The following is a 44,325-nucleotide window of genomic DNA, read 5'->3' on the forward strand; positions in this document are numbered from 1 at the left end:
CCGCGGCCACCACGATGCTGCTGACGCTGGCCCAGAACGAGCGACTACCCCAGAACCGCGTCGAACTCGCCACCGAACTCGTCATCCGCGACAGCACCGCGCCTCCCTCGCTTCCCTCCGCCTGAACGGCGTCCCCGCACGACGGAACGGGCGGGGGTTGACGCGCAGGGCGATCAAAATTAGGTTGACCGGGCAAAAGTGATCGATCACTCTCGGTCGTCCGAAGGAGTTGCGCATGTCCGCGTCTTCGTCCCCGGTTCGTGTCGCCGTCGTCGGCGCCGGCGGCATCGCGAAGGCCTGTCACCTTCCCGCCCTGGCCGCGGCGGACGACGCGGTACGGATCGTCGGCGTGTGCGACGTCGACCCCGGCCGCGCGAACGAGCTGGCCGACGCCTACGACGTCCCCGGCCGCCACACCGATCCCGCCGCGATGCTGGCGGCCGACAGCCCTGACCTCGTGATCGTCGCCACGCCACCGGCCGCGCACCGTGAGGCGGTGATCGCCGGCCTGGAGGCGGGCGCGTGGGTGTGGTGCGAGAAGCCGCCCACCCTGTCGCTGGCCGAGTACGACGAGATCGCCGCCCACGAGAAGGACGGCGGCCCGTACGCGAGCTACGTCTTCCAGCACCGCTTCGGCAGCGCGGCGCGGCGGCTGCGGCGGCACATCGCCGAGGGCGAGCTGGGCGCGCCGCTCGTCGCGGTCTGCAACACGCTGTGGTACCGCGGCCACGACTACTTCGAGGTGCCGTGGCGCGGCAGGTGGGAGACCGAGGGCGGAGGTCCGACCATGGGCCACGGCATCCATCAGATGGACCTCATGCTGAGCCTGCTCGGCGACTGGAGCGAGGTGCACGCCGTGGCGGCCACGCTCGGCCGGCGGGTCGAGACCGAGGACGTGTCGTTCGCGATCGTCCGCTTCGCCTCGGGCGCCATCGCCTCGGTGGTCAACAGCGTCCTGTCCCCGCGCGAGACGAGCTACCTGCGCTTCGACTTCACCGACGCCACGGTGGAGGTCGAGCACCTGTACGGCTACGAGAACTCCAACTGGCGCTGGACGCCCGCGCCGCACGTCACCGACGCCGGCAGGATCGCCGGTTGGGCGCCTGCCGAGAACACGCCGAGCTCGCACCGCGCACAGCTCGCCGCGCTGCTGGCCGCCATGCGGGCCGGCGAGCGGCCCGCCGCCGGCGGCGCCGACGGCAGGCGTGTCATGGAGCTGATCACGGCCATGTACCAGTCGGCCATCACGGGGTGTCCCGTCTCCAGGGCCGAGCTCGGCCCCGCCAACCCCTTCTACCACTCGCTCGACGGCGGCGACACCCCGGCCGCCGTCGCCCGTCTCCAGCGGAAAGACGTTCACCATGCCTGACGCCAAGCTCGCCGTCCGCGAGGACGGCACGTCCCTGATCATCACCGCCGGCGACGTGGAGATCGCCCGGTACGTCCACCGCCCTGACGCGCCCCGCGCCGAGTCGCCCAAGCCCTACATCCACCCCATCCGCAGCCTGTCCGGCGCGCCCATGTCCGTCTACCGGCCGTGGGACCACCGCTGGCACAAGGGCCTGCAGATGACCTGGGCGCACCTGTCGGGGCAGAACTTCTGGGGCGGCCCGACGTTCTCGGCGGAGCGGGGCTACCACTGGGAGGACAACCTCGGCCACATCGGCCACATCGGCTTCACCGAGCTCTCCTCCGACGGCAGGCAGGTCGTGGCCGAGGAGAGCCTGCGCTGGGTCTCGGCGCAAGGAGAGCACTGGATCACCGAGCGGCGCCGCCAGGTCTTCCACGGCGTGGACACCGCCCGGGGCCTGTGGGCCCTGGACTTCACCACGAAGCTGCGCAACGTCCGCGGCGACACGCTCGACTTCGGCAGCCCCACCACGCACGGCCGGCCGATGGCCGGGTACGCGGGCTACTTCTGGCGCGGCCCCAGGTCCTGGACCGGCGGCACCATCATCGGCGCGGACGGGATGGGCGGCGAGGAGATGATGGGCGCCGAGGCCGCGTGGCTGGCCATGGCCGGGCAGCACGACGAGCTCGACGGCGGCGGCACCGTGCTGGCCATCGCCGGGCACTCCAGCGCGTCGGTGCCGATCAAGTGGTTCGTCCGCAATGAGGCGTTCGCCGTGATCAGCCCCTCCCCGTCCTTCGACGAGGAGATCGCGCTGGCCCCCGGCGACACCCTCGAACTCGCGCACCGCTACGTCTTCATCGACCACGTGTGCGACCGGGCCGAGCTGGAGGAACTCGGGGCGGAGTTCGCCCTGTGACCCGCTGCTCCCTCAGGCGGGCGGCGGGCCGACCGTCTCGCGGACGATGACGCGGTTGATCGACCGGCCGGAGGGCGGCGGCGTGGCCTCACCGCGCACCACCGCGATGAGCCTGGCCATCGCCTCCCGCCCCTGCGCCTCGCGGTCCACCGCCACGGTGGACAGCGCGGGCGTGGCGAAACGTCCCAGTTCCTCGTCGTCCCAGCCGAACACGCTGACGTCGCCGGGCACCCGCCAGCCCCGCGACAGCGCCGCGCGCACGGCCCCCATGGCCACGTGGTCGTTCACCGCGACGATGGCGGTCACGCCGCATCCGTCGGGCAGGCCGCGGACGGCGTCGTAGCCGGATCGCGGGCTCCAGTCACCGAGCGCGACACCGTACGAGGTGAGCCCGCGGCGCTCGATCGTCTGCTCGAAGACGAGCTTGCGGTTGCGGGCCGAGGCCCAGCTCAGCGCGCCGGCGATGTGGAAGAAGACCTGGTGGCCGAGCGAGGCCAGACAGTCGATGATCTCCTCGACCGGGGACGCGTCCGCGAGCACGCTCGCCCCGCGCAACTCGTCGTCGTAGTCGCCGGTGACGACGATGGGCACCGGCGAGGCGGCGGGGTCGATCTCCAGAGGGGTCAGCGACAGAACGCCCTCGACCTGCCCCGACCCGGCCAGCTCCAGCACCCGCTCCGCCCTGGCGCGCGGATCGCCCTCGACGCTGAGAACCTCCAGCTGGAAGCCCTCGGCGTGCGCCGCCTCGGCGGCGGCGCGAAGCAGGCGCGCCGGCCACAGGTAGGTGGAGGCGGGCAGGGTGATCGCCAGCCGGTTCGTGTGCCGCGTGCGCATGGAGCGCGCGACGAGGTTGGGCCGGTAGTTGAACTCCTGGACGACCAGGTCGATCTTGGCGCGGGTCGCCGGCCGCAAGGTCTCGTTCGCGCGGAAGTAGCGGGAGACGGTCTGGTGCGAAACGCCCGCGCGCCGGGCCACCTCGTGGATCGTGAGGCGCGGCGTCTCACGCTCGTCCAAGGGCCCTCCCGTCGCTCTGCGCGACACAGCCTACTTCGCGTCCGGCGCTCGCGGCCGTGAGTGAGGCCGCTTGACCCTCACGTGGCGTGAGGCGGCATAGTCCGTGCCGTGGAGGATCACTGGACTGTCGGGCACGTGGCCGAGCTGGCCGGCGTGAGCGTCCGCACGCTGCATCACTATGACGAGATCGGCCTCGTCCGGCCGTCGGCGCGGACCTCGGCCGGATACCGGGCCTATTCGGCGGCCGACGTGCAGCGGCTGCGGGAGGTGCTGGCCTATCGGCGGCTGGGCTTCGGGCTGCGGGAGGTCGCGGAGCTGGTGGGCGACCCGTCCACCGACGCGGTCGCGCACCTGCGCCGGCTGCGCGGCCTGCTGCTGGAACGGCGTGATCGCGCTGACGCCATGGTGGCGGCCATCGACAGGGAACTTGACGCGCGGGCGAACGGAGTGAAGGTGACACCGGAGGAGCAGTTGGAGATGCTCGGCGCACGGCTGTACGACGAGATCGGCGGCGCCTACACCGCGACACGGCGCACCGAGCCGCGGATCGCCGCGCAGATCTGGGAGGCGCTCGGGGACGCGCGGACGGTGCTGAACGTCGGGGCCGGCACCGGCTCCTACGAGCCCGGTGATCGCGACGTGACCGCGGTGGAGCCATCGGCGGTCATGCGGGGGCAGCGGCCCGCCGGCTGCGCGCCGTGCGTGGCCGCTGCCGCGGAGAGCCTCCCGTTCGAGGACCGGTCCTTCGACGTCGCGATGGCCGTCTCCACCGTGCACCACTGGGGGGACCCGATCGCGGGGCTGCGCGAGATGCGGCGCGTGGCGCGCCGCGTGGTGGTGCTCACGTTCGACACCGACGAGCCCGGATGGCAGGACCGGTTCTGGCTCACGCGCGACTACCTGCCCGAGTTCGCCGCCGTCCTCGCGAGATTCCCCTCGCTCGCCGGGATGGCCGACGCGATCGGCGCCCGCGCCGAACCGGTGCCCATCCCGTGGGACTGCTCCGACGGCCTGTTCGAGGCGTACTGGCGCAGACCGGCGGCGTACCTGGAGGACCACGTGCGCCGTGCGATGTCGGTGTGGACGAAGGTCGGGCCGCAGGCCGAGCGGCGGGCGGTGCGAAGCCTCGCCGACGACCTCGGCTCCGGCCGGTGGGCCGAGCGCAACGGCGACCTCGCCGGCCTCGACGCCGCGGACCTCGGCCTCCGCCTGCTCATAGCCTGAACCTCGGCGGCGCGGCGAGGGGCCGGCCGGAGCCGGACGCCGACGTCCCTTGACAGTGTCCTTCCGGATGAAAGGCTGAGGTTCTTCCAGGTCAAGGAGGACCGCGATGACCACGACGCCCCCGGAAGCCCTCACCCGCGACCCCGCGGCACCGCAGATCGCGCAGTCGCTGGCGGAGATCCACAGCCTGGGCGCGGGCCTCTTCTCCCGGGCGCTGGTGATGGTCGCGGGAGACCTCTCCTTCGACGAGGCGCACAGCTACAGGACGCCGGTCGCGGGAGCGCGTTCCGGGGGTACGACGCGCTATTCCATGACGGACGCCGACGACGCCGGCCGCGGCTACGAGGGGCGCGTCGACAGGGCCCAGGCGCGCATGTCCAAGCAGGACAGCGAGGTCGCCGTCCTGCAAGAGGCCTGGGACTGGATCGAGGCGCTCCATGCCTCGTTCCCCCACGGCGCCGGCATCCGCGTCGTGCTGATCGGCAACATCGGGCCGTGCACCGGGTGCAAGGCCCGGCTGGAGCTGTTCCGGCAGGACCTCATCAGCGTGTTCGGCCCCGGGCAGGTGATCGTGGAAAGCGTCTACGACACCAGCGAGATGTTCATCACGAAGAACTACTCGCAGAAGTACGAGGACTACGAGACGGGGACCACGAACACGGTCTCGACGACCTACGGATACGAGGGCGCGACGGTGGAGGCCGTCCTGCCGCCGGGGGCTCACCAGAGCGTGTCGTACTGGCTGTACCGGGTGATGTGACCCGGCCGCCGCGGGTCCGCCCGTGGGAAGGGACGGCATGGATGCGGCACTGGAGTGTGGCCGAGCAGCACTTCGCGCCCAAGGAGCCGCACGCCGGAGCGGGTGAGGACCGGCTGGTGGTCCTGCACGACGACCGCGGTGTGCTGCGGTGCGCGGCGGTCGTCGACGGGGCCACGGACAAGAGCGGCCGCGACTACGGCGGGCTGAGCGGCGGAGCCCGTGCCGCCGAGCAGGTGGCCGGCACCCTGGCCCGGTTGCCCGCCGCCGCCGGCCCGCACCGGGCGGTACGGGAGATCACCGCGGATCTGGCCCGATTACGCGCCCGGTGGGGTATCGCCGCCGGCGACCTGGTCGCGCCCGGTGCGGTGGCCGCGGTCGTGCTGCCCGAGCTGGGCCTGCTGTGGCGGGTGGGCGACGTCCATGTCGCGCTCGCCCGCGGCCCGGCAGGGGCCGGGCTCGGCCCGGACGGTGGGCGGGCGCCAGGGCCGGGAACGTCCTGGGAGCACCATGACGGGGACAAGGCGCTGGATCGGGTGCTCGCGGAAGCCCGGGCGATCTACCTGCACAGCCTGCTCGCCGGCGGCGGCGACGCGGACGCGCTGGCGGCCGAGGACCCCGGCCGGGCCCTGATCCTGCCGGCGCTGCGGCGGCAGAGCAGCCTGGCCAACCGGACCGGGCCCTACGGATACGGGCTGCTGGACGGCCGGCGCGTGCCCGGCCGGTTCATCGAGACGTTCCGCCTGGACGGGGTCGACCAGGTGGTGCTGGCCTCGGACGGCTACCTGCGCGCCGAACCCAGCCTCGCGCTGGCCGAGCACCGGCTGGCCGAGTCCCTGGCCGCCGACCCGCTGCGCATTCACCAGCACCCGGCCACCAAGGCGGTCCGGCCGGGCGCGGACAGCTTCGACGATCGCACCTACCTTCGTCTCGTCCGTGACCCTTCACCGACGGCTGCGGGCCGGCACACCTGGCGGCCCCACGTCCGCCGGGCCGGCGCCGCTTTCCGGCTCACCCCGTGAGCTCGCGGGGCAAGCCCGCGACGATCGCCGCCATCGTCGCATGCCGTACATAAGGCGAGGTGCTGCCCCTTAAGGTTTGCGACATGAAGACCATTACCGAGAGTAGTATGATCACTACTCTAAGACACGATCTACCGGCATCGCTGGTGGTGTTCCTCGTCGCGGTGCCCCTGTCCCTGGGCATCGCCATGGCCGCCGGGGCGCCGCTCGCCTCCGGCCTGATCGCCGCCGCGGCGGGCGGGATCGTCGCCGGCTGGCTCGGCGGTTCGGCGGTCCAGGTGAGCGGGCCGACGGCGAGCCTCACCCTGATGATCGCCGGCCTGGTCCACACCTACGGCTGGCGGGCCACCTGCTTCATCACCATTCTGGCGGGCCTCGTACAGCTCGTCCTGGGCGCCTTCAAGGCGGCCCGCGCGGCGCTGGCCGTCTCGCCCGCCGTCGTGCACGGCATGCTGACCGGCGTCGGCATCATCATCGCCCTGGCCCAGCTCCGCGTCGTGCTGGGCGGCGACCCGCAGCACTCGACCTGGGTCAACCTGATCGAGCTCCCCGGCCAGATCATCGACGCCCATGGCCACAAGGTCATGGTGGGGGTGCTCACGATCACCGTACTGCTCCTGTGGGGCAGGGCCCCCAGACACGTCAGGGCGATCCCGGCCCCTCTGGCCGCGCTGGTGGTCGCCGCGTGCACGGCGTGGGCCTTCGGCTGGGACGTCACCCGCATCGACCTGTCCGGCGCGATCACCGCGTGGGCCTCGCCGGAGCTGCCGCAGGGCGACTGGCAGCTCGTCGCGGTCGGGGTGCTCCTGGTGGCCCTCCTGGCCGGGGCCGAATCGCTGCTGTGCTGCGTGGCCACCGACGCCACGCACCCCGGCCCCCGCGCCGATCTCGACAGGGAACTGTCCGGCCAGGGGGCGGCCAACATCGTCAGCGGCCTGCTGGGCGGGCTCCCGGTGGCCGGGGTGATCGTGCGGAGCACGACCAACGTACGCGCCGGCGCGCGCAGCCGCTGGTCCGCCATCCTGCACGGCGTCTGGGTCCTGCTGTTCGCGCTCTGCCTGGGCTGGACCATCAAGCTGATCCCCATGGAAGCCCTCGCGGCGCTGCTGGTCTTCATCGGCATCCGGACGATCAGCCTGGGCCATGTCAGGAAGGTGCACGGGCACAACGAGGTGCCGGTCTACCTGGTGACCATGGTCGGCGTCATCGCCGTGGGACTGGCGGAGGGCGTCCTGGCCGGGCTCGCCCTGGCCGCGCTGCTGGCACTGCGCCGGCTGACCCGGGTGACGGTCGACAAGCGGCCCGCCCCCGACGGCCGCCTGCACGCGACGATCTCCGGCTCGCTCACCTTCCTCGGCGTGCCCCGGCTGACGCAGGAGCTCCGCACCATCCCGGCCGGCGCCGACGTCGAGCTGGACCTGAACATCGACTTCATGGACTACGCCGCCTTCGAGGCGCTGCACTCCTGGCGGCTGGATCACGAACGGCTCGGCGGCACGCTCACCATCGACGAACTCCACGACGAGTGGTACACCATGGCGGCCAGCGGCGCCCGGATGTTCCCGGCCAAGAGCCCGCCCAAGGCCGCGCACCACTGGCGGCTCCCCTGGACCCACCACCGCCGTCTCGCCACCGGCACGACAGCCGGCCAGTGCCAGCTCACCCGCGGAGCCGATGAGTTCCACCAGCATCTCGCACCGCTCATGCGGCCCGTCTTCACCGAACTGGCCCGTGCGCAGCAGCCCTCGCACCTGTTCATCACCTGCGCCGACTCCAGGGTCGTGCCCAGCCTCATCACCTCCAGCGGGCCGGGCGACCTGTTCACGGTCCGCAACGTCGGCAACCTGGTGCCCCGCGCGAACTCCGGCACCGCCGACAACTCGGTGGCCGCCGCCATCGAGTACGCCACCCGCATCCTGGACGTGCGGACCATCACCGTCTGCGGGCACTCCGGCTGCGGCGCGATGGCCGCGCTGCTGAGCGGCCCCCAGGCCATGTCTGGCCTGCCCGAGCTCGACCGCTGGCTCCGGCACGGCGACTCCAGTCTCGCCAGGCTCGGCGGCCATGACCACGACCTTCACTCCGGTGACGCGCTCGACGAGCTCTGCCGGCTGAACATCCAGCAGCAGCTGGAGAACCTGCGGACCTACAGCAGGATCGACGAGCGGGTCAGAGCCGGGCAGCTGAAGCTGGTGGGACTCTACTTCGACATCGCCTCGGCACGGGTGCACGTGGTGCCGTCACCGGCATCCTCCGCTCCGGAGCCCAGCCAGGCGTGATCACCGCCCTTCCCCGCCCGGACACGCCGGCCGGGCGGGGAAGGCGGCTTCGCGGCTGCCGCCGGCTCAGTTACCCGCCTGGTCGGCGGGCTCGGGCACGGCCGGCTCGGCGGCCCGGCGGGTGTCGCGCCTGGACCTGACCAGGCTGGCCACCGTCGTGACGGCGAGCACCGTGACGATGACGCCCAGCGAGACCCAGTTGTTGATCTCGGGGACCCAGGTGACGTGCTCGCCGCCGTTGATGAACGGCAGCTCGTTCTCGTGCAGGGCGTGCAGGACGAGTTTCACGCCGATGAAGCCGAGGATGACCGCCAGGCCGTAGGTGAGGTAGACGAGTTTCTCCACCAGCCCGCCGAGCAGGAAGTACAGCTGTCTCAGCCCCATCAGCGCGAACGCGTTGGCCGCGAAGACCAGGTAGGCGTCCTGGGTGATGCCGAAGATCGCCGGGATCGAGTCGACCGCGAAGACCAGATCCGCGCCGCCGATGGCGATGATGACGATGAACATCGGGGTCAGCAGGCGGCGGCCGTCCTGCCTGACGGTCAGCCGTGAGCCGTGGTAGTCGTCGGTGACCGGGAACAGCCTGCGCACCAGCCGTACGACGCCGCCGTTGGGGTCGTAGTCCTCGTCGTCCTTGCTGGTGAAGGCGAACTTCCACGCGGTGTAGATGAGGATGCCGCCGAAGAGCCAGAACACCCAGCTGAAGCGCTGTACGGCCTGCGCGCCGACGCCGATGAAGATCCCGCGCATGACCAGCGCCATCACGATCCCGATGAGCAGCACGCGGTGCTGGTGGATCGCGGGCACGGCGAAGTTCGCCATGATCAGCATGAAGATGAACAGGTTGTCGACGCTCAGCGTGTACTCGGTGATGTAGCCGGTGATGTAGGAGGCCGCGTGGTCGTCACCGCCGAAGATCCACACGCCTGCGCCGAAAGCGACGGCACAGCCGATGTAGAAGGTGATCCACCTGGCCGACTCGGCGATCGTGACCTTGTGGGGTCTCCTGTTGACGATGATCAGGTCGAGCAGGATGAGACCGAGGAGGGCGGCGATGGTGGCCGCCCACAGCCAGGCGGGCACGGGCATGGGTGGGGGCATGAGAGCTCCTCCGACTTGGCGTTGGCACGTCCGTCGGAGGTCTTCTCCGCCCGCGGCGTCGCGGACCGACCATGCCGGGCCCCGAGGCGGGTCCGTGGTGACGACATGGCCGCGAAGGAGTACTCCCCTCCACTTCGCTGCGATCATACATACTGAATGCAGTAGACGACATACCCAAATGCCCGGCGGCGCACGAGCACTCTCCGCCGAAACCGATCCTGCCAGCCCGGAAGGCGCCGTGCGCTGTCGCGCTCAGCTCACCGCCCGCTTCACCAGGGCGCTGATCCGGGCCTCCACCTCGGGCGTCACCTCGGTCAGGGCGAAGGCGGCGGCCCACATGGCGCCGTCGTCCAGGTGCGCCCGGTCGCTGAACCCGAGCGTCGCGTAGCGCGTCCTGAACTTCGCCGCGCACTGGAAGTGGCAGACGATCTTGTCGTCCAGGGCGTAGGCGGGCATCCCGTACCAGAGCCTGGGCGTGAGGGCCGGGACGTCGGCGGTGATGACGGCATGGACACGCTCGGCCATGACGCGGTCCGAATCCCCCATTTCGGCGATCTTCGCGAGCACGTCACGCAGGTCCTGCGCGGCCTTGTCCGCGCGGGAGGCGCGGCGCGCCGCCTTCTTCTGATCCTGGGCGTGGTCCTTCATCGCGGCCCGCTCCTCGGCCGTGAATCCCTGGTAGCTGCTGCTCATGACGGATCTCCTCCTTGAGGGGGCACAGAACGGCACGGGCCGTGCCGGAATCTGGTCGTGGTCAGTCTGGAGGGGTCCCGCATCCTTGTCAATACGGCACGTGCCGTACCGTTACGGCGCCGGTATGCGCCGGAAGCTCCTTACATGTCCGGATCTGACAGAGACTCGTCATTGCCGCCACCGGGAGCGATGGGAACAATGGGCTGTATGTCCGATCTGCACCGAGTGGTCATCGCCGTGTTCCCCGACGCGGACCTGCTGGACGTCACCGGCCCCGCCGAGGTCTTCGCCCTGGCCAACCGCCAGGCGGGCCGGGCGGCGTACCGGGTCCGGCTGGCGGGCCCGCACGGCGGCGCGGTGACGACTTCGGCCGGGGTGCGGCTGGCCACCGACCTCTCGTTCGCCGAAGTCGGCGGGGACGTGGACACGCTGGTGGTGCCCGGCGCGGTCGATCTGTCCGAACAGGGGCCGATCCCCCGGATCGACCCCGAGGTGGTGGCGTGGGTACGGGCCACCGCCCCGCTGGCCCGCCGGGTGGCGTCGGTGTGCGTGGGCGCGCACATCCTGGCGGCGGCGGGCCTGCTGGACGGGCTGACCGCCACCACGCACTGGTCCACGGCCGCACGGCTGGCGGCCGATCACCCGGCGGTGACGGTGGACCCCGATCCGATCTTCGTCCGGTCCAGCGACTCGGTGTGGACGGGTGCGGGCATCAGCGCGTGCATGGACCTGGCGCTGGCGCTGGTGGCCGAGGACCACGGTGAACGCCTGGCGCTGGACGTCGCCCGGCAACTGGTGGTGTACCGCAAGCGGCAGGGCGGGCAGAGCCAGTTCAGCGTGCCGATGCGGCAGGCAGCCACCACGCGGCGGGACATCGACGAGCTGCGGTTGTGGATCGCCGAGAACCTCACCGAGGATCTGTCGGCGAGCGCGCTGGCCGACAGGATGCGGCTGAGCGAACGGCACTTCGCCCGGGTGTTCCGGCAGGAGACCGGCGGCACCGCGGCGGCCTACGTCGAGGCGGCCCGGGTGGAGGAGGCACGCCGCCTGCTGGAGACCACCGACCGGTCCCTCGACCTGGTCGCGGCGGCCTGCGGGCTCGGCACCGCGCAGACCCTGCACCGCGCCCTGCGCCGGCAGCTCGGCACCACACCGGCGGCCTATCGCCGGCGCTTCCGCGCCGCCGCCTGACACACCGCCCCGAGGACCCCGTACGGGCAGGCCGGGTTCCGCCCTGCCAAAATTCCATGGAAAGGAAATCGACAATGCATGCTTCCGCGACCCTGCGTGAGGTGATCGGCCTGGACGGCCAGCCGCCACGGCTCGCCGAGTCCACGCTGATCATGATCGACTACCAGAACACCTACCGATCCGGGATCATGGCGCTGCCCGATGCCGATCGGGCCCTGGCGGCCGGGGCCCGGCTCCTGACGCGGGCCCGCGCCGCCGGCACCCCGGTGATCCACGTCGTCAACGACGGCGGCGAGGGCACCCCGTACGACATCCGGGCCCGGATCGGAGAGATCTGTGACGAGGTGGCCCCGGCCGAGGGCGAGGAGGTCGTGGTGAAGACCTTCTCCGACGCCTTCCACCGGACCCGGCTGGAGGAGCTGCTGCGCCGGGCGCAGGCGGGACCGGATCTGATCCTGGCCGGGTTCATGACCCACATGTGCGTCGCCTTCACCGCCCAGGGCGCGTTCAACCTGGGCTACCGGCCCACCGTCGTCGCCGACACCACCGCCACGCGGCCGCTGCCGGCCCCCGCGGCGGGCGCCGTGCCCGCCGTGGCGCTCCAGGCCGCCGCTCTGGCCACCATCGCCGACCTGTTCGGCGTCGTGGTCGCCACCGCCGGCGACCTCCCGGCCTGACCCCGGCCTCGCCGGTGCCCTGGAAGGGGGGCACCGGCAGGCCCGGTTGTCAGCGGCTCACCGGGGTCTCGCGTTCGACGCGCGACAGCTTCTCGGGGTTGCGTACGTGGTAGGCGCCGGTGACGTAGCCGTTCTCCACGCGCACCGCCACCACGCCGTCGACCTCGCCGTTGATCCGGACGAGCAGCCCCGGCCCGCCGTTGATCTGCACCAGCTCGGCGGACCTCTCCCCGTCGCGCTTCCACCAGCCGAAGGTCAGCAGGCGGGCGACGTTGTCAGCCCCCGCGATGGGCCGCAACAGGGCGTGCTTGACACCGCCGCCGTCACTCAGGGCGACGACGTCCGGCGCGAGAATGTCGAGCAGGCTCTGCAGCTCACCGGTTTCGACCGCCCGCTGGAAGGCCCGGAGGGCGGCCCGGTGCTCGGCCGGGGAACCGCTGCCGCGCGGCCGGCGCGCGGCTACGTGCGCCCTGGCCCGGTAGGCGAGCTGGCGGACCGCGGCCGGGCTCTTGTCGACGGCCTCGGCGATCTCCTCGTAGTCCAGGTCGAACACCTCGCGCAGCACGAACACCGCCCGCTCGATCGGCTGGAGCGTCTCCAGCACCAGCAGCATGGCCATCGACACGCTGTCGGCCAGCTCCACGTCCTCGGCCACGTCGGGTGAGGTCAGCAACGGCTCGGGCAGCCACGGCCCGACGTAGGACTCCTTGCGCCGCCCGAGCGTACGCAGCCGGTCGAGCGCCTGCCGGGTGACGATCCGTACCAGGTAGGCGCGCTCCTCGCGCACCGCGCCGAGGTCGACGCCCACCCAGCGCAGCCAGGTCTCCTGAAGGACGTCCTCGGCGTCGGCGGCCGAGCCGAGCATCTCGTAGGCGACGGTGAACAGCAGGTTGCGATGGGCGACGAACACCTCGGTGGCGGAGTCCGCCCGGTCGGCCCGCTCCTGCCCCGGGCTGTCCGCCCGCCCGCCGTGCTCACTCATGCCTGGCCCCTGCCTGTCCGCACTCAGCTCTACCACACGCACAAGACGCCGCTCCCCGCCACTCCGTAACACCCGCGTCCGGTGGTCCACGTCACACCGCCGGCGCTGTTACGGGAAGCGGGCAGCCGACGTCTCGTGGTCGTCGAGGCGCCGCGCGGACGATCCGCGCGGTACGCGACACCCACGATCGATCCGTGCGAAGGGAACCTTCCCCATGTCCACACCCGTGCCGGCCGGCCAGCGCTCACGCATGCCCAACCCCCTCCCGTTCGTGCCCGAGATGGCGGTGGTCGCCGAGGGCCTGCACAAGGTCATCAAGAACGGCTCCATCCCGCAGGTCACCGTCCACCTGCTGCAACTGCGCGCCGGGCAGCTGCTCGGCAGCACGTACTTCACCATCAGGGAGACCGGCAACCTCCGCCGGGCAGGGGAATCGGAGGAGCGCGTCACCGCCGTGGCGACCTGGCGGGACGCCACCTGCTTCACCGACGCCGAACGCGTCGCGCTGGAGCTGGTGGAGGCCGTGCTGACGCCGAACCCGTCCGGAGAGCGGGTGCCCGACGAGCTGTACGCCAGGGCGTCCGCGCTCTACGACGACAAGGCGCTCTGGACGCTCATCATGGCGATCGCGCACATCGGCTTCTTCACCCCGGCCGCCCTCATCGCCAAGCCGATCCCCGGCATGCCCCCCGGCCAGAACTACAGCGAGCGGGAAGGCGCATGAGCACCATGAAGCTCGCGGTGGCGGGAGCGACCGGCCGGCTGGGACGCCACGTCGTCGACGTCCTCACCGAACGGGGGCACCAGGTCGTGCCGATGTCCCGGGCCACCGGCGTGGACATCGTCACCGGCGCGGGCCTGGCCGAGGCGCTGGCCGGCGCGGACGTCATCATCGACGTCGCCTCGTGGCACGCCTCCGAGCAGGAGGCGGCGACGGACTTCTTCCGTACGTCGGCCCGCAACCTGCACGAGTACGGCCGGCGGGCGGGGGTCGCCCGGATCGCCGTGGCGTCCATCATCGGCGTCGGCAACGCCACCGCCGGTTTCCTCGCCGCCAAGAAGACGCACGAGGAACTCCTGCTGTCCGGCCCGCTCCCCGTGCGCATCCTGCGGGCCGCGCAGTTCCACGAGTTCGTCGGGCAGCTGCTGGACTGGCAGCAGGGCGACGTCGCCTACATCCCGGCCCTGCCCAGCCAGCTCGTCGCCTGCCGCACCGTGGCCGGGGAACTGGCCGACCTGGCCCTCGACCCCGGCGAGCCCGCTGCCGGAGCGCCGATCCCCGAGATCGCCGGTCCCCGGAAGGAGACCCTGGCGGAGGCGGCCGCGCTCCTCGGCGCCCGCCGCGGCGTCAAGGTCGTCGGCGTCGACGGCTCGGGCATGCCCGATGCCGAGATCGCCGCCGAGGGCGGGTTCCTGCCCGGCCCGCACGCCAAGCTCGCCGGGCCGACCTTCCGGGAGTGGCTCGACACCCAGCCCTGAGCCGGCCGCGTTCCCGGGGTTCCGCTGGGCTCCGGGAACGGGATTCCCCCATCCGGGGGCTCACCCGAGGACACATCACCGCATCCAGGAAAGGGGCTCCCCATGCCCGTCACCACGATCGACCCGGCGACCGCGCTCGTCCTCATCGACCTGCAGAACGCCGTCGCCGGCCGCCCCGCTACCCCCATCTCCGGCGCCGAGGTGGTGGCCCGCGCGGTCGAACTGGCCGGTGCCTTTCGCGCCCACGGCGCCCCGGTCGTCCTGGTCCGGGTCACGGCCCGCGCGGACGGGTCGGACGCCGCTCCGGGACGCACCGCGACGCCGCGCCCGCCCGGCCCCCTGCCCGACGGCTGGGACGTCATCGTCGCCGACCTGGCCGGCCACCCCGGCGACATCACCGTGACCAAGCGCAGCTGGAGCGCCTTCTACGGCACCGATCTCGACCTGCAGCTGCGCCGCCGCGGTGTCACGCAGGTCGTGCTGGCCGGGATCGCCACCAGCATCGGCGTGGAGTCCACCGCCCGCGCCGCCCATGACCACGGCTACCACGTCACGCTGGTGACCGACGCCATGGCCGATCTGAACGCCGGCGCGCACCGCAACAGCATCGAACGGATCTTCCCGCTGCTCGGCGAGAGCGCCACCACCGCCGAGATCATCGACCTGCTGGCCAAGACCCGCGCCTGACGATCACCGGATGAAGGGACAGATGATGAGGCAACAGCCGGAACTGCCGCTGCACATGCGGCGGAACGGGTTCGACCCGGTCGAGGAGCTGGCCCGGGCCCGCGACGGCGAGGGGGTGGTCCGGGTCGAGACGCCGTTCGGCCCGCCCGCGTACCTGGTCGGCCGGCACGAGGACGTCCGCCGGGTCCTGTCGGATCCGGCCCGGTTCAGCAGCGCCCTGACGCCGTTCCCGGGAGCCGGGCAGATGAGCGGCGACGAGCCGGCCAAGGCGCGGGCCGGGCAACTGATCGGGTTCGACCCGCCCGAGCACACGCGGCTGCGCCGGATGCTCACCCCGGAGTTCACGGTGCGGCGGATGCGCAGACTCGAACCTCGGATCACCGAGATCGTCCAGGACGCCCTGGACGACCTGGAGCGGGCCGGCAAGCCGGCCGATCTGGTGGCGCACTTCGCGCTGCCGGTGCCGTCGCTGGTGATCTGCGAGCTGCTGGGCGTGCCGCGGGCCGACCGCGCCGCCTTCCACGAGCGGGCCGTGCGCCTGCTGGACACCTCCTTGCCGATGGAGCAGCGCGTCGCGGCGCAGCGCGAGGACCGCGCCTACATGGCCGGCCTGGTGGACCGCGCCCAGGCCGATCCGGGCGAGGACATGCTGGGCATGCTGGTGCGTGAGCACGGCGACGATCTCAGCACCGACGAGCTCGTCGGCGTCGCGGGACTGCTGCTGCTCGCCGGGCACGAGACCACCTCGAACATGCTCGCCCTCGGCACCCTGGCCCTGCTGCGGCATCCCGGCCAGCTCGCCCTGATCCGCGAGGACCCGGCCCTGGTCGAGCCCGCCGTCGAGGAGATGCTGCGCTGGCTGTCCATCGTGCACTCGCTGCCGCCGCGCACGACCACGGCGGAGGTGGAGATCGCCGGGCATGTCATCCCGGCGGGCTCACTCGTGGTCTGCTCGCTCCCCGCCGCCAACCGCGACCCCGCCTTCGTCGACGATCCCGGCATCCTGGACATCACCCGGGGAGCCGCCGGCCACGTCGCCTTCGGCCACGGGGTGCACCACTGCCTCGGGGCGCCGCTGGCGCGGATGGAGATGCGCGTCGCCTTCCCGGCGCTGCTGCGCCGCTTCCCCGCGCTGGCCGTGGCCGATCCGCGCGAGCAGGCGGACTTCCGGGCCTCCAGCCTGGTGTACGGCTTGCGCACGCTACGGGTGACCTGGTGAGCGGCCGGTCGCGGGAGGCGGCCTCCCGCGGGACGATCGGCCTGCTGAAGGCGACGACGCTGCTCCTGGCCGCCACCCTGCTGACGCAGGCGATCACCGCCGGCCAGCTCCTGTCGGACGAGGCCGGCCGCCAGTTGCATCATGCCGCGGGCGGCGCCGTCTCCATCGCGCTGGTCCTCCAGATCGCCGCGGCGTTCCTGGTGTGGCGGGTGGGCCACGGATCGGCACGGTACCTGGTCGTCAGCGCGTCGATGCTCCTGCTGACCGGCGTGCAGTTCGTGGCGGGCGACGGCGGCGCAGTCGCCGTCCACGTGCCTCTCGGCGTGGCGCTGTTCGGCGCGGGGACCTTCCTGGTGGCCCAGGTGTGGCCGGCGGGCCCGGCGCCCCGGGCGGTCAGCGGGACAGCGGAAGCGGACCGGCTTCCGGGGTGAAGAACCGGCGCTCGACGTGCTCCACCGCGTAGTCGATCGCGCCCACCACCACGCACTCGTCGCCCAGCGTGGACGCGCGGATCTCCGGAAGCCGGATGCAGCGGCGCTCCAGCCGGTCACGCAGCGGGGGCAGCAGGACGTCGGCGGAGCGGGAGAAGCCGCCGCCGAGGACGACGAGCTGGGGATCGAGCAGGAGCACCATGGCGGCGGTCCCCACGGCGAGGTCGTCGAGGTAGCGGCCGACGGCCTCCAGGGCGACGGGGTCGCCGGAGCGGGCGGCGGCGAGGGTGTGGCCGGCGGCGTCCTCGGGCGAGGTGCCGGGCGGGACGGCGGCGCTGGTGTTGAGGTGTTCGGGGGCGTCGAACCAGCGGGCCTCCGGCAGCATGGCCATCTCGCCGGCGGCGGCGCCGAAGCCGCGGTGCACCTTGCCGCTGATCACCAGGGCGGCGCCCGTACGGCGGCCGACGTGCAGGAAGACGACATCGCGGGCGTCGCGGGCGACGCCGCGCCGGACCTCGGCCAAGGCGGCGAGCCGGCTGTCGTTCTCGACGAGGACCTCGCACGGGAACATCTCCCGCAGCCGGCCGGCCAGGTCGAGCCCGGTCCAGGCGTGGACGGCGACGGAGAAGGAGATGCGGCCGTCCGGGCCGATCACGCCGGTGCTGCCGGCGGCGAGGGTCCACAGGTCGTCGGTGGTCTTGCGGCTGAGCGCCAGGCAGCCGGACACGGCGCGCTCTATGGCGGCCAGCCGCTCCTCCAGCGGGGCGTCGGGCTCGACCGGCTGCCGGGTCTCGGCCAGCACGTGGCCGTCGAGGTCGGACAGGGCGGCGCGGACGTTGTGCCCGCCTATGTCGACGCCGACCAGGTGGCCGCTGTCGGCGCGGAAGCGGTAGCGGCGGGCGGGCCTGCCCATGGTGCCGGCGCTGGGTGGCACCTCCTCCACCCAGCCGAGCGAGGTGAGCTCGTCGACGACCTCCTTCATCGAGGAGCGCGACAGCCCGGCCCGTTCCGCGAGCGCCGACAGGGTGAGCGGGCCGGCTTCGCGCAGGGCCCGGATCGCGGTCAGCGAGTTGAGCTGCCTGAGCCGGGACAGATCGCCGCCGCGTAGGTCCACCGAACCCGACTCCTAATGTAGGTCTCCTCTGAAACAACCAGTATGCCAGCGATCAGCAGTCCCACCGTTGCCTCGATGCCCCCCAGAATTTCCGCAAATCCATCATCGACCCCGCGAAGCGGCCACTGCCACTAATGAGGGACTCCTTCGTAAGTGAGAGGAGGATTTCGAGTGTCGTTCGCAGACATCGGCGAGGCCAGGCGTGCGCCCGGTGCGGCGCGGGTGTTCGAGCACGGCCGGCAGTCGTGGAGCCCCACCGGCGTCTACCGGCTGGATGACGCCGGTGCCCGCTGGATCGTTCCAGGGCGAGGGCCTGCTGGCCGTCGACCCCGGCCACCGAGGCCGACGTGCTGGAGAACCTGGAGCCGGCAGACCCGCCCCGGCGTCCCGGGAGGGGCGGCTGAGGGGTTGACGCGCTCCGCTCGGCGCGTATCTTTCGCTTAGGAAAGTTTCCTAAGAGTCCCCTGAGGCGTGAATCCGTCACCAGTAGTGGGAGAGGGTATGAGTAGAACCCTGCGCGTCCTCGCCGCGACCGCGCTCGCGGCGGGAGCCGTCACCGTCGCATCCAGCGCACTGAGCACGGCGTCGGCGGCGGCCGGCGACTGCGAATACGGCATCGGCCAGAACTCGTTCTCCGCCCGGTGCGCGACGGGCGGCCCCGCCTACGAGTTCCGCGCGTGGGTCCAGTGCGTCAACGGCCGCAGGGACGGCGGCTGGACGACGACCAACAGCGGCCAGTGGAGCGTGGCGAGCTGCGGACCCTGGTGGATCGACCGCCTGAGCTACGGCGTGGACGTACGCCCGCTCCCCTGACGCGCGCGCCCGCACCCCGGGACGTCACACGACGGCGACGGCGTCGATCTCCGTGAGGAACCCGGGGCCCAGGCCGGCCACGACGTGGACCGTGATGGCCGGCGGCGGGTCCTCCTGGTTCCACACCTCACGGAAGGCGGCCACGCCCTCGTCGAAACTGTGGCCGTCCACCACGGCGATGCGCCAGTGCACGATGTTCGCCAGGCTCGCGCCTTCGCTCTCCAGGATGGCCGAGAGGTTGCGGAAGGCCTGCCTGGCCTGCTCCCCGATCGTGGGGCCGACGGGCTTGCCGTCGGCCCCGACCCCGTTCTGGCCGCCGATGTAGATGGTCTTGGCCGGTTGTTCGACCACGACGGCCTGGCTGAAGGCGGGGCTGCGGTGAAGCCCTTCGGGGTTGATGTGCCGTACACCCATTGCTGCCTCCTCGATGGTGAAACCAGTTTGACTGGTTTCGGCGGTGACACCAGTTATAGTGGTTTCATGAGAGTGAACGCAACCGGACGGGTGCTGCGCGACCCCAAGGGCGGCTCGTTCCGGTTCGACGCCGGCGCCGTCTGCCTGGACTTCGCCCACACCGGCGGCGAGGGCCGGTACGCGGTCTTCGAGACCCTCCACGAGCCCGCCGACCTCGCCGCATGGCTGGCCGAGCCGCCCCTGGGCGCGGTCATGACCACACCGGTGACCACCCCCGAGCTGGCGGGGGCCAAGGCGCTGCGCCAGGCGATCTGGGACGCCGCGCACGCCCGGGCGGCCCAGCGGGCCCTCCCCGCCGGATCGGTCGCCGCCATCAACCGGGCCGCGGCCGCGCCGCCGCTGATCCCCGAACTCGCCGCCGACGGCACGGGCGCGCGATGGGCGGCGCCGGTCCGCGCGGCGCAGGCGCTGTCGTCACTGGCGCGCGAGATGATCGAGCTGCTGTCCGGGCCGCTGGCCGGGCGCTTCCGCGAGTGCGCGAGCGACGACTGCCCGCTGGTGTTCGTCGACACCTCCCGCCCGGGCGCCCGCCGCTGGTGCGCCATGGAACGCTGCGGCAACCGCCACAAACTCCGGGCCCTGCGCGCCCGGCAGGCCATGGACCCATGATCACGCCGGTGGGGCGGTGCGCAGGAGGAGGACGGCGGTGTCGTCCAGGCGCTCCTCGGTGGCGGGCCCGATGAGCGAGTCCGCCAGGCCGCCCAGGCGCCGGTGGGGCGCCGGGGTGAACCGGGCGGCCAGACCGGCGATGGCCTCGCCCAGGTCCAGACCGGGCTCCTCGATGAGGCCGTCGGTGTAGAGGGTCAGTACGGAGCCGGGCGGCAGGTCCAGGTCGACGGTGGTGTACTCGGCGCCGGGATCGATGCCGAGCAGCAGGCCGGGCGGGAGGCCGACCACCCGGGTAGGGGCGCCCGGGCAGCTGATCAGGGGCGGCGGGTGCCCGGCGCAGGCCAGGCACGCGGTGCGCCTGTCGAGGTCGAGCGTGAGATACAGGCAGCTCGTGAAGCGGTCGGGAGCGAGTTCGGCCATCAGGCGGTTGGTGTGCGCGAGCACCTCGCCACAGGTGGCCCCGGTGGTGCTGTGGGTGCGGATGGCGGTGCGCACCTGGCCCATGAGGGCGGCGGCGGTCATGTCGTGACCTTGCACGTCGCCGATGACGGCCGCCGCCTCGGTGTCGCTGAGACGGATCAGGTCGTAGAAGTCGCCGCCGATGTCCATGCCGGGCGTGGCGGGCACGTATCGGGCGGTCACCTCCAGGCCGGGGATCTCGGGCAGGGTGTGCGGCAGTAGGCTCGCCTGCATGGACTGGGCGAGCTGGTGCTTGTTGTCGTAGAGCCAGGCCCGCTCGAACGCCTGCGCTATCAGCCCGCCGAGCGCGGTGAACGCCGCCCGCTCATCGCCGCTGAACCGGTGCGTGCGATCGAAGGCCAGCACGCAGGTGCCGATGGGGCGTCCCGAGGTGACCAGCGACAGCACCGCCCAGGCCTCCATGGTGGCGGCGTCGGGCAGGTCCGGGTAGGCGCGGTAGAGCTCGTCCCGGGTGGCGTAGAACGACGGCTTGGCCGGGTCGTGGTCGGCGGTCGGGCTGACCTGGCGCAGCGCCGGGCGGCCGTCGAACTCCTCGATCAGCTCCCGGCTGTACCCGCGTGCGGCGACCACGCGCATGCGGCCGCTCTCCCAGGTGAGGATGGCCAGCGCCTGGGCGCCGTAGACCGGCACGACGTGGTCGGCCACGAGGTCGATCACGTCCTGCGCGCTCATCGCCCGCGCCAGGCTGACGGCCAGGTGCAGCATCTCGTGAAGCCCGGCAGTGCGCAGCGGCCGGTCCCCGTCGCCGACCGGCGCCCGCGGGGTGGCCTCGGCCGGTGTGATGCGCAGGGTCATCCCGGGCACGCTCGGATACCACTGCAGCGACAGGTGGCTGCCGTCGGGGCGGCGGGCGGTGAACCGCGTGGCCTGATGGCTGATGACCGCGGAACGGTACTGATCTTCATGGACCGGGTCGTCCAGCCAGGGCACGGCCGCGGCGAGCCGCCGCCCCACCAGCTCCGACGGCGACACGTCGAGCAGCCGCGCGCCCTGCGCGGTGACGAAGGCCACGCGCGCCTCGGCGTCCAGATGGCAGTAGCCCTCCGGCAGGGAGTCGAGGGATCTCAGCGCGGCCGGCCCGGCGCGCGGATCGCGATGGTGGGCTCCGACCGGGTCCAGGATGCGCGGCTGGTCCCCCGCGGTGATCGGGCGCCCCCGCTCGCTCGCCCGGCGCAGCAGGTCACCCATGATGCCGCAGCTGTCCTCGATGACCTTGCGCTGGCGTGCGGTGAGGCCGGCCGCGTGACCCGCCGGCCACGCGAGCGTGAGCCCGCCCCAGACGGCGCCCCCGGAGCTGAGCGGAGCGGTCGCCAGGGCGAAAGGGTAGGGCAGCGTCAGCGACACCCCCGGGCACTCCCGGGCCAGGGACTCCCGGTCGCCGAACCACATCAGCCGCCGCTCCCGCACCGACATCGAGATCGGCACGGGGTCGTCGGTCCTGATCCTGGCCCACACGCGGGCGATGGCGACCGGGAGGCCCATGGTCGACACCATCCGCAGCGCCCGGCGGCTCTCGTCGAGCACGTACACGATGCCGATGTGGGCCCCCGCGTCGAAGACGGCTTCGATCAGCGCCTCGTCCAGGCGTGACGACACGTTCGCCGCACCCGGGGCCGAGCCGCCGCCATCTCGCCGCGTCACGGCCCGCCGGACTCCCGAACCGGGAGCTGAACAGGCGAACTCCACCACATATCGCCAGATTAGGGGGATGCGGGCATTGAGCTTCTTAACGCCAGGTTCGGATTCACCCACGAACCGGACGGCGCGGAACCTTCGTGAGCCCCTCCACGGCCAGCTGGTCCCTCCCTCGGCTCGCTAGCATGGGACGGTGCGAACGTTCAGGCACGGTGCGGCCGTTTGGGGTGTCGCGTGCCCGCGGCGGCCCAGCCGGGTGGCCGGTGTCATGATGGCCGGGTTCCGGGTCCATGACCTGAACGCGCTCCGCATGGTCCCGCACCCGGCCGTGACGCTGCTCCTCGACTTCGGCGCCGGTTCGCCCGTCGTGGACGAGGGCGCCGGGCGGCAGCAGCGGGGAAGTGTCGTCGCCGGGCCCGGGATCGGCTCCCGCGGCGCGGTCTGGGCGCGAGGCGAGAACGTCGAGTGCTTGCAGGTGCGCCTGTCCCCGGTGATCGCCCGCGGCGTCCTGGACGTCTCCCCCGCCGACCTCGACGGCGCCGTCGTGTCCCTGGGCGACCTGTGGGGCCGGGAGGCGTCCCGGATCCGCGAGCGGCTGAGCGACGTCTCGTCGTGGCAGGACCGCTTCGCGCTGACCGACGCGCTGCTCGCCCGCCGGCATGAGGTGGCGCCGCCGGTGGACCCGGAGGTGGCCTGGGCCTGGCGCCGGATCGCCGGCAGCCGTGGCCTGGCCCGGGTCGACGAACTCGCGGCCGAGATCGGATGGAGCCGCAAACGGCTGTGGACCCGGTTCCGCTCGCAGCTCGGCCTGCCCCCCAAGCGCGCCTCGATGCTGGTCCGCTTCGACCATGCCGCCCACCGCCTGGTCGCGGGTGAGAGCGCGGCCCGGGTCGCGGCCGACGCCGGCTACACCGACCAGTCCCACCTGCACCGCGACGTCATGGCGTGCACCGGGGCGACCCCCGCGACCGTGGCCCGCGAGCCGTTTCTCGCCGTCGATGACATCGCCTGGCCTTGTTCGCCGGCCTCGACGCAGAACTCGTCGCCCTCGGGGCCGGCCGTCACGACCCAGCCGCCGGGGGTGGCGTCCCGGCGGTCGTCCACGGCGCGGGCGCCCAGCGCTTCGAGCCGGGCGATCTCCGCATCCTGAGATCCGTCCTGAGGCACGGGATCGAGGACCTGCTCATGTGCGGCCTCCCGCGCCGAGCGCAACCCTCGGCCGAGCCTCGCACGGGGCGCCGGGACGGAGCAACCGGCTGGAACCCCTTCTCGGCGTTCCCGGCACGTCTCAAGACCTGCCGGGCCGGGAGAAGTCGCGGCTGGTGGGGACCAGGGCCGCCGCGGCGGGCGCGAGGAAGCACACCAGCGCGCAGCCGGCCAGGACCGGCCGCCAGCCGAAGGCGTCGATGGCGGGGGCGAGGAAGGCGAGGCCGACGGGGGCCAGGCCGTAGGAGACGAGGAAGTCGAGGGAGGACACCCGGGCGAGCAGCCGCGGCTCCACCTCGCGCTGGGTGGCGGTGAACCAGGGCACGTTGAACACCTCGATGCCCAGCCCGGCCAGCGCGTACGCCCCGAACACCGCCACCGGGTGCACCGGCAGCAGCAGGCTGAGCGGCGCGAACCCGTACAACGCCAGGCCCGCCAGCGCGACCCGGCCCTGGGCGCGCGGCCGCCACCGGGCCACGAGCAGCGCCCCGGCGAGCGCGCCGAGGGTGTAGGCGGTGAGCGCCGCCGCGAGCACCGCCTCCGTGCCGTAGCGGTCACGGCTGACCAGCGGGAGCGCCACGCCGGTGGCGGAGTAGCCGGTGAAGATGACGGCGGCCAGAGCGCCCAGGCCGGCCAGGAACCAGGGGTGCCGCCGCGCCTCGCGCACGCCTTCGCCGAACTCGCGGAAGAACCGCGTGCCCTCCCCCGCGCCCGCCGCCGCGGGCGGGCCCGGGGGCGGCAGCAGCGCGGCGGCCAGCCACAACAGCCCGGTGCCGACCAGCAGCGACCGGGTGTCTAGGACGACCGCCAGCAACGCCGTGCCCGCCGGCGCGGCCAGCGTGGTGACGCGCACGGCCAGCGTCATGGCGGCGTTGGCCTGCCGGCGGCGGCCGGCGTCGACCACTTCGGCGGTGAGCGCCTGGAACGCGGGCCGGCACGCCCCCTGCCCGGCGCCGACCACCGCCGCCGCCACGGCCATGAGCGGCACCGACCGGCCGAGCCCGAGCGCGAGGAACGGGGTGGCGAGCGCGGCGGCCAGCCCGGCCCACAGCACGACGGCCCGGCGCGAGTAGCGGTCGGCCAGGACCCCGCTGATCGGCACCGCGAGCAGGAAGCCCACGGTGCGGGTGGCCAGCACGATCCCGAGACCGGCCGCGGTGAGCCCGCGGTCCAGCACGGCGAGCCCCAGCACGAAGGGCAGCGCCCAGGTCGCCAGTCCCGAGGCCGTGGTGCCGCACCAGAGCTGGACGAAGCGCCTCTCGCGCAGGATGGACCGCGCGCCCCGTGCCGCCGCCGGCCCGGTCACTTCCGGAGTTCGCGCAGGTAGGCGGCGAACCCCTCCAGGCCGTCGATGTTGCGCGGCCCGCTGATGCCCTCGTTGTAGTCGAGGATGTGGAAGCGGTCGTTGACCACGGCGGGCAGCTTGCTGGTGGCGGGGAACTCCTTGAGGAACTTGATCTTCTCGGCGGCGGGTTTGTCCCCGTAGTCGAGGATGACGATGACCTCCGGCTTGGCCTGGACCACGGCCTCCCAGGTGACCTCGCTCCAGCGGGCGTCCAGGTCACCGAAGATGTTCCTGCCGCCGGCGAAGCGGATGATGTCGGTGGGCGGCACCTGGCCGCCGGCGGTGAACGGCTTGTCGGTGCCCGAGTCGTACAGGAAGACGGAGAGCGGGTCGCCCTTGGGCGCCCGGGCCCGGACCGCCTCGACGCGCTCACGATACGCGGCGACCAGGGCCCGGGCCCTGTCCTCCACGCCGAAGATCTTGCCGAGGCGTTCGAGGTCGGTGTAGAGCGCCTCGAACGGCGTGACCCGCTCGGGATGGCCGGGGTAGCTGAAGCACGACTCGGTGTGCATGAAGCTCTGGATCTTCAGCCCGTCGAGGATCTCGGGGGTGATGCCGCGCTGGTCGCTGAAGCCGGAACGCCACCCGGCGACCACGAAGTCGGCCTTGGCGTCCACGACGAGCTCGCGGTTGAGCAGGTCGTCGCCGAGGAACTCGACCTTGGCGTACTCGGCCGCCCACGGCGACTCCTCGACGGGCGGGTTGGCCGGCGGCATCACGTAGCCGTGCACGTGCCCGGTGAGCCCGAGGGCGAACATCTTGTCCGCGCTGCCGCCCTCGTAGACGACCGCGCGCCGCGGAGTGGTGTACTCGACGTCCTGCCCGCATCTCTTGACCGTCACCTTGCGGGCGGCGGCGCCGCCCTCCTGCACCTGCGCGCCGCATCCGGTGAGCAGGAGCGCGCCCGCCGCGAGCGCGGCGAGGGTACGTGATCTCACGCGTGGTTTCCTTCCATGGTCGTGGCTGAACCCAGGTCGTAGAGCACCTGGGGGACTCCGGTCAGCGGATGCGGGACGACGCTCACCTCGACGCCGAACGCCTCGCGGAGCAGTTCCGCGGTGAGGACGTCGGCGGGCGGGCCGTACGCCACGAGGGCGCCGCGGGACAGCACCGCGAGCCGGTCGCACGCGGAGGCGGCGAGGTTGAGGTCGTGCAGGGTGACCAGCACGCTCAGCCCGGCGTCCTTGAGCATCGACAGCAGCCGGATCTGGTGGTGCAGGTCGAGGTGGTTGGTCGGCTCGTCCAGCACCAGCACCCGCGGCTCCTGCACGAGCGCGCGGGCCACCAGGACCCGCTGGCGTTCGCCGCCGGACAGCGACAGCACGCCGCGATCGGCCAGGTGGAGCACCTCCATTTGCGCCATGGCCCGGCGGCACAGCTCGCGCTCGCGGGCGCTGAGCGCCTGGTTGCCGCGCAGGTGGGGGGCGCGGCCGAGGGCGACGATCTCCTCGACGGTGAAGTCGAGGTCCGCCCGTCCCTCCTGCGTGAGGGCGGCGATCCTGCGGGCGCTGTCGCGCAGGGGCATCCGCGACAGGTCCTGCCCGTCGATCCGGACGGCGCCGCCCGTCGGGCGCAACGCCCGGTACACGCACCGCAGGGCCGTCGTCTTGCCCGAGCCGTTGGGCCCGATCAGGCCCACCACCTGCCGCGCCTCCACGGCGAGCGCCAGGTTCTCGACGATGGCGGTCCCGTCCATGGTCACCGAGAGGTCGTCCAGGATGAGGCTCATCGTCAGCGTCCTCCGAACAGGTAGCCGCGGCGGCGCAGCAGCACGACGAACACCGGCACGCCGACCAGCGCGGTGATCACGCCCAGCGGCAGCTCGCGCGGAGCCACCAGGGTCCTGGCCACCAGGTCGGCCCACACCATGAAGATCGCCCCGGCCAGCGGCGCGACGGTGAGCACGCGTACGTGGGCCGCGCCCACCCACAGCCGCACCAGGTGCGGCATGACCAGCCCGACGAAGCCGATCGCGCCGCTGACCGCGACCATGGCCCCGGTCGCCAGCGACGTCAGCACGAACAGGCCCCGGCGGAACCTGACCGTGTCCACGCCCAGGCTGGCGGAGGTCTCGTCGCCCAGCGCGAGCACGTCCAGGCCGCGTGCGAAGCGGCGCAGCGCCACGGCGGTGACGACGGTGACGACCGCAACGACCGGCAGCGCTCCCCAGGTGGCCGCGCCGAAGCCGCCCATCGACCAGAACAGCACCGTGCTCGTCGACTCCCCGTCCGGGACGAAGTACACGATGAGGCTCATCACCGCCTGGAACCCGAACGCCATCGCCACCCCCGTGAGCACCAGGCGCAGCGGCGTCAGTCCTCCCGCGCCCCGCGAGGCCAGGTAGACCAGCGCGGACACGAGCAGGGCCCCCAGGAAGGCGCCGGCCGAGACCGCGTAGATCCCGAAGGCGGTGAGCGCGCCCGTGACGCTGACCAGCACCGCCCCGGCCGAGGCCCCGGACGACACACCGAGGACGAACGGGTCGGCCAGCGCGTTGCGCACCATCGCCTGGATCGCCACCCCGACCACGCTGAGCCCGGCCCCCACCAGCACCGCCAGGAGCACGCGCGGCGCCCTGACCTGCCAGATGATCTGGTACGCGGTGACGTCGCCGGCGGTGATCGAGCCGCCGGTCACGGCCGCCCACAGGAAGCGCAGCGTCTCCCCCGGCGGCACGGTGGCCGCGCCCAGGCCGATCGCCAGCAGCACCGACACCGCGAGGACGCCGGCCAGCAGCGCGACGATCAGCGGCATCGCGGGCGGCGTGGCGGACGGCGTGGCGGGCGGCGGGTCATCGGCGTCCGGGACGGCTGCCTCGGGCAACGATCTCAAGAGGTGCTCCCGATAATGAGAATCATTTTCATAGACCGTATCATCACAAATGCCCCACGCGTCCCCCCTGGTCGGCGAGAATGCGGGCGTGATCCTCAACCTCGTCCTCGCGTTGTCGCTCTCCATCGCTCCGGTGCCCAAGTGGGAGAGGACCTCGTCCGACAGCTCCGCCTTCCTGATGAAGAATCATGAGATCGACGGCGGCCTGGCCATCGCTCTCGACTGGGAGAAGCGGGCCGTCTGGCGCATGATGCGCTGGACGGGCCGGACCTGGCGCACCATGGCCACCCCGGCCGCCTTCGCGCGCGCCGAGAACGCCGAGATCAGCCGCTCGTGGGCGTTCGCCGGCAAGGACGACGCGATCCACGCCTGGCAGATCTCCGGGACGCGCTGGACAGATCATCCGATCCGGCGGGCGGGCCGGTTGGTGGACGCCGCCGTGGCCGCCGGGGACGAGGTGTGGGTCGCGGGCACGGGCAAGCGCGCCTGGCAGTGGGACGGCGTGACGTGGCACCGGCGGGACACGCCTCGCTCCGCCGCCCGGATGCTCGCGGCGGGCCGCGCCGGCATCTGGGCGCTGAGCGCCGATCGCCGCACCCCGATGCACTGGGACGGCACCCAGTGGACGCAGACGGCGCTGCCGGGCGGCAAGCTGCCGCCTCCCCCCGAGGACGGCATCTCCGGAGAATGCGGCACCACGTGGACCGAACCCGCCGTGGAGATCACCGACTGGGCCGCCGACGCCACCGGCGGCGTCTGGGCCTCGGCCGAGGTCCGCTCGCACGCCGCCAGGTGCGTGGGGCACGTGTACGTCACGCTCAAGGCCCTCGCGCTGCACTGGGACGGCGTGCGGTGGCGGCGGCTGAGCCCGCCCGTCAAGCTGGACCGGCTGGAGCACGTGGCCACCGACACCTCCGGCGCCGTGTGGTTCGGCTCCGCCGACCGGCCCGAGCTGGTGTACCGCGAGGACGCGTGGCAGCCGATCAAGGCGCCGCGCGGGCTGGAGACGACGGAGGAGATGGGCCCGACGGCGGACGGCCGCGGCATCTGGGTGTGGGCCGGCAGGATCTACCGGCTGTCGTGACCGGTCCCGGCGGACGGGATCAGGCGGGCCCGGTCTGCGTCAGGTGGAGCTGGGCGTACCGGCCGCCGGCGGCCAGGAGTTCGTCATGCGTGCCCTGTTCGACGATGCGGCCGCTGTCGAGCACCACGATCCGGTCGGCCTGGCGCACCGTGGACAGCCGGTGCGCGACGACGAGGGTGGTCCGCCCCCGCATGAGGCGGGCGAGCGCGTCCTTGACCAGCTCCTCCGACTCCGAGTCCAGCGCCGAGGTCGCCTCGTCCAGCAGCAGGATCCGGGGGTCGCGCACCAGCGCGCGGGCGATCGCGAGCCGTTGCCGCTGCCCGCCGGACAGGCGCGCGCCCCGCTCCCCCACGACCGTGTCCCAGCCGTGCGGCTGGTCCTGGACGAACGACCACGCGTTCGCGTCGCGCAGCGCCCGGGCGATCCGCTCGTCGGAGACTTCCGGCAGCCCGTAGGCGATGTTCTCGCGGACGGTGCCCTCGAACAGCACGGACTCCTGAGGCACGACCGAGACGAAGCGGCGGACCGTGCGCAGGTCGAGCTCCTGGATGTCGGCGCCGTCGAGCAGGATGCGGCCACCGGTGGGGCGCAGGAAGCCGAGCACCAGGTTGAGGAGCGTCGACTTGCCCGAGCCGGACGAGCCGACGAAGGCGACGGTCGCCCCCGGGGGGATGTCGAGATCGACGGCGTGCAGCGCGTCCCCGTCCGCGCCGGGGTAGCGGTGCGAGGCGCGTTCGAGGCGGATCGCGCCCTCGACGGCGCCGACGACCCGCTTGCCCTCGTTCTGTTCGAGGTCGGGCTCCTGGATGACCTCGGCTATCGACCGGATCGACTCCAGGCCGCGCGCGCCGACCGGGATGAGCATGAGCAGCTGGATGAGCCCCTGCGTGAGCAGCGCGAAGTAGCTCGACAGCAGCACCACCTCGCCCGCCGTGATCGGCAGGAAGCCGGTGAGGGAGAACACCGCCGCCAGGACCAGGCAGCCGGCTCCCAGCAGCTGCATCGTCACCCAGGACAGGGACGCGGCGTGCCCGTTGAGCATGTCCAGGTTCAGGCCGGCCCGGCGGACGCCGTCGGCGCCGTAGGCGACACGGGTGACCGCGGTCTCCTCCAGGCCGTGCGCGCGGGTGACGGGGATCAGGGACGCCATCTCGCCGACCCGGGCGGCCAGGCCCTCCATCTCGCGGCGCAGCACCTCGTTGCGCAGCCGCGAGCGCCGGCCGAGCACGGCGCGCAGCACGAGGGCGATCGGGACCGTGAGCGCGTACACGGGCAGGAACTGCGGCACGGCGATCGCGGTCATCGAGATCGCGCCGGTGAGTACCATGACCGCCGACAGCAGCGGATGGGTCACCTGCTGGAGCATGAGCTCGACGTTCTCGACGTCACGCACGACCTTGTTCTGCACGATCGACGAGCTCATCCGGGTGTGGTAGCCGATCGACAGGCTCTGCAGCCGGGCGGCCAGGGCGTTGCGCAGGTCGGCGCCGATGTCGCGGACGACCGTCATGAAGTTGCGCGTGTAGAGGATGTGGTTCGGATAGTTCTGCAGCAGCAGGATGCCCGCGAGCGCGAACCACCACAGCACGGACGTCACCGACCCGCCGCCGGCGACGACGTCGATGATCGCGGCGGTGATGACCGGCAGGAACCAGAGCGGGATCTCCTTCAGCGCGAAGGCCAGCAGCGCCGTCAGCATGCGGGCGGGCCGGCGCGCCAGCAGCCGGAGCACGGACCGCACCGGATGGGCGCCGTCGATCAGGCCGGCGACGTGGGAGGGGGACTTCACTGCGGCATGTCCTTTCTCACCGTCACCATCTGCTGCGGAGTACGAGGTGGCGGCGGGGACATGCAACCACACCCGGCCCCGTCCGCCCGCGCGGGGGCGGCGCATCAGCCGCCGGAGACGCCGGTGTACGCGCCCGTCGCGGGCCGGCCCCCGGGGTCCAGCGGGTCCCGGCCCAGCCGTCTCACCGGCCTGATCGACAGCAGCGCCGCCACGACGCCGGCCGCCACCAGGGCCGACCCCAGCATGAAGGCGCGCGGTTCGATCACGGCGGCGACCGGACCTGCCAGAGCCTGCCCGACCGCCATGCCCGCGACCGACCCGGCCACCTGGTAGGCGTTGACCCGGTTCAGCACGTCCGGCGCGACCTGCGTCTGCACGCTGGTCGACCACATCACCGACCAGAACGCCCAGGCGCAGCCCCCGAGCAGGTGCCCGGCCATCAGCAGGGGCAGCGGCAGCCCGAGCGCGACCGTCAGCGGCACCGCCACGTACCCGCTCAGCGCCACGGCCCCGGCCGCCAGCGGCCTGCGCGGCCTGAGCCTGATCGCCACCAGCCCGCCCAGCACGGTGCCGAGGCCGAGCGCCGCCATCACCCAGCCGTAGTCGGCCCCGATGACCTGCGACGACAGCGGCACGTACGGCCCGACCACCAGCACGCCCCAGAACACCCACACCAGGATGACCGACCACATCCAGCTCCTGGCCTTGAACTCCTCCCAGCCCCTGCGCAGGTCGCTCAACAGGTCGGAGGGCTCCGGCCTGGGCACGGCGACCCGGACCAGCAGCAGGCACACCCCGCTGACCAGGAACGTCGCGGCGTCCACCGTGTAGACGAAGACCGGGCCGGCGACGACGACGAGGACTCCGGCCAGGGCCGGGCCCGCCAGCTGGGTGATCGCCTCGGCGATCTTCAGCGTCCCGTTGGCCCGTTGCGGGTCCTCGGCGACGAGGGGGACCATGCCGTTGACGCAGGGTTCGAACACCCCGGCGGCCATGCCCGACAGGGCCGCCATCCCCAGCAGCAGGGCGTAGGGCGGGGAGCCGTCCAGGAAGGCGACGGCCACGACCCCCTGGGTGACGACCCTGACCACGTCCGCGCCGATCATCAGGCGGCGGGCGCCGATCCGGTCGGCGACGACCCCGCCGAACAGCATGACCAGCACGGCCGACGCGGTCCAGAGCGCGAGCACGTAGCCGACGCCCGCGATCCCGTAGACTTCCCCGATCGCCAGTGCCGAGGCGACGGGCATCATCGCGTCGCCGAGCAGCGAGATCGTGCGGGCCCCGAAGTAGAGGGTGAAACTCCTCGTCCACATGAGCCCCAATTCTGGGTTCCTCCAGATCAGAGCACTGGTGTCTCAAATGACATCATTAGGTACATTTGCGCCATGCTCCTGGATTGCCCGGAAACGCCGCCGACACCCCCCGGCCCGCATCGCGTGGTCGCCCTGGTCGCCCCCGGCCAGGAGCTCTACCCGGTCACCTCCGCCTCGGCCGTCTTCGGCTACCACGGCCCCGACATCCCCCAGCACTACAGCTTCGGCCTGTGCGCCGAGCACCCCGGCTCACTCCCCACCACCCTCGGCGTCCCCATCCAGGTGGAGCGCGGCCTCGACGCCCCCGACGACGCCGGCACCGTGATCATCGCCGGCTGGACCTTCACCCCGTCGCCCGCCGTGCTCGGCGCGGTGTCCCGGGCTCATGCCCGGGGCGCCCGCGTCGTCGCCGTCTGCGCCGGGATCTTCATCCCGGCCGCTCTGGGCCTCCTGGACGGCCGCCGCGCCTCCGTCCACTGGGAGCTCTCCGGCGAGCTCGCCGCCCGCCATCCCCGCGTGATCCCCGACGGCACCGTCATCTACGTCGACCACGGCGACGTCGCCACCGCCGGGGCCTCGGCCGCCACCCTCGACCTCTGCCTGCACCAGGTCCTGCAGGAGTACGGCGCGGCCCACGCCATGCGCATCGGCCGCCAGCTGGCCGCCGGTCCGCACCGCGAGGGCTGCCAGCGGCAGTATCCTCCCCTCCCCACCACCGGTCCCATGCCCGACTCCCTGGCCCCCCTGCTCGAATGGCTCCTGTCGCGCCTGCCCGACCAGGTCACCGTCGAGGACATGGCCGCCTACTCGGGCGTCTCCCCCCGCACCCTCACCCGTCAGTTCGCCGAGCAGCTCGGCGTCCCGCCCGCCCGCTGGCTGCTGGAACGCCGCCTGGCCGCCACCCGCGCCCTGCTGGAGGAGACCGACCTGCCCGTCGAGACCATCGCCACCCGCGTCGGCCTGTCCTCGGCGGTCAACCTGCGCCGCCGTTTCCACACCGCCCTGCGCACCACCCCGGCCGCCTACCGCCGTTCCTTCCGCTGAAGGCCGCAGGCGCTTCGGCGGGCCGATGGTAGGGCCGGCCCCCGTGCGACATGGGGGTGTACGGCAGTGCGACCGGGACCGGCGGCCGGGAGTCTGGGCGTAGCTCCGGTCGTCCCAGGAGGTTTCCGTGTCCACTGTCCTTGGTGTGCTGCCTCGCCGGGTGATGCGGTGGCATCGGCCGCTGATGCTGATGGTCGCCTCGATGCTGATCCTCCTGGTCGTCTCGGCGGCCGGGCTCGTGTTCGACGACCGGGTCCTGATGGGCGCGCCCGTCTGGCTCAAGCCGTTCAAGTTCGCGGTGTCGATGGCCGTCTACGGAACCACCCTCGCCTGGATGCTGTCCCTGCCGCACCGGGGCAGGAGGTGGACCTCCGGCCTGGCCACCGTCTTCGCCGTCACCGGGTTCGCCGACACCGCCATCGTCGCGATCCAGGCAGCCCGCGGCACCTTCAGCCATTTCAACAAGTCCACCGCCCCGGCCGAGAAGATCATGCAGGTCGTCTTCGGCAACGGGGTGCTCTGCATCATGCTGGCCAACGTCGCGCTGGCGGTCATCCTGGCCTTCCAGCGCGTCCACGCCGACCGCGCGATGAGCCGGGCGATCCACACGGGCCTGGCGCTGGCCGTCACCGGCATGGCCCTGGGCTTCCTCATCCCGATGCAGGGGAAGGCGGAGACCGCGCTGACCACCGGCGGTGAGCGGGTGTCCCTGAGCAGCGGTCACAGCGTGGGCGTGCCCGACGGCGGCCCCGGCCTCCCGCTGACGGAGTGGAGCACCACCGGCGGCGACCTGCGGATCCCCCATTTCGCCGGCCTGCACGGCCTGCAGGTCATGCTGATCGCCGCCCTGCTCCTGGCCGCGCTGGCGGCTCGCCGTCCGCTCCTGCGTGACGACCGGACCCGCGCCCGCCTGATCGGCGTGGCGGCCGCGGGTTACACCGGCCTGATCGCCCTGCTCACCTGGCAGGCTCTGCGCGCCCAGCCGCTGATCCGCCCCGACGCGCCGACCCTGGCCGCCGCCGCCCTCCTGGCCGCCCTCACCGCCCTCGGGGCCGCCGCGGTTCTGGCGGGAGCCCGGCGATCGGCCGACTCTGACCGAAACCGTTGACATGATCGCATCCCTCGGAGAATATCCAGGGAGCATTCGAACCCAGCTTGATCAAAAGCGCGGGCGCCCCGGGGTCAATCGCCCCGCCGCGCGGCTTCCCGGACGATCGCCGGGCATTCTCGCGCTCCTCGAAAAGCCGCATGCACGTCCACAAGGCCGACCGTTCACCAACCCCGAGAACTCCACCAGCCGATGTCGAGGAGCATACGGTGAGCAGCGAGAGGGACGGTTTCGCACGCCTGGCCATCAACGGCGGCGACCCGGTACGGCAGGACCCCTGGCCGACGTACGACAAAGGGGCGGTCTTCGTTCATCCCGAAGATGAGGAGGCCGCGCTCCGAGCCATTCGCAGCCATCTCTATTTTCGTTACGACTACAGAGCCCAGCAAGAAACCGAATGCGGCCGATTAGAGGCTGAGTTGTGCCGCTACTTCGGCACCGGGCACGCGCTGGCCGTTTCCAGCGGCACCACCGCGATCGCGCTGTCCATCATGGCGGCGGGCATCCCGCCCGGTTCGCTGATCGCCTGTCCCGGGTTCACGTTCGTCGCCACCCCGAGCGCCATCGTGCTGGCCGGATGCACGCCGTTCCTGGTGGAGGTGGACGAGAACCTGCACCTGGACCTCGACGACCTGCGCCGCCGCTGGAACCCGGAGATCAGGGCGATCCTCGTGGTGCACATGAGGGGTTTCGCCGCCGACGTGGAGGCGTTGGCCGCGTTCGCGGCGGAGATGGGGGTGCCGCTGTTCGAGGACGCGGTGCCCGCACTGGGCGCCGAGCTGAACGGCCGCAAGCTCGGCACGTTCGGCCTGGCCGGCGGCTTCAGCACGCAGTCGGACAAGTCGCTCAACTGCGGCGAGGGCGGGTTCCTGGTCACCGACGACAGCGTGCTCTTCGCCCGCGCCGTCGTGCTGTCCGGAGCCTACGAGGGACGGCTGAAGCGGCACTTCCCCGGCGGCGACCCGCCCATCGACACCGACCTCGACCTGCCGCTGCTCAGCTTCCGCATGGACGAGATCCGCGCGGCGCTGCTGCGGGCCGAGCTGGAGCGGCTGCCACTGCGCCTGAAGTGCTTCCACGACAACTACACCTACGTGTCGCAGGCGCTGAAGGACCTGAAGCGGATCGTCGTCCGGCAACCGGTCGCGCCAGGCGCCTTCCTGGGCGAGGCGTTCATCTTCCGGGTGCCGGACGGCGACGCCGGCTGGTTCGCCGAGGCGCTGCGCCACGAGGGCATCGACGCGCGCAACCTCGGCTCCGACGAGGACACCAACGTGCGCGTCTTCTGGAACTGGCGCTTCCTGTTCGGCGGCCGGGACGTGGCCTCGATCCAGGCGCTGTTACCCCGCACCACCCGCTACCTGCGTCAGGCCGTCGACGTGCCGCTGTCGTCCGCCCTGTCGGTGGAGGACTGCGACCAGCTGATCGAGGCCGTGCGCAAGGTGGCGGGGTCATGAGGCGCCGTGCTCTCATCGGCGTCTTCGGCGGGCTGTTCACCGGTTACGTGAGCCTCGCGGCGGCGATCCCCGTGCTGCCGGGCTTCGTCACCGAGAGATACGGCGCGACCGGCTTCACGGTCGGGCTCGTGGTCATGGCGACCGCGCTGACGGCGCTGCTGGTCAGGCCGGTGGCGGGACACCTGGCCGACAGGTACGGGCACCGCCGCGTCATGCAGCTCGGCGCGCTGGTCGTGGCCGTGGGCGGCGCGCTCTACTTCGCCCCGATCGGCGTGGCGGGGCTGGTCGCCAACCGGCTGCTGCTCGGCGTCGGCGAGGCGGCGCTGTTCACCGCCGGCGCCGTCTGGACGGTCTCGCTCGCGCCGCACAACCGCAGGGGCCAGCTCATCGGCCTGTACGGCGTGAGCATGTGGGGCGGCATCGCGGCCGGCACCTTCCTCGGCGCCACGCTGTCGAGCTACGGCTACGCGACGGTGTGGGCGTTCAGCATCGCCCTGGGGCTGGCCGGGCTCGCCCTGGTCAGCTCGGCGCCGGCCCCCGGCAAGCCCGAGCGGGCGGGCGGCGGCGGCCTGCTGCTGCGCCCCGCGCTGCTGCCGGGCACCGCCCTGGCGCTGGCCGCGGCGGGCTACGCGGGGCTGGCCGCCTTTGTGGTCCTGCATCTGCAGGCCCGCGGCATCCAGTCCGGCGTGGCCGTCCTCAGCGGGTTCAGCCTGGTCTACGCGGGCACCCGGCTGTTCATCGGCCACCTGCCCGACCGGGTGGGGCCGCGCCGGATGGTGCTCTGGTGCGGCATCGGCGAGGCCGCCGGACTGGTGATCATCGCGGTGGCGCCGAACCTGCCGCTGGCCGTGCTGGGCGGGGTGGTGATGGGCGTCGGGTTCTCGCTGCTGCACCCGTCGCTCGCCCTCATGGTCATGAACCGCACCGACCAGGCCAAGCAGGGCGCGGCGCTCGGCGCGTACACGTCCTTCTGGGACCTCGGGCTGGCCGTGTGGGGGCCGCTCATCGGCGTCGTCGCGGGCGGTCTCGGCTATCCGGCGGTGTTCCTGGTGGGCGCGGGCTGCGCGGTGGCGGCCGTCGGCGTCGGGCTGTGCGTCCGGCAGCCGGCCACGCTGCCGGCGGCCACGAGCTGAAGGAGAGAGCTTGGACACGATCAAGGTCCTCTGCATCACCGGCTGGTGCCGCAACGGCAGCACCATCATCGGCAACGTGCTCAACGAGATGCCGGGGTTCTTCCACGTCGGCGAGCTGCACTTCCTGTGGAAGAACGGCGCCGGCAAGGGCGTGAACAACCTGTGCGGCTGCGGCGCGGCGCTCACCGAGTGCCCGATCTGGTCGGAGATCCTGACGCTCGGCAAGCCGGCCGGCGTCACGCTGCCGGACTTCGCCGCCACCGTGATCCGCCGCCAGCGGGCCTGCGTGCGCACCAGGCACACCTGGCGCGTGCTCAGGCGCGGGCCCGGGAGCGGCGGCGGCGACATCAGGGCCCACGCCGACCTGATGACCCGCACCTACCACGCCGCCGCCGAGCGCACCGGCGCCCGCGTCATCGTGGACACCACCAAGATCCCCGGCGAGGCGGCGCTGCTGCCGTACCTGGAGGGCATCACCCCCTACTTCGTGCACCTCGTGCGGGACCCGCGCGCGGTCGCGCACTCCTGGAGGCAGCCGAAGCAGTACGTCTACGCCATGTCGTCCTGGATGAGCACCGCCTACTGGCACGGGTTCAACCTGGCCTCCCACGCCATCACCCGCCGCTTCCCGCAGCGTTCCCTCTTCCTGCGCTACGAGGACTTCACCACCGACCCGGAGGCGACGATCGACACACTCCTGCGGCTCTGCGGCGCCGACCCCGCCGCCAACCCGGTCCGCGACCGCACGGTCGACCTGCACACCAACCACACCGTCACCGGCAACCCGGACCGCTTCCGCACGGGCGTCACCGTGATCCGCGAGCGCGACGACGGCTGGAGGGACACCCTCACGCTGCCGGCGAGGCTCGCCGCCGTCACGCTCGCCACCCCGCTCTTCCGCCGGTACGGCTACAGCTACGGCGGCACGCTGACCGGCGGAGCCCGGCCGAAGGAGAACCATGGATCTCGGGCTTGACGGCAAGGTCGCGCTCGTCGCCGGCGGTTCCAGCGGCCTCGGCCTGGCCGCCGCCGTGGAGTTCGCCAGGGAGGGCGCGCACGTCGCGATCGGCGCGCGCGACAAGGAACGGCTGGAGTCGGCCGCCCGCGAGCTCGGCCGGGTGGCGCGCGGGCGCGTCCACGTCACCGGTGTCGACATCACCGACGGGCCGGCCGCCCGCCGGTGGGTCGGCGAGGTCGCCGGCGAACTGGGCGGCCCGCACGTCGTGCTGGTCAGCGGCGGCAGCCCGCCCATCGGCCCGGCCTCGGGGTTCGAGGTGGCGGACTACCAGGCGGCCGTCGACAAGGTGCTGATGCCCGCGGTGAACCTGACGCTGGCGGCGCTGCCGTACCTGAGGGCGGCCGGCTGGGGGCGGCTGCTCTACGTGGCCTCCGAGACGGCCAGCGTGCCGATCCCGCCGCTGGCGCTGTCGGGCGTGACCCGGGGCGCGCTGGTGCGCTTCGCGCAGGCGCTGGCCGCTGACGTCGGCCGCGACGGCATCACCGTCAACGTGCTCGCCCCCGGCCACACCCGTACCCCGCCCATGGAGCGGGCGGCGGCCAGGCTCGGCGGCGACGTGGAGGAGCGGCTGGCGCGGATGGGCCACCACAGCGCGCTCGGCCGGCTGGCCCGCCCCGACGAGGTCGCCGCCGTGGCCGCCTTCCTGGCGAGCGAGCGGGCCTCGTTCGTGACCGGCGCGGTGCACGCCGTCGACGGCGGCGCCTCCGTCACCGGCCCCGACCTGCCTCATCTCACCGGCGTGCGCAAGGACACCTACACCTGAAGGAGCCCAGGGATGTCGAGCACCTACACGGAGAAGGACGTCGGCGACTTCTTCGACCGGACCACACAGACCTATCTGAGCTTCTGGGACAGCGAGGGCGTCCTGCACACCGGCTACTTCGCCGGTGAGGACGACGAGGACTACCGGGCGGCGGCCGAGCGCACCTCCGAGCTCATGGCGGCGGAGGCGGGCATCGACGGCTCGTCGCACGTGCTGGACGTGGGCTGCGGCTGCGGCAACTTCCTGATCCACCTGGCCACCAGGCACGGCTGCCGGGGTGAGGGGCTGGATTTGAGCCTGGAGCGGATCAGGTTCGCCAGGCAGCTCGCCGATCCGGGGCTGGGGATCGAGTTCAGGCACGGCTCCGCCACGGGCATGCCGTACCAGGAGGAGACGTTCAGTCACGTGGTCAGCCAGGACGCGCTGTTCCTGGTGCCGGACAAGCCGCGCAGTCATACCGAGATCTTCCGCGTCCTGCGGCCCGGCGGCGTCTTCGCCTTCTCCGACTTCCTCCAGCCGAAGAAGGAGGTGGGCGAGCGGGCCCGCAGGCACGTCTACGACCGGGTGAAGTGGAGCAGCGGCTACTCGCTGGTGGAGTACCAGGTGGAGCTGGAGCGGGCCGGGTTCGAGATCCTGCTGGCGCGCAACCTGGAGAGCCACATCAGGCAGACGTACCGCGTGCTGGGCACGACCGCCCGCGAGCGCGCCCGGATCACCGATGACCCCGCCGCCAGGGACTGGATGCTCGCCTTCGCCGAGTCGTGCGGCGAGATCCAGATCGCCATCGACCAGGGCGAGTTCGGCTGGGGAGTCTTCGTCGCCCGCAAGCCCCACCGGAGGACGTCATGAAGCCGGAGATCAAGCGCACGATGGCCGAGGTCGTGGCCCAGCGCAAGCAGGAGATGTCGCCCGGGCGCAGGTTCGCCGAGGCCTGCGCCGACAAGGGCCTGGAGGCCGCCGTCGAGTACGACGTCACCATCACCGACTCGCTGACCAGCTCACGCCGCAAACCCCGGTACCCGGCCCGCAACATGCTCAAGGTCGTGGACCTGTCCAGGGACCCGCGGCAGTTCTACTGGCACGAGAGCCCGCCTCACGAGGGCGACCCCGAGGTGTTCGAGGCCGACGTGCGCCGGGAGGCGGCCAGCCGCTTCCACAGGTCGCCGGTGCCGGAGCTGCTCCCGACGACGGCCTGGGTGCAGGTGCCGCCCGAGCTGTGGAAGGACCCGGAGACGTTCGAGTCGTTCATCAACTACCGCCTGATCGTCCGCCTGGCCACGGCGGAGAACAACACGATCATCCGCGGCCCCGGCGGCCTGCTGAACCTGCCGGGGATCGCCCGCATGACGTCGAGGGGACCGTACGCCTCGACGATCCTGGCCGCGTGCAACGAGGTCGAGCAGATGGGCGGCACGGCCGACGGCCTCATCATCAACCCCGTCGACTACTACACGTCCATGGGCGAGGGCAGCCTGATGGACGACGTCGAGCGCAACGGCGTCTTCATCGTCAGGACCCGGCTGGTCGAGCCGGGCACGGCCATCGTCGGCGACTTCGGGCACGGGGCGCTGCTGTTCGACGCCGGCCGCTCGGTGATCCGCTTCGCCGAGCCGCCACCCGGCACGTTCGCCGAGCCCGGCCTCGCGCTCATGGCGGAGATCTACGAGCGTGTGGTGATCAATCTGCCGACCAACTTCTTCGTCGTGAGCCTGTAGATGCCCGACGTGCTTGTCGTCGGCGGCGGTGTCGCCGGCCTGTTCTGCGCCTACTACCTGCGCAGGGCCGGCGCCACCGTGACCGTGGTCGAGCGGGGGGCGATCGGCGGCCCCCAGTCGTGCTCGCACGGCAACACCGGGTTCGTCGGCACGCAGGGCGCCGCGCCCCTGGCCGAGCCGGGCGTGCCGGCCATGGGGCTGCGCTGGCTGCTGAACCCGCGCAGCCCGTTCTACATCAGACCGCGTCCCGACCCGGCGCTGATCGCGTGGCTGTGGCGCTTCCGCCGCCGCTGCACCGAGCAGGCGGCCAGGGAGGCGTTCCGCGTCCTGCTCGACATGAAACAGCGCAGCCTCGCCATCCTGCGCGACCTGTGCGGCGAGGACACCCTCACCGCCAGGGGGATGGTGATCGCCTTCAAGACACCCGAGGAGTTCGAGAAGGCCTGCCGTACGGTTCCCCGGGCCGCCTCGAACGGCGTGCCGCTGCGGGTGCTGGAACCCGGTGAGCTGAGCACCCTGGAGCCCGGCGTCGAGTTCGACATCAGCGGCGCGCTCTACAACGAGGAGGGCGCCTACCTGCGCGTGCCCGAGTTCGTCCGGGAGCTCGCCTCGACGCTGAAGGGCATGGGCGTGGAGCTGCTGGAGGACACCGACGTCCTGGACTTCGAGGTCGCGGACCGGCTCGTCAAGCGGGTGCGGACGTCGCGCGGCGACCTGAGGCCGGGCTCGGTCGTCATCGCCGCGGGCGCCTGGTCCGCCGCGCTCGCCCGCAAGGCGGGGCTCAGGCTCATGCTCCAGCCCGCCAAGGGTTACACCGTGACGCTGAAGAACCCGGGCAACGCCCCCCGGCGGCCGGTGCTGCTCAGTGAGGGCAAGGTCGCCATCACGCCGCTCGGCGACCGCCTGCGCCTGGGCGGCACCCTCGAACTGTCCGGCATGGACACCACGGTCTCGCGCCGCCGCGTGGACGGCATCCTGCGGACCGTGCGCGCCCACCTGCCCGCCCTGGAGACCACCGCGACCCTGGAGACCTGGAGCGGCCTGCGTCCGTGCACCCCCGACAGCCTGCCGTACATCGGACCGGCCGCGCCGTACGGGAACCTGGCGCTCGCCTGCGGGCACGGGCACATCGGCCTCGGCCTCGCGCCCGCCGGCGGCAAGCTGCTCGCCCAGCTCCTGACCGGCGACACCCCCGACATCGACCCGACCCCCTTCCGCTACGGCAGGAGGCCCCTGTGAAGCCGATCGGCGTGCTCTGCCTGGAGACGACGTTCACCAAGATCCCTGGACACATCCGCAACCCCGCCACGTTCGGCTTCCCGGTGATCTACGAGGTGGTCGAGGGCGCGACGCCCGAGCGGGTGGTCACCCAGGCCGACCCGCGCCTGCTCGACCCGTTCGTCGACGCGGCGCGGAAGCTGGAGGCGCGCGGCGCCGCGGCCGTCACCGGCGCCTGCGGCTTCCTGGTGCTCTTCCAGGAACGGCTGGCCGGCTCGGTCGGCGTGCCGCTCTTCTCCTCCAGCCTGATCCAGCTGCCCATGATCCACCGGATGCTGATGCCCGGCCAGAAGGTCGGCCTGCTGGTCGCCAAGGAACCCGCGCTCACCGGCCGCCACCTGGCCGCGATCGGCGGCGAGCACGTGCCCGTGTGCGTGACCGGCATGTCGGACCAGCCCGAGTTCCGCGAGGTCATGCTGGAGGGGCGGCGCGACGCCCTGGACGTCGCCCGCCTGGAGCGTGAGGTGCTCGGCCAGGTGGAACGGCTCGCCAAGGACAACCCGGACATGGGGGCGCTGCTCATCGAGTGCACCGACCTGGTGCCGTTCGCGCACGCCCTCCAGGCCACGACCGGGCTGCCCGTCTTCGACATCGTGACGCTGACCACCATGGTGAACGCCACGCTCAACCGCCGCCCCTACCCGGCCTAGCGGGTCAGCCCTCGAACGTCACCGTGGCGAACCGGTACCAGGTCCTGCCGTTCTCGTCCCCGTAGTGCGTACGGCCGGTCATGACCTTGCCGTACGCCGCCTGCCAGCTGTGGCTGCTCTCCTTGTACTCACCGCTGACGCCCCCGTCGATCAGCCGCACCTGCCGGCCCTGCCAGTAGAGGGCGGCGCTGCGGTACCTCGTGTCGCCGTTCTCGTCGTCCTGGTGCCACCTGCCGACGATCACCTGGTGGTCGGGGGCGCTGTAGTCGGACCTGCTCTCCCTCTGGGGGGAGGTCCAGTCACCGGTGTGCACCTGGACCTGCTCGCCGTCGATCAGGATCCGGCTGCAGTAGTACGTGGTCCGCGCCCGCTCGTCGCCGTAGTGCGAGCGGCCGGTGAGCACCTGGTTCGGCGGGCAGGTGAACTGGATGCCCATCGACTCCCACACGGCCTCGGTGTAGACGCGTTCCACCTTGATGGTCACCGCCGCCGAGGCGGGAGCGGCCATGGTGGCGGCCATGGTGGCGGCCGACAGCGCGGCGGCCACGGCCACGACGGACAGCTTCTTGCCGTACGTTCTCAAGGTCTTCGGTTCCTCTCGTGGTGCGATTCGTGGTGCGTGGTTCGTGGTGCGTGGTGGGTTCAGCCCGCGAGGGTCACCGTGGCGAACCGGTAGTAGGTCGAGCCGTTCTCGTCCCCCCGGTGCAGGCGACCGGTCATGACCTTGTTCTCGTCCGCGTGCCAGGTGTGGCTGCTCTCCCGGTGCGCGCCGCTGATGTCCCCGGCGGCCAGCAGCACCTGCCGGCCCCGCCAGTGGACGGAGGCCGTGCGGTACCTCGTGTAGCCGTTCTCGTCGCCTTCGTGCCACCTGCCGGCGACCGCGTGGTGGTCGGGGGCGCTGAAGTCGGCCCTGCTCTCCTTCTGGCGGGCGGTCCAGTCGCCGAGGTACACCTGGGCCTGCTCGCCGTCGATGAGGATGAAGCTGCAGTAGTAGGTGGTGGGGGCGTTCTCGTCGCCGTAGTGCGAGCGGCCGGTGAGCACCGTGTTCGTCGGGCAGGTGAACGGGTCGATCCACTCCCGCACCATCTCGGCGTGGGCGCGCTCGACCTTGATCGTCACGGCCGCGGCGGACGCGGGCGCGGGAGCGGCCACGGCCACGGCCACCAGGGCGGTCAAAGCCGCGGACAACGCTTTCTTCCTCATGTGTGTGCCTCCTGTGACGCGCTTCTCGGTTACCTCCGGGAGCCTCGCGCAGCCCACTGGTGACGCACTTGTGCCTCGGTTGTGCCGCGCGGGCGGGGTTGGTGCAGACTCGACGCCACGGAACCACGTACGTCGGGGGTACACAGTGAGGCGCATCGGCATCATCGGAGTGGGCGAGATCGGGCGGGCCATCGTGATGGGCCTGTGCGACGGCGACGGCGAGTCGCCGGAGGTCTTCCTTTCGCCCCGGGGAGCCCGCACGGCCGCGGAGCTGTCCGGGCGCTTCGAGGGCGTGCACGTGTGCGCCGGCAACCAGGAGGTCGTGGACCGCTCCGAGGTGGTGATCATCGCCGTGCGCGGCCCGGACCGGCACGAGGCGCTCGCCGGCCTGAAGGTGGACGGCGACAGGGTGGTGGTCAACGTGATGGCCGGCGTCGCCAACGACGACCTGCGACGGACCCTGGCCACCGAGGTCCCGCTGGTGCGGGCCATCCCGCTGCCGGCCGTCCGCGAACGCCGCTCCGTGACGGTGACGTACCCGTCGCACCCGGTGGTCGACTCCCTCTTCGACCTCCTCGGCGGGGCGCAGCCGGTGGCGGACGAGGCGGCCTTCGACGTCTACTCCGCGCTGACGGGCACGCTGACCACCCACTACAGCTTTCTGGCCACGCTCGCGGCGTGGGCCGAGGGCCACGGCATCGCCTCCGGCGACGCCGACCGCTACGTCCGCGGCCTCTTCCAGAACGTCGGTCGCTCGCTGGGCGACGGGAGCCGTTCGCTGCAGCGCCTCGCGGCCGATCACGAGACCCCGAACGGGAGCAACGAGCGCGTCCGCACCACCTGGTTCACCCCGGACAACGCCGGAGCCCTGAACCGGGTCCTCGACGACCTCCTCACCGGCCTGCGCGGGCCCCGGGCCCAGGGCTGACGGCGCCCGGGGGCGGTGTCAGCGGGGGCCGCAGACGCCGAGGGCCTTGCCGATCAGGGCGGGATCCTCGGCGGTGTCGAGCAGGGCCATCGCGTAGTCGGCGCGTGAGAGCTGCATCGCGCCGCCCGTCGCGTTGGCCTCGAAGTCGATGTGCACCCGCCCGGCGGGCGGCTTGTCGTTGAGCATCGTGGCGCGGGCGATGCTCCAGTCGAGCCCGCTGACCTGCAGCATGCCCTCGGCGCGGGCGAGGTCCACGTACGCCTCCCGGAACAACAGCCAGGCGAGGGAGACCGCGAGGCGGGGGC

At 72.4% G+C, this 44,325-nt stretch carries 44 protein-coding genes and 1 pseudogene; 28 read left to right on the plus strand and 17 right to left on the minus strand.

Features of this window, described 5'->3' with window-relative positions:
* The first annotated feature begins 235 nt into the window (after positions 1-235).
* On the plus strand, positions 236-1,369 hold the full coding sequence (locus ADY59_RS26100; RefSeq protein WP_049566878.1) for a Gfo/Idh/MocA family protein: 1,134 nt from the start codon (positions 236-238) through the stop codon (positions 1,367-1,369).
* Entirely contained in the window at positions 1,362-2,270 is a 909-nt protein-coding gene (locus ADY59_RS26105; protein ID WP_049566881.1) for a PmoA family protein, read from the plus strand. The genes ADY59_RS26100 and ADY59_RS26105 overlap by 8 nt, the downstream gene beginning before the upstream one ends.
* Before the next feature lie 12 nt (positions 2,271-2,282).
* Here ADY59_RS26105 and ADY59_RS26110 read toward each other — a convergent pair whose 3' ends face one another.
* A complete protein-coding gene (locus ADY59_RS26110) occupies positions 2,283-3,284 on the minus strand; it encodes a LacI family DNA-binding transcriptional regulator (protein WP_049566883.1) in 1,002 nt (333 codons plus the stop codon).
* 108 nt (positions 3,285-3,392) lie between these two features.
* On the opposite strand from ADY59_RS26110, the gene ADY59_RS52750 reads away from it, so the two are divergent.
* The 4 genes from ADY59_RS52750 (at position 3,393) to ADY59_RS26130 (ending at position 8,566) form a co-directional block, all read left to right on the plus strand.
* On the plus strand, positions 3,393-4,508 hold the full coding sequence (locus tag ADY59_RS52750; protein WP_049566886.1) for a MerR family transcriptional regulator: 1,116 nt from the start codon (positions 3,393-3,395) through the stop codon (positions 4,506-4,508).
* A gap of 106 nt (positions 4,509-4,614) precedes the next feature.
* A complete protein-coding gene (locus ADY59_RS26120; RefSeq protein WP_049566889.1) occupies positions 4,615-5,268 on the plus strand; it encodes a hypothetical protein in 654 nt (217 codons plus the stop codon).
* A gap of 41 nt (positions 5,269-5,309) precedes the next feature.
* Positions 5,310-6,287 carry a hypothetical protein gene (locus tag ADY59_RS47670; RefSeq protein ID WP_156325743.1) on the plus strand — a complete coding sequence of 326 codons (978 nt, stop codon included), beginning with the start codon at positions 5,310-5,312 and terminating at the stop codon, positions 6,285-6,287.
* Between the two features lie 83 nt (positions 6,288-6,370).
* Positions 6,371-8,566 (plus strand): bifunctional SulP family inorganic anion transporter/carbonic anhydrase, encoded by a 2,196-nt coding sequence (locus tag ADY59_RS26130; protein WP_049566891.1) that lies wholly within the window; start codon positions 6,371-6,373, stop codon positions 8,564-8,566.
* A gap of 66 nt (positions 8,567-8,632) precedes the next feature.
* Here the strand turns inward: ADY59_RS26130 and ADY59_RS26135 are convergent, their stop codons facing one another.
* Positions 8,633-9,667, minus strand: coding sequence for a TerC family protein (locus ADY59_RS26135; RefSeq protein WP_231618888.1), 1,035 nt, complete (start codon positions 9,665-9,667; stop codon positions 8,633-8,635).
* 252 nt (positions 9,668-9,919) lie between these two features.
* Complete coding sequence (locus ADY59_RS26140; protein ID WP_049566897.1) at positions 9,920-10,360, minus strand: iron chaperone; 441 nt, start codon at positions 10,358-10,360, stop codon at positions 9,920-9,922.
* 207 nt (positions 10,361-10,567) lie between these two features.
* On the opposite strand from ADY59_RS26140, the gene ADY59_RS26145 reads away from it, so the two are divergent.
* Positions 10,568-11,551: a GlxA family transcriptional regulator gene (locus tag ADY59_RS26145; RefSeq protein ID WP_049566899.1), complete on the plus strand. Its 984-nt coding sequence runs from the start codon at positions 10,568-10,570 to the stop codon at positions 11,549-11,551.
* Positions 11,552-11,625: 74 nt separating this feature from the next.
* A complete protein-coding gene (locus ADY59_RS26150; RefSeq protein WP_049566902.1) occupies positions 11,626-12,228 on the plus strand; it encodes an isochorismatase family protein in 603 nt (200 codons plus the stop codon).
* A 49-nt stretch (positions 12,229-12,277) separates the two neighbouring features.
* Here the strand turns inward: ADY59_RS26150 and ADY59_RS26155 are convergent, their stop codons facing one another.
* Entirely contained in the window at positions 12,278-13,210 is a 933-nt protein-coding gene (locus tag ADY59_RS26155) for an RNA polymerase sigma-70 factor (protein ID WP_049566903.1), read from the minus strand.
* A gap of 214 nt (positions 13,211-13,424) precedes the next feature.
* Between ADY59_RS26155 and ADY59_RS26160 the strand changes: the two genes are divergently transcribed.
* The 5 genes from ADY59_RS26160 to ADY59_RS50325 all read left to right on the plus strand — a co-directional run bounded on the left by ADY59_RS26160 (position 13,425) and on the right by ADY59_RS50325 (position 17,026).
* Positions 13,425-13,934, plus strand: coding sequence for a carboxymuconolactone decarboxylase family protein (locus ADY59_RS26160; RefSeq protein ID WP_049566906.1), 510 nt, complete (start codon positions 13,425-13,427; stop codon positions 13,932-13,934).
* A complete protein-coding gene (locus ADY59_RS26165) occupies positions 13,931-14,689 on the plus strand; it encodes an SDR family oxidoreductase (protein ID WP_049566908.1) in 759 nt (252 codons plus the stop codon). Before ADY59_RS26160 ends, ADY59_RS26165 begins: the two co-directional genes overlap by 4 nt.
* 102 nt (positions 14,690-14,791) lie before the next feature.
* Complete coding sequence (locus ADY59_RS26170; protein WP_049566910.1) at positions 14,792-15,376, plus strand: isochorismatase family protein; 585 nt, start codon at positions 14,792-14,794, stop codon at positions 15,374-15,376.
* A 22-nt stretch (positions 15,377-15,398) separates the two neighbouring features.
* Entirely contained in the window at positions 15,399-16,595 is a 1,197-nt protein-coding gene (locus ADY59_RS26175; protein ID WP_331459520.1) for a cytochrome P450, read from the plus strand.
* Positions 16,592-17,026 (plus strand): hypothetical protein, encoded by a 435-nt coding sequence (locus ADY59_RS50325; RefSeq protein WP_049566913.1) that lies wholly within the window; start codon positions 16,592-16,594, stop codon positions 17,024-17,026. The genes ADY59_RS26175 and ADY59_RS50325 overlap by 4 nt, the downstream gene beginning before the upstream one ends.
* Here the strand turns inward: ADY59_RS50325 and ADY59_RS26185 are convergent.
* Positions 16,989-18,140 carry an ROK family transcriptional regulator gene (locus ADY59_RS26185; protein ID WP_049566915.1) on the minus strand — a complete coding sequence of 384 codons (1,152 nt, stop codon included), beginning with the start codon at positions 18,138-18,140 and terminating at the stop codon, positions 16,989-16,991. The two genes, ADY59_RS50325 and ADY59_RS26185, sit on opposite strands and share 38 nt — an antisense overlap.
* A gap of 501 nt (positions 18,141-18,641) precedes the next feature.
* Here ADY59_RS26185 and ADY59_RS26190 point away from each other — a divergent pair.
* Entirely contained in the window at positions 18,642-18,953 is a 312-nt protein-coding gene (locus ADY59_RS26190; protein ID WP_049566918.1) for a hypothetical protein, read from the plus strand.
* Positions 18,954-18,977: 24 nt separating this feature from the next.
* Here the strand turns inward: ADY59_RS26190 and ADY59_RS26195 are convergent, their stop codons facing one another.
* Positions 18,978-19,367 (minus strand): RidA family protein, encoded by a 390-nt coding sequence (locus ADY59_RS26195; protein ID WP_049566921.1) that lies wholly within the window; start codon positions 19,365-19,367, stop codon positions 18,978-18,980.
* Positions 19,368-19,433: 66 nt separating this feature from the next.
* Between ADY59_RS26195 and ADY59_RS26200 the strand changes: the two genes are divergently transcribed.
* Positions 19,434-20,036, plus strand: a complete 603-nt coding sequence (locus ADY59_RS26200) for a CGNR zinc finger domain-containing protein (protein WP_049566922.1) — start codon at positions 19,434-19,436, stop codon at positions 20,034-20,036.
* Here the strand turns inward: ADY59_RS26200 and ADY59_RS26205 are convergent, their stop codons facing one another.
* Positions 20,037-22,157: a SpoIIE family protein phosphatase gene (locus tag ADY59_RS26205; RefSeq protein WP_231618889.1), complete on the minus strand. Its 2,121-nt coding sequence runs from the start codon at positions 22,155-22,157 to the stop codon at positions 20,037-20,039.
* A 304-nt stretch (positions 22,158-22,461) separates the two neighbouring features.
* Here ADY59_RS26205 and ADY59_RS26210 point away from each other — a divergent pair.
* A pseudogene (locus ADY59_RS26210) lies at positions 22,462-23,118 on the plus strand (helix-turn-helix domain-containing protein); the annotation flags it as partial.
* Here ADY59_RS26210 and ADY59_RS52755 read toward each other — a convergent pair.
* From ADY59_RS52755 to ADY59_RS26230, 5 genes are all read right to left on the minus strand, one after another.
* On the minus strand, positions 23,058-23,318 hold the full coding sequence (locus ADY59_RS52755) for a VOC family protein (RefSeq protein ID WP_331459521.1): 261 nt from the start codon (positions 23,316-23,318) through the stop codon (positions 23,058-23,060). The pseudogene ADY59_RS26210 and the gene ADY59_RS52755 sit on opposite strands and share 61 nt — an antisense overlap.
* A gap of 121 nt (positions 23,319-23,439) precedes the next feature.
* Complete coding sequence (locus tag ADY59_RS26215; protein ID WP_049566928.1) at positions 23,440-24,663, minus strand: MFS transporter; 1,224 nt, start codon at positions 24,661-24,663, stop codon at positions 23,440-23,442.
* On the minus strand, positions 24,660-25,640 hold the full coding sequence (locus ADY59_RS26220) for an ABC transporter substrate-binding protein (RefSeq protein ID WP_049566929.1): 981 nt from the start codon (positions 25,638-25,640) through the stop codon (positions 24,660-24,662). The genes ADY59_RS26215 and ADY59_RS26220 overlap by 4 nt, the downstream gene beginning before the upstream one ends.
* Positions 25,637-26,431 (minus strand): ABC transporter ATP-binding protein, encoded by a 795-nt coding sequence (locus ADY59_RS26225; RefSeq protein WP_049566932.1) that lies wholly within the window; start codon positions 26,429-26,431, stop codon positions 25,637-25,639. Before ADY59_RS26225 ends, ADY59_RS26220 begins: the two co-directional genes overlap by 4 nt.
* Before the next feature lie 2 nt (positions 26,432-26,433).
* On the minus strand, positions 26,434-27,525 hold the full coding sequence (locus ADY59_RS26230) for a FecCD family ABC transporter permease (RefSeq protein WP_442937728.1): 1,092 nt from the start codon (positions 27,523-27,525) through the stop codon (positions 26,434-26,436).
* A gap of 58 nt (positions 27,526-27,583) precedes the next feature.
* Between ADY59_RS26230 and ADY59_RS26235 the strand changes: the two genes are divergently transcribed.
* On the plus strand, positions 27,584-28,618 hold the full coding sequence (locus tag ADY59_RS26235) for a hypothetical protein (protein ID WP_049566936.1): 1,035 nt from the start codon (positions 27,584-27,586) through the stop codon (positions 28,616-28,618).
* Between the two features lie 19 nt (positions 28,619-28,637).
* Here ADY59_RS26235 and ADY59_RS26240 read toward each other — a convergent pair whose 3' ends face one another.
* Both ADY59_RS26240 and ADY59_RS26245 read right to left on the minus strand, forming a co-directional pair.
* A complete protein-coding gene (locus ADY59_RS26240; RefSeq protein ID WP_049566937.1) occupies positions 28,638-30,407 on the minus strand; it encodes an ABC transporter ATP-binding protein in 1,770 nt (589 codons plus the stop codon).
* Positions 30,408-30,511: 104 nt separating this feature from the next.
* Positions 30,512-31,723: an MFS transporter gene (locus ADY59_RS26245; protein WP_049566941.1), complete on the minus strand. Its 1,212-nt coding sequence runs from the start codon at positions 31,721-31,723 to the stop codon at positions 30,512-30,514.
* Positions 31,724-31,795: 72 nt separating this feature from the next.
* Between ADY59_RS26245 and ADY59_RS26250 the strand changes: the two genes are divergently transcribed.
* From ADY59_RS26250 to ADY59_RS26295, 10 genes are all read left to right on the plus strand, one after another.
* Complete coding sequence (locus ADY59_RS26250; RefSeq protein WP_082310402.1) at positions 31,796-32,767, plus strand: GlxA family transcriptional regulator; 972 nt, start codon at positions 31,796-31,798, stop codon at positions 32,765-32,767.
* Between the two features lie 127 nt (positions 32,768-32,894).
* Positions 32,895-33,875 (plus strand): hypothetical protein, encoded by a 981-nt coding sequence (locus ADY59_RS26255; RefSeq protein ID WP_197093858.1) that lies wholly within the window; start codon positions 32,895-32,897, stop codon positions 33,873-33,875.
* Between the two features lie 209 nt (positions 33,876-34,084).
* Positions 34,085-35,332: a DegT/DnrJ/EryC1/StrS family aminotransferase gene (locus ADY59_RS26260; RefSeq protein ID WP_231618890.1), complete on the plus strand. Its 1,248-nt coding sequence runs from the start codon at positions 34,085-34,087 to the stop codon at positions 35,330-35,332.
* Entirely contained in the window at positions 35,329-36,465 is a 1,137-nt protein-coding gene (locus ADY59_RS26265) for an MFS transporter (RefSeq protein ID WP_049566948.1), read from the plus strand. The genes ADY59_RS26260 and ADY59_RS26265 overlap by 4 nt, the downstream gene beginning before the upstream one ends.
* A gap of 10 nt (positions 36,466-36,475) precedes the next feature.
* Positions 36,476-37,441: a sulfotransferase gene (locus tag ADY59_RS26270; RefSeq protein WP_049566951.1), complete on the plus strand. Its 966-nt coding sequence runs from the start codon at positions 36,476-36,478 to the stop codon at positions 37,439-37,441.
* On the plus strand, positions 37,425-38,246 hold the full coding sequence (locus ADY59_RS26275) for an SDR family NAD(P)-dependent oxidoreductase (RefSeq protein WP_049566953.1): 822 nt from the start codon (positions 37,425-37,427) through the stop codon (positions 38,244-38,246). Before ADY59_RS26270 ends, ADY59_RS26275 begins: the two co-directional genes overlap by 17 nt.
* A gap of 12 nt (positions 38,247-38,258) precedes the next feature.
* A complete protein-coding gene (locus ADY59_RS26280) occupies positions 38,259-39,095 on the plus strand; it encodes a class I SAM-dependent methyltransferase (protein WP_049566958.1) in 837 nt (278 codons plus the stop codon).
* Positions 39,092-39,961: a family 3 encapsulin nanocompartment shell protein gene (locus ADY59_RS26285; RefSeq protein ID WP_049566961.1), complete on the plus strand. Its 870-nt coding sequence runs from the start codon at positions 39,092-39,094 to the stop codon at positions 39,959-39,961. Before ADY59_RS26280 ends, ADY59_RS26285 begins: the two co-directional genes overlap by 4 nt.
* A complete protein-coding gene (locus ADY59_RS26290) occupies positions 39,962-41,200 on the plus strand; it encodes an NAD(P)/FAD-dependent oxidoreductase (protein ID WP_049566963.1) in 1,239 nt (412 codons plus the stop codon).
* A complete protein-coding gene (locus ADY59_RS26295; RefSeq protein WP_049566965.1) occupies positions 41,197-41,889 on the plus strand; it encodes an aspartate/glutamate racemase family protein in 693 nt (230 codons plus the stop codon). The genes ADY59_RS26290 and ADY59_RS26295 overlap by 4 nt, the downstream gene beginning before the upstream one ends.
* A 4-nt stretch (positions 41,890-41,893) precedes the next feature.
* On the opposite strand, the gene ADY59_RS26300 is transcribed toward ADY59_RS26295, so the two are convergent.
* The gene (locus ADY59_RS26300) at positions 41,894-42,472 is read right to left on the minus strand and encodes a hypothetical protein (RefSeq protein ID WP_049566967.1); all 579 of its coding nucleotides are present in this window, start codon (positions 42,470-42,472) and stop codon (positions 41,894-41,896) included.
* Positions 42,473-42,531: 59 nt separating this feature from the next.
* Positions 42,532-43,092: a hypothetical protein gene (locus ADY59_RS26305; RefSeq protein WP_156325745.1), complete on the minus strand. Its 561-nt coding sequence runs from the start codon at positions 43,090-43,092 to the stop codon at positions 42,532-42,534.
* Between the two features lie 145 nt (positions 43,093-43,237).
* Here ADY59_RS26305 and ADY59_RS26310 point away from each other — a divergent pair, with 145 nt between their 5' ends.
* On the plus strand, positions 43,238-44,020 hold the full coding sequence (locus ADY59_RS26310) for an NAD(P)-binding domain-containing protein (protein WP_049566972.1): 783 nt from the start codon (positions 43,238-43,240) through the stop codon (positions 44,018-44,020).
* An 18-nt stretch (positions 44,021-44,038) separates the two neighbouring features.
* On the opposite strand, the gene ADY59_RS26315 is transcribed toward ADY59_RS26310, so the two are convergent.
* Positions 44,039-44,325: NAD(P)H-binding protein (locus ADY59_RS26315; protein WP_156325746.1), on the minus strand; the 287-nt coding region annotated here is incomplete at its 5' end.

This window comes from Nonomuraea sp. SBT364, assembly GCF_001083785.1.
In the GTDB taxonomy this organism is placed as follows: Bacteria; Actinomycetota; Actinomycetes; order Streptosporangiales; family Streptosporangiaceae; genus Nonomuraea.

Coding starts and splice junctions, on each gene's coding strand:
- ADY59_RS26275 (WP_049566953.1), top strand. CDS start 37,425: ATGGATCTCGGGCTTGACGGCAAGGTCGCGCTCGTCGCCGGCGGTTCC.
- ADY59_RS26150 (WP_049566902.1), top strand. CDS start 11,626: ATGCATGCTTCCGCGACCCTGCGTGAGGTGATCGGCCTGGACGGCCAG.
- ADY59_RS47670 (WP_156325743.1), top strand. CDS start 5,310: ATGCGGCACTGGAGTGTGGCCGAGCAGCACTTCGCGCCCAAGGAGCCG.
- ADY59_RS26290 (WP_049566963.1), top strand. CDS start 39,962: ATGCCCGACGTGCTTGTCGTCGGCGGCGGTGTCGCCGGCCTGTTCTGC.
- ADY59_RS26100 (WP_049566878.1), top strand. CDS start 236: ATGTCCGCGTCTTCGTCCCCGGTTCGTGTCGCCGTCGTCGGCGCCGGC.
- ADY59_RS26170 (WP_049566910.1), top strand. CDS start 14,792: ATGCCCGTCACCACGATCGACCCGGCGACCGCGCTCGTCCTCATCGAC.
- ADY59_RS26250 (WP_082310402.1), top strand. CDS start 31,796: ATGCTCCTGGATTGCCCGGAAACGCCGCCGACACCCCCCGGCCCGCAT.
- ADY59_RS26245 (WP_049566941.1), bottom strand. CDS start 31,723: ATGTGGACGAGGAGTTTCACCCTCTACTTCGGGGCCCGCACGATCTCG.
- ADY59_RS26145 (WP_049566899.1), top strand. CDS start 10,568: ATGTCCGATCTGCACCGAGTGGTCATCGCCGTGTTCCCCGACGCGGAC.
- ADY59_RS26135 (WP_231618888.1), bottom strand. CDS start 9,667: ATGCCCCCACCCATGCCCGTGCCCGCCTGGCTGTGGGCGGCCACCATC.
- ADY59_RS26200 (WP_049566922.1), top strand. CDS start 19,434: ATGAGAGTGAACGCAACCGGACGGGTGCTGCGCGACCCCAAGGGCGGC.
- ADY59_RS26235 (WP_049566936.1), top strand. CDS start 27,584: ATGCCCCACGCGTCCCCCCTGGTCGGCGAGAATGCGGGCGTGATCCTC.
- ADY59_RS26175 (WP_331459520.1), top strand. CDS start 15,399: ATGATGAGGCAACAGCCGGAACTGCCGCTGCACATGCGGCGGAACGGG.
- ADY59_RS26265 (WP_049566948.1), top strand. CDS start 35,329: ATGAGGCGCCGTGCTCTCATCGGCGTCTTCGGCGGGCTGTTCACCGGT.
- ADY59_RS26140 (WP_049566897.1), bottom strand. CDS start 10,360: ATGAGCAGCAGCTACCAGGGATTCACGGCCGAGGAGCGGGCCGCGATG.
- ADY59_RS26195 (WP_049566921.1), bottom strand. CDS start 19,367: ATGGGTGTACGGCACATCAACCCCGAAGGGCTTCACCGCAGCCCCGCC.
- ADY59_RS26155 (WP_049566903.1), bottom strand. CDS start 13,210: ATGAGTGAGCACGGCGGGCGGGCGGACAGCCCGGGGCAGGAGCGGGCC.
- ADY59_RS26120 (WP_049566889.1), top strand. CDS start 4,615: ATGACCACGACGCCCCCGGAAGCCCTCACCCGCGACCCCGCGGCACCG.
- ADY59_RS26105 (WP_049566881.1), top strand. CDS start 1,362: ATGCCTGACGCCAAGCTCGCCGTCCGCGAGGACGGCACGTCCCTGATC.
- ADY59_RS26165 (WP_049566908.1), top strand. CDS start 13,931: ATGAGCACCATGAAGCTCGCGGTGGCGGGAGCGACCGGCCGGCTGGGA.
- ADY59_RS26280 (WP_049566958.1), top strand. CDS start 38,259: ATGTCGAGCACCTACACGGAGAAGGACGTCGGCGACTTCTTCGACCGG.
- ADY59_RS26225 (WP_049566932.1), bottom strand. CDS start 26,431: ATGAGCCTCATCCTGGACGACCTCTCGGTGACCATGGACGGGACCGCC.
- ADY59_RS26305 (WP_156325745.1), bottom strand. CDS start 43,092: ATGAGGAAGAAAGCGTTGTCCGCGGCTTTGACCGCCCTGGTGGCCGTG.
- ADY59_RS26130 (WP_049566891.1), top strand. CDS start 6,371: ATGAAGACCATTACCGAGAGTAGTATGATCACTACTCTAAGACACGAT.
- ADY59_RS26190 (WP_049566918.1), top strand. CDS start 18,642: ATGAGTAGAACCCTGCGCGTCCTCGCCGCGACCGCGCTCGCGGCGGGA.
- ADY59_RS26285 (WP_049566961.1), top strand. CDS start 39,092: ATGAAGCCGGAGATCAAGCGCACGATGGCCGAGGTCGTGGCCCAGCGC.
- ADY59_RS26160 (WP_049566906.1), top strand. CDS start 13,425: ATGTCCACACCCGTGCCGGCCGGCCAGCGCTCACGCATGCCCAACCCC.